This is a genomic window from Streptomyces sp. RG80 (assembly GCF_040446465.1).
GTDB lineage: Bacteria > Actinomycetota > Actinomycetes > Streptomycetales > Streptomycetaceae > Streptomyces.
Window position 1 is genome coordinate 781,447 of sequence record NZ_JBEAAJ010000002.1, and the last position, 57,671, is coordinate 839,117.

Annotated in this window: 51 protein-coding genes (2 of these 51 only partly in view); 34 read left to right on the forward strand and 17 right to left on the reverse strand. The window is 70.6% G+C overall.

Annotated features, from left to right (window positions below; genetic code table 11):
- Nucleotides 1-482: the beginning of an alpha/beta fold hydrolase gene (locus tag ABKA17_RS09645; protein ID WP_353691484.1), read on the reverse strand. The gene continues 541 nt to the left of window position 1, outside the view; only the first 482 of its 1,023 coding nucleotides appear in the window; the start codon lies at nt 480-482; its stop codon lies off the left edge, out of view.
- A gap of 220 nt (nt 483-702) precedes the next feature.
- Between ABKA17_RS09645 and ABKA17_RS09650 the strand changes: the two genes are divergently transcribed.
- Nucleotides 703-930: a hypothetical protein gene (locus ABKA17_RS09650; RefSeq protein ID WP_353691485.1), complete on the forward strand. Its 228-nt coding sequence runs from the start codon at nt 703-705 to the stop codon at nt 928-930.
- A gap of 81 nt (nt 931-1,011) precedes the next feature.
- Here ABKA17_RS09650 and ABKA17_RS09655 read toward each other — a convergent pair whose 3' ends face one another.
- Nucleotides 1,012-1,686, reverse strand: a complete 675-nt coding sequence (locus ABKA17_RS09655) for a 4'-phosphopantetheinyl transferase family protein (RefSeq protein ID WP_353691486.1) — start codon at nt 1,684-1,686, stop codon at nt 1,012-1,014.
- On the reverse strand, nt 1,634-2,542 hold the full coding sequence (locus tag ABKA17_RS09660; RefSeq protein ID WP_353691487.1) for a metallophosphoesterase family protein: 909 nt from the start codon (nt 2,540-2,542) through the stop codon (nt 1,634-1,636). Before ABKA17_RS09660 ends, ABKA17_RS09655 begins: the two co-directional genes overlap by 53 nt.
- A gap of 345 nt (nt 2,543-2,887) precedes the next feature.
- Between ABKA17_RS09660 and ABKA17_RS09665 the strand changes: the two genes are divergently transcribed.
- Both ABKA17_RS09665 and ABKA17_RS09670 read left to right on the forward strand, forming a co-directional pair.
- Nucleotides 2,888-4,021: an ATP-grasp domain-containing protein gene (locus tag ABKA17_RS09665; RefSeq protein ID WP_353691488.1), complete on the forward strand. Its 1,134-nt coding sequence runs from the start codon at nt 2,888-2,890 to the stop codon at nt 4,019-4,021.
- 166 nt (nt 4,022-4,187) lie between these two features.
- A complete protein-coding gene (locus ABKA17_RS09670; RefSeq protein ID WP_353691489.1) occupies nt 4,188-5,864 on the forward strand; it encodes a carbohydrate binding domain-containing protein in 1,677 nt (558 codons plus the stop codon).
- A gap of 134 nt (nt 5,865-5,998) precedes the next feature.
- Here ABKA17_RS09670 and ABKA17_RS09675 read toward each other — a convergent pair whose 3' ends face one another.
- From ABKA17_RS09675 to ABKA17_RS09690, 4 genes are all read right to left on the reverse strand, one after another.
- A complete protein-coding gene (locus ABKA17_RS09675) occupies nt 5,999-7,249 on the reverse strand; it encodes an alpha-L-fucosidase (RefSeq protein WP_353691490.1) in 1,251 nt (416 codons plus the stop codon).
- 4 nt (nt 7,250-7,253) lie between these two features.
- Complete coding sequence (locus tag ABKA17_RS09680) at nt 7,254-10,307, reverse strand: alpha-mannosidase (RefSeq protein WP_353691491.1); 3,054 nt, start codon at nt 10,305-10,307, stop codon at nt 7,254-7,256.
- Nucleotides 10,308-10,368: 61 nt separating this feature from the next.
- Nucleotides 10,369-11,706 (reverse strand): 6-phospho-beta-glucosidase, encoded by a 1,338-nt coding sequence (locus ABKA17_RS09685; RefSeq protein WP_353691492.1) that lies wholly within the window; start codon nt 11,704-11,706, stop codon nt 10,369-10,371.
- Entirely contained in the window at nt 11,703-12,467 is a 765-nt protein-coding gene (locus ABKA17_RS09690) for a DeoR/GlpR family DNA-binding transcription regulator (RefSeq protein ID WP_353691493.1), read from the reverse strand. The genes ABKA17_RS09685 and ABKA17_RS09690 overlap by 4 nt, the downstream gene beginning before the upstream one ends.
- A 128-nt stretch (nt 12,468-12,595) precedes the next feature.
- Here ABKA17_RS09690 and ABKA17_RS09695 point away from each other — a divergent pair, with 128 nt between their 5' ends.
- The 9 genes from ABKA17_RS09695 to ABKA17_RS09735 all read left to right on the forward strand — a co-directional run bounded on the left by ABKA17_RS09695 (nt 12,596) and on the right by ABKA17_RS09735 (nt 25,019).
- Complete coding sequence (locus ABKA17_RS09695; protein WP_353691494.1) at nt 12,596-13,642, forward strand: carbohydrate kinase family protein; 1,047 nt, start codon at nt 12,596-12,598, stop codon at nt 13,640-13,642.
- Nucleotides 13,643-13,705: 63 nt separating this feature from the next.
- Nucleotides 13,706-14,992, forward strand: coding sequence for an ABC transporter substrate-binding protein (locus ABKA17_RS09700; RefSeq protein ID WP_353691495.1), 1,287 nt, complete (start codon nt 13,706-13,708; stop codon nt 14,990-14,992).
- Nucleotides 14,992-15,942 carry a carbohydrate ABC transporter permease gene (locus ABKA17_RS09705; RefSeq protein ID WP_353691496.1) on the forward strand — a complete coding sequence of 317 codons (951 nt, stop codon included), beginning with the start codon at nt 14,992-14,994 and terminating at the stop codon, nt 15,940-15,942. The genes ABKA17_RS09700 and ABKA17_RS09705 overlap by 1 nt, the downstream gene beginning before the upstream one ends.
- A gap of 14 nt (nt 15,943-15,956) precedes the next feature.
- Nucleotides 15,957-16,817 (forward strand): carbohydrate ABC transporter permease, encoded by an 861-nt coding sequence (locus ABKA17_RS09710; RefSeq protein WP_353691497.1) that lies wholly within the window; start codon nt 15,957-15,959, stop codon nt 16,815-16,817.
- Nucleotides 16,814-19,741 (forward strand): glycoside hydrolase family 2 TIM barrel-domain containing protein, encoded by a 2,928-nt coding sequence (locus ABKA17_RS09715; protein ID WP_353691498.1) that lies wholly within the window; start codon nt 16,814-16,816, stop codon nt 19,739-19,741. Before ABKA17_RS09710 ends, ABKA17_RS09715 begins: the two co-directional genes overlap by 4 nt.
- 46 nt (nt 19,742-19,787) lie before the next feature.
- Complete coding sequence (locus ABKA17_RS09720; protein ID WP_353691499.1) at nt 19,788-21,611, forward strand: LamG-like jellyroll fold domain-containing protein; 1,824 nt, start codon at nt 19,788-19,790, stop codon at nt 21,609-21,611.
- Between the two features lie 20 nt (nt 21,612-21,631).
- On the forward strand, nt 21,632-23,299 hold the full coding sequence (locus ABKA17_RS09725; protein WP_353691500.1) for a PHP domain-containing protein: 1,668 nt from the start codon (nt 21,632-21,634) through the stop codon (nt 23,297-23,299).
- Nucleotides 23,299-24,153, forward strand: coding sequence for a hypothetical protein (locus tag ABKA17_RS09730; RefSeq protein WP_353691501.1), 855 nt, complete (start codon nt 23,299-23,301; stop codon nt 24,151-24,153). Before ABKA17_RS09725 ends, ABKA17_RS09730 begins: the two co-directional genes overlap by 1 nt.
- 23 nt (nt 24,154-24,176) lie before the next feature.
- Nucleotides 24,177-25,019 (forward strand): PaaX family transcriptional regulator, encoded by an 843-nt coding sequence (locus ABKA17_RS09735; RefSeq protein ID WP_353691502.1) that lies wholly within the window; start codon nt 24,177-24,179, stop codon nt 25,017-25,019.
- A 98-nt stretch (nt 25,020-25,117) separates the two neighbouring features.
- On the opposite strand, the gene ABKA17_RS09740 is transcribed toward ABKA17_RS09735, so the two are convergent.
- Nucleotides 25,118-25,828: a response regulator gene (locus tag ABKA17_RS09740; protein ID WP_353691503.1), complete on the reverse strand. Its 711-nt coding sequence runs from the start codon at nt 25,826-25,828 to the stop codon at nt 25,118-25,120.
- Nucleotides 25,829-26,078: 250 nt separating this feature from the next.
- On the opposite strand from ABKA17_RS09740, the gene ABKA17_RS09745 reads away from it, so the two are divergent.
- The 11 genes from ABKA17_RS09745 (at nt 26,079) to ABKA17_RS09795 (ending at nt 35,025) form a co-directional block, all read left to right on the forward strand.
- Nucleotides 26,079-26,252 (forward strand): LxmA leader domain family RiPP, encoded by a 174-nt coding sequence (locus ABKA17_RS09745; protein ID WP_353691504.1) that lies wholly within the window; start codon nt 26,079-26,081, stop codon nt 26,250-26,252.
- A gap of 44 nt (nt 26,253-26,296) precedes the next feature.
- Entirely contained in the window at nt 26,297-26,467 is a 171-nt protein-coding gene (locus ABKA17_RS09750) for an LxmA leader domain family RiPP (protein WP_353691505.1), read from the forward strand.
- A 207-nt stretch (nt 26,468-26,674) separates the two neighbouring features.
- The gene (gene lxmK, locus ABKA17_RS09755; RefSeq protein ID WP_353691506.1) at nt 26,675-27,766 is read left to right on the forward strand and encodes a class V lanthionine synthetase subunit LxmK; all 1,092 of its coding nucleotides are present in this window, start codon (nt 26,675-26,677) and stop codon (nt 27,764-27,766) included.
- A complete protein-coding gene (locus ABKA17_RS09760) occupies nt 27,763-28,731 on the forward strand; it encodes a T3SS effector HopA1 family protein (protein ID WP_353691507.1) in 969 nt (322 codons plus the stop codon). Before lxmK ends, ABKA17_RS09760 begins: the two co-directional genes overlap by 4 nt.
- A 2-nt stretch (nt 28,732-28,733) precedes the next feature.
- Nucleotides 28,734-29,063 (forward strand): helix-turn-helix domain-containing protein, encoded by a 330-nt coding sequence (locus ABKA17_RS09765; protein WP_353691508.1) that lies wholly within the window; start codon nt 28,734-28,736, stop codon nt 29,061-29,063.
- Between the two features lie 114 nt (nt 29,064-29,177).
- Entirely contained in the window at nt 29,178-29,834 is a 657-nt protein-coding gene (locus ABKA17_RS09770; RefSeq protein ID WP_353691509.1) for a flavoprotein, read from the forward strand.
- Between the two features lie 127 nt (nt 29,835-29,961).
- Nucleotides 29,962-30,969, forward strand: coding sequence for an aminoglycoside phosphotransferase family protein (locus ABKA17_RS09775; protein WP_353691510.1), 1,008 nt, complete (start codon nt 29,962-29,964; stop codon nt 30,967-30,969).
- Nucleotides 30,966-31,736, forward strand: coding sequence for a class I SAM-dependent methyltransferase (locus ABKA17_RS09780; RefSeq protein ID WP_353691511.1), 771 nt, complete (start codon nt 30,966-30,968; stop codon nt 31,734-31,736). The genes ABKA17_RS09775 and ABKA17_RS09780 overlap by 4 nt, the downstream gene beginning before the upstream one ends.
- Entirely contained in the window at nt 31,736-33,019 is a 1,284-nt protein-coding gene (locus ABKA17_RS09785; protein WP_353691512.1) for a M16 family metallopeptidase, read from the forward strand. Before ABKA17_RS09780 ends, ABKA17_RS09785 begins: the two co-directional genes overlap by 1 nt.
- Nucleotides 33,016-34,305: a M16 family metallopeptidase gene (locus ABKA17_RS09790; protein WP_353691513.1), complete on the forward strand. Its 1,290-nt coding sequence runs from the start codon at nt 33,016-33,018 to the stop codon at nt 34,303-34,305. The genes ABKA17_RS09785 and ABKA17_RS09790 overlap by 4 nt, the downstream gene beginning before the upstream one ends.
- Nucleotides 34,306-34,353: 48 nt before the next feature.
- Entirely contained in the window at nt 34,354-35,025 is a 672-nt protein-coding gene (locus tag ABKA17_RS09795) for a response regulator transcription factor (protein ID WP_353691514.1), read from the forward strand.
- Between the two features lie 6 nt (nt 35,026-35,031).
- Here ABKA17_RS09795 and ABKA17_RS09800 read toward each other — a convergent pair whose 3' ends face one another.
- Genes ABKA17_RS09800 through ABKA17_RS09815 form a run of 4 tightly spaced genes read right to left on the reverse strand, consistent with a single transcriptional unit; the run spans nt 35,032 to nt 38,830 of the window.
- Entirely contained in the window at nt 35,032-35,487 is a 456-nt protein-coding gene (locus ABKA17_RS09800) for a MaoC family dehydratase (protein ID WP_353691515.1), read from the reverse strand.
- An 8-nt stretch (nt 35,488-35,495) separates the two neighbouring features.
- Nucleotides 35,496-36,998, reverse strand: a complete 1,503-nt coding sequence (locus ABKA17_RS09805) for an acyl-CoA synthetase (protein ID WP_353691516.1) — start codon at nt 36,996-36,998, stop codon at nt 35,496-35,498.
- A gap of 12 nt (nt 36,999-37,010) precedes the next feature.
- Nucleotides 37,011-37,886, reverse strand: a complete 876-nt coding sequence (locus ABKA17_RS09810) for an amidohydrolase family protein (RefSeq protein WP_353691628.1) — start codon at nt 37,884-37,886, stop codon at nt 37,011-37,013.
- Between the two features lie 26 nt (nt 37,887-37,912).
- Entirely contained in the window at nt 37,913-38,830 is a 918-nt protein-coding gene (locus ABKA17_RS09815; protein ID WP_353691517.1) for an SDR family NAD(P)-dependent oxidoreductase, read from the reverse strand.
- 257 nt (nt 38,831-39,087) lie between these two features.
- On the opposite strand from ABKA17_RS09815, the gene ABKA17_RS09820 reads away from it, so the two are divergent.
- From ABKA17_RS09820 to ABKA17_RS09840, 5 genes are all read left to right on the forward strand, one after another.
- Nucleotides 39,088-39,513 carry a MarR family winged helix-turn-helix transcriptional regulator gene (locus ABKA17_RS09820; RefSeq protein WP_353691629.1) on the forward strand — a complete coding sequence of 142 codons (426 nt, stop codon included), beginning with the start codon at nt 39,088-39,090 and terminating at the stop codon, nt 39,511-39,513.
- Nucleotides 39,514-39,599: 86 nt separating this feature from the next.
- Entirely contained in the window at nt 39,600-40,979 is a 1,380-nt protein-coding gene (locus ABKA17_RS09825; RefSeq protein WP_502994182.1) for an alpha/beta hydrolase family protein, read from the forward strand.
- A complete protein-coding gene (locus tag ABKA17_RS09830) occupies nt 40,976-41,731 on the forward strand; it encodes an IclR family transcriptional regulator (protein ID WP_353691519.1) in 756 nt (251 codons plus the stop codon). Before ABKA17_RS09825 ends, ABKA17_RS09830 begins: the two co-directional genes overlap by 4 nt.
- Nucleotides 41,732-41,895: 164 nt before the next feature.
- Nucleotides 41,896-43,089, forward strand: a complete 1,194-nt coding sequence (locus ABKA17_RS09835; protein ID WP_353691520.1) for a sensor histidine kinase — start codon at nt 41,896-41,898, stop codon at nt 43,087-43,089.
- Nucleotides 43,086-43,754: a response regulator gene (locus ABKA17_RS09840; RefSeq protein ID WP_353691521.1), complete on the forward strand. Its 669-nt coding sequence runs from the start codon at nt 43,086-43,088 to the stop codon at nt 43,752-43,754. Before ABKA17_RS09835 ends, ABKA17_RS09840 begins: the two co-directional genes overlap by 4 nt.
- Here ABKA17_RS09840 and ABKA17_RS09845 read toward each other — a convergent pair.
- A complete protein-coding gene (locus ABKA17_RS09845; RefSeq protein WP_353691522.1) occupies nt 43,751-44,161 on the reverse strand; it encodes a VOC family protein in 411 nt (136 codons plus the stop codon). The genes ABKA17_RS09840 and ABKA17_RS09845 overlap by 4 nt on opposite strands.
- 200 nt (nt 44,162-44,361) lie before the next feature.
- Between ABKA17_RS09845 and ABKA17_RS09850 the strand changes: the two genes are divergently transcribed.
- Both ABKA17_RS09850 and ABKA17_RS09855 read left to right on the forward strand, forming a co-directional pair.
- The gene (locus tag ABKA17_RS09850; RefSeq protein WP_353691630.1) at nt 44,362-46,464 is read left to right on the forward strand and encodes an MMPL family transporter; all 2,103 of its coding nucleotides are present in this window, start codon (nt 44,362-44,364) and stop codon (nt 46,462-46,464) included.
- Between the two features lie 160 nt (nt 46,465-46,624).
- Nucleotides 46,625-47,860, forward strand: a complete 1,236-nt coding sequence (locus ABKA17_RS09855; protein ID WP_353691523.1) for a L,D-transpeptidase — start codon at nt 46,625-46,627, stop codon at nt 47,858-47,860.
- A gap of 54 nt (nt 47,861-47,914) precedes the next feature.
- Here the strand turns inward: ABKA17_RS09855 and ABKA17_RS09860 are convergent, their stop codons facing one another.
- On the reverse strand, nt 47,915-48,637 hold the full coding sequence (locus tag ABKA17_RS09860; RefSeq protein ID WP_353691524.1) for an SMI1/KNR4 family protein: 723 nt from the start codon (nt 48,635-48,637) through the stop codon (nt 47,915-47,917).
- Nucleotides 48,638-48,750: 113 nt separating this feature from the next.
- Here ABKA17_RS09860 and ABKA17_RS09865 point away from each other — a divergent pair, with 113 nt between their 5' ends.
- Nucleotides 48,751-49,689, forward strand: a complete 939-nt coding sequence (locus ABKA17_RS09865; protein WP_502994191.1) for a tetratricopeptide repeat protein — start codon at nt 48,751-48,753, stop codon at nt 49,687-49,689.
- Between the two features lie 88 nt (nt 49,690-49,777).
- On the opposite strand, the gene ABKA17_RS09870 is transcribed toward ABKA17_RS09865, so the two are convergent.
- On the reverse strand, nt 49,778-50,533 hold the full coding sequence (locus ABKA17_RS09870; RefSeq protein WP_353691526.1) for a helix-turn-helix transcriptional regulator: 756 nt from the start codon (nt 50,531-50,533) through the stop codon (nt 49,778-49,780).
- Nucleotides 50,534-50,683: 150 nt separating this feature from the next.
- A complete protein-coding gene (locus tag ABKA17_RS09875; protein WP_353691527.1) occupies nt 50,684-51,895 on the reverse strand; it encodes an RNA-guided endonuclease InsQ/TnpB family protein in 1,212 nt (403 codons plus the stop codon).
- A 412-nt stretch (nt 51,896-52,307) separates the two neighbouring features.
- Here ABKA17_RS09875 and ABKA17_RS09880 point away from each other — a divergent pair, with 412 nt between their 5' ends.
- Nucleotides 52,308-53,693, forward strand: coding sequence for a glycoside hydrolase family 16 protein (locus tag ABKA17_RS09880; protein WP_353691528.1), 1,386 nt, complete (start codon nt 52,308-52,310; stop codon nt 53,691-53,693).
- Between the two features lie 56 nt (nt 53,694-53,749).
- Here the strand turns inward: ABKA17_RS09880 and ABKA17_RS09885 are convergent, their stop codons facing one another.
- Nucleotides 53,750-54,643 carry a helix-turn-helix domain-containing protein gene (locus tag ABKA17_RS09885; RefSeq protein WP_353691529.1) on the reverse strand — a complete coding sequence of 298 codons (894 nt, stop codon included), beginning with the start codon at nt 54,641-54,643 and terminating at the stop codon, nt 53,750-53,752.
- Between the two features lie 145 nt (nt 54,644-54,788).
- On the opposite strand from ABKA17_RS09885, the gene tkt reads away from it, so the two are divergent.
- Both tkt and tal read left to right on the forward strand, forming a co-directional pair.
- Nucleotides 54,789-56,864, forward strand: a complete 2,076-nt coding sequence (gene tkt, locus ABKA17_RS09890; protein ID WP_353691530.1) for a transketolase — start codon at nt 54,789-54,791, stop codon at nt 56,862-56,864.
- A gap of 19 nt (nt 56,865-56,883) precedes the next feature.
- On the forward strand, nt 56,884-57,671 hold the 5' portion of the coding sequence (gene tal / locus ABKA17_RS09895) for a transaldolase (RefSeq protein WP_353691531.1). 358 nt of this gene lie beyond the right edge of the window; only the first 788 of its 1,146 coding nucleotides appear in the window; its start codon is at nt 56,884-56,886; the stop codon falls past the right edge of the window.

Here is a 57,671-nt window from a genome sequence, read left to right on the forward strand (position 1 = left end):
GCCCCGGGCAGCGACACCAGCCGCAGCACCGGGTTGACCTCGCGTCCGACACCGCCCGCGCTGACCAGGACGAGCCGCTCGGTGCGCTCGGGGAACTGGTAGGCGAACTGCATGGCCACACCGCCGCCGAGCGAGTGCCCGACGAGGGTCGCCGACTCGATGCCGAGCGTGGTCAGCAGATCGCGCACCCCGTTGGCGTACGCGGCCACCGAGTAGTCGGCGCGGGGTTTGTCGGAGGCGCCGTGGCCGAGCAGGTCGGGCGCGATGACGGTGTGGGTGCGGGCGAGGTCGGGGATCAGTTCGGCCCAGGTGGCGGAGGAGTCCCCGATGCCGTGGATGAGGACCAGCGCGGGACCCTCGCCGGCCATCCGGAAGGCACGGCGGTATCCGTGCACGAGCCGGTACCGCACCTCGAGTTCACCGTCGCCCACCGGGCGCAGCCGTCGGCCGCGCGCCGGGCGTCGGTGCGGGATGTCGACCACGCACGCGCCTCCCCGTTCCCTGGCCGCCGGACAGCGGCCGAAAGCCCTTCACTCCAGCGTAGAACTCCTTTCCCACCTGTGATTTCGCCGAGGTTTCGCCTCCGCTAAGCGGGCGAACCAGGGCGCCGCGCAGCCTCATTGTCAGTGGTGGGCGGCAAGCTGGAGGTGCACCCCTTGTACGGGTGCGTGACCGATGAGCCGACTTGGGGAGAGCCGACCGATGCCCACCGCCGTACTGACCGACCGCGAGCGCACCGCCGTCCAGGCCTACCTGCGGCTTCTGCACACCGTGCGTGCCGCCTTCGACGGTCCGACGGAGGCGGGGCGACCACCCGTCGTGCCGCCCGCCGTGCTCGCGGAGGCGGAGCAGGCCCTGGCGGACGCGGGCCTCGTGGGCAACGAGGAGGAGTTCTTCCGGCTGCTGCAGAGCTGGTTCCCGCAGCCGTGAGGGCTCGGTTGACGTGAGGGTCGTGCCGACGTGAGAACCCGGCCGACGTGGGGGCCCGGCCGGCGCGTGGGGGGGGCCGGTTCAGGTGTGCCGCACCACGACGGCCGTCGCGAGCAGCCCGCGGCGCACGGTCCAGCGGCCTTCGAAGCGACCGAGCCGCCGGCCCCCCACCGTCGGCCCGGGTACGAGGAGTTCGGCACTCAGGCCGCCGCCGCACCCTTCACCGGGGTCGACGAAGAACTCGATGTCGGCCTCGGTGAAGTCGAGCCACTTCCCGGTGAGCGGGAACCACGCCTTGTAGACGGACTCCTTGGCGCTGAACAGCAACCGGTCCCAGTGGATGCCGGGCCGCTCCTCGGCCAGCCGCCGCAGCCGGTCCGCCTCGGCGGGCAGGGAGGTGACGGCGAGGACTCCGTCGGGGAGCGGCTCGTGGGGCTCGGCGTCGATACCGAGGGCCGCCAGGTCGGCGGCGCGGACCAGGGCGGCGGCACGGTAGCCGTCGCAGTGGGTCATGCTGCCGGTCAGCCCGGCCGGCCACCTCGGGGCGCCCCCTGCGCCGGGGACGAGGGGCTGCGCGGGGACGCCGAGCTTCTCCATGGCCCGGCGGGCGCAGGCGCGCACCGCGGCGAACTCGCGGCGGCGCTTGTCCGCCGCCCGCGCCACGACCGCGGCCTCCTCCGGGTAGAGGGTCGCGGAGCCGTCGTCACCGTACGTCTCCACGGCCACCACCGAGTCCGGCAGCAGCTCCTCGATCACGGGGCCCGACCTCCCTGGGCAGTATGCGACGCAGCCGGCCCGGCGGGTCGGGGCGCTCGCGCCACTCCCGGGGGTATCCGACCGACACCTCTTCGAAGCGGACACCGTCCTGCCAGGTGGTCCGCGGGATGTGCAGATGACCGTAGACCATGGTGTCGACCCGGAATCTGCGGTGCCAGTCCGCCGTGAGCTGCGTACCGCACCACATGGCGAACTCGGGGTGCCAGAGCACCTCGGTCGGGTGCCGGTGCAGCGGGTAGTGGTTGACCGGCACCGTGGGGAGGTCGGCGGGCAGCTCGGCGAGCCTGCGCGCGGTCGCCTCGACCCGGGCCCGGCACCAGGCCTCGCGGCTCGGGTAGGGGTCGGGGTGCAGCAGGTGCTCGTCGTTGCAGACGATGCCCGTGCCGTGCGCGTACGCCAGTCCCTCGTCCTTGGTAGCGCAGCCGGCGGGCAGGAAGGAGTAGTCGTACAGCAGGAACAGGGGGGTGACGACGACCGGGCCGCCGGGGCCCTCCCAGACGGGGTAGGGGTCCTCGGGGGTGATCACGCCGAGCTCTCGGCACAGCGCGACGAGGTGGTCGTAGCGCTCGACGCCGCGCAGGGTGACCTCGTCGCTCGGGTGGGTCCACAGTTCGTGGTTGCCGGGGACCCAGACGACCTTGCGGAAGCGGCCGGCGAGCGTCTCGAGGGTCCAGCGGATCGCGGAGACGGTCTCGGCGACGTCACCGGCGACGAGGAGCCAGTCCTCGTCCGACCCGGGGCGCATGGCCTCGACGAGGGCGCGGTTCTCCGGATGGCCGACGTGCAGGTCACTGATGGCCAGCAGCTGTCCGGCACCACCGGCCCTCGACGTCACCACTGTCCCCCTAGGAGCGCACGAATGGGACCACGACAGCACATTCACGGCGCCCGGACAAGCGTGCCCGCTCCGCACGGCACGGCTCGGCGGCGGCCCGACGTCACCCCGGCAACGGCCTGACGTGCTCCGACTTCGATCCGACTGCGGTTCGGGGCGGAGATAGTTCAAGATCGAAAAATCCGTAACACGCGCGTTGCACGCAGGGGCTCCGGAAGCCGTATGATCGCCCCAACACCACCGTCATTAACTTGCCTTCGCGCAGGGCGGTTTGGTGTCCCTCCACACACCCTGGCCGGGCTCGGCCTGCTTCGCCGTGCCCGAAAACCCCGAAAGGCGGCCTGCATGATCTCTCGCGTACGCGTCTGGCTCAACCGCACGTACGCGGAGAACGTGTTCTTCATGGATCAGCTCCGCCGAAATCCCAGTGATCGCGCGGTCGAGATCCATGCGACGCACGGTGACCCGGACTCCCCCGTGCTGGCCGCCGCCGACACCGCCGAGCTGGAGCCGGAGGGCCTGTCCCCGGCCGCCTACGTCGAGTACGCGCTCGACCAGTGCGCCCGCCGCGGCATCGACGTGTTCGTGCCCCGGCTGCACCAGTCGGCGGTCGTGGCGCACCGCGCGGAGTTCGAGGCCGCCGGTACCGCGCTGCTGGCGCCGCCGCCGGAGGCCGTGGCCGTCTTCCACGACAAGGTCATCGCGTACGAGGCCGTCCAGGCGATCGGCGTGCCCGTCCCGCCGTGGTACCGGGTGCGGACCGCGGAGGAACTCGTCGTCGCCGTCGAGGAGTTGGAGGCGGGCGGCCACAAGGCGTGCTTCAAGCCGGCGTCCGGGGCGGGCGGAGTGGGCTTCCGCGTGATCACGCGCGCCCCCTTCTCACTCGTTCACCTCAACGGCTTCCCGGGCCCGTACGTGCCGCTGGACGTGGTCGTGGACGCGCTGGCGCAGGCCGACGAGCCGGTGGACTGGCTGGTCATGCCGCGTCTGGAGCAGCCGGAGGTGTCGGTGGACTGCCTCACGGGCCCCGACAACCGGATCCGGCTTGCGGTGGGCCGCACCAAGAACGGCCGCCGTCGCGGGTTCACGCTGCACGAACAGTGGCTGGAGCCGGCGCGGCTGATCGCGGAGGGCTTCGGACTGCACTACCTGTCCAACATCCAGTTCCGGATGTTCGGTGACACGCCGGTCCTGATGGACGTCAACACGCGGCCCGCTGGCGGACTGCACCAGCTGTCGCTGTGCGGGGTGAACGCGCCCTGGGCCGCTGTGCAGTTGGCGCTGGGCGAGGACCCCGGGGCGATGGAACCGCCGTTCCTCGGACAGGACTACACGGTGGTGTCGGGACCGCGGCAGCTGCGCCCGGTGGCGATTCCGCATCAGCGGGCGGAGCTCTCGGAGCCGTTGCCGGTGCCTGCGGCGCCTGAGCCGGTTGCCGTCGACTCCGTCTCGGCTGCGGGTCAGGTACTGCCTCTTTAGGTCGTCGGCCGGGTGCGGGGAGACTGTGGCTGGTCGCGCAGTTCCCCGCGCCCCTTGAGGCCGGTCCAGTTCCGTCAGTTGGCTTGACAGGTTGATTGGTCCATACCAACTTGGTTGCGCACTCCTCTGCCCTCCCGAACACCCCCATTTACTTCAGGGAGATCGCGTGCGCAACCCACTCAGACGTCCCGGACGTCGACTTCTCGTCCTCGCCAACTCCGCCGCCCTCGCATTGGCCGGAGCCATCGCCCTTCCCGGTACAGCTCAAGCGGCCAATGTCCTGACCAATCCCGGGTTCGAGTCAGGGGCGCTGAGCCCCTGGTCCTGCACCGGAAATCTCGGGTCGGTCGTCTCCTCCCCCGTGCACGGCGGCGGCAAAGCGCTTGCCGGAGCCGTCAGTTCGAGCGACATCGCCAAGTGCAGCCAGACCGTCACCGTGCGCCCCAACACCGCCTACACGCTGAGCGGTTGGGTGCGCGGCAGCTATGTCTACCTCGGCGTGGACGGCGGTTCCTCCACCTGGACCTCGTCGCCCTCGTCGTACAGCCAACTCAGCGTCTCCTTCACCACCGGTGCCTCGCAGACGAGCGCCACCGTCTACACCCACGGCTGGTACGCGCAGGGCACCTATTACGCCGACGACATCAACCTCGACGGTCCGGGCGGCGGTTCGGACACCCAGGCGCCGAGCGCGCCCTCGAGTCTGAGGTCCACCGGGAAGACGTCGTCGAGCGTGTCGCTGGCGTGGAACGCCTCGACGGACAACGTCGGTGTCACGGCGTACGACATCTACAGCGGGTCGAACCAGGTGCTCAGCGTCTCCGGTACGAGTGCCACGGTCAGCGGGCTCGCCGCCAGTACCGCCTACACGTTCACCGTGCGGGCGCGGGACGCGGCCGGGAACTCCTCCGGGGCGTCCAACGCGGTGAGCGTCACCACCGACGCGGGCGGCGGGGGCGGCGGGTTCAAGCAGGCCGCGCCCTATCTCTACCTCGGCTGGGGCGATCCGCCGAGCGCGACCTCGGTGATGAGCGCGACCGGCGTCAAGTGGTACACGATGGCGTTCATCCTGTCCTCCGGCGGCTGCAACCCGGCCTGGGACGGCAGCAGGCCGCTGACCGGCGGCAACGACCAGAGCGTCATCAACTCCATCCGGTCCGCCGGCGGCGACATCGTGCCGTCGATCGGCGGCTGGAGCGGCAACAAGCTCGGCCCGAACTGCTCGAGTGCCGAGGCCCTGGCGGGCGCCTACCAGAAGGTGATCGACGCCTACGGGCTCAAGGCGATCGACGTCGACATCGAGAACACCGACGAATTCGAGAACGCGACCGTGCAGGACCGGATCCTGAACGCCCTGAAGATCGTCAAGGCGAACAACCCGGGGCTGCGGACCGTCCTGACCTTCGGCACCTCGACCACCGGCCCGACGTACTGGGGCAACCGGCTCATCGAGCAGGCCAAGGCGCTGAACGCCGGCATCGACGTCTTCACGATCATGCCGTTCGACTTCGGCGGCGGCGCCGACATGTACGGCAACACCGTGAACGCGACGGAGGGGCTCAAGACCAAGCTGAAGTCCACCTTCGGGTGGGACGACGCCACCGCCTACGCCCACATCGGCATCTCCGGCATGAACGGTCTCTCCGACCAGCAGGAGCTCACCTCGCCCGCGACCTGGACCTCGATCCGGGACTGGGCGAACTCCCACCACATCGCACGGCTCGCGTTCTGGTCGGTCAACCGTGACCGGCCCTGCCCGGGCGGCGGCGTGGTCAGCAACTGCTCCGGCATCAGCCAGAGCAACTGGCAGTTCACCTCGATCACGGCCGGCTTCACGGGCTGAGCGGAGCGAGCCGAGTCGACCGAGCCGAGTCGACCGACCGGACACCCCCACGCCTGCGCCGACTCGGCCGGGCGTGGGGGCAGTTCGACGTCGGCGCCGGTCCGGCGCGCCGACTGTCCTCGGTCTCGCTGTCCTCAGTCTCGTCCGGAGCCCCGGTACAGCTCCAGCTCCCCGTCCAGTTCGACCGCGAGCACCGTGGCGTGCGGGTCGAGGTCGGCCTCGGCGGGCGGGTCGATCCACAGCACGCCGACGGCCTCGTGCAGGCCGCCGACCGTGCGGTGGGCGAGTTCGGTGCCGGTACCGAGGACGGTGACCCGGCGGACCGGGGTGACGAGTCCGCGGACGCCGATCTCGGCGCGCGGGATGTCGTACAGGGTGAGATAGAGGGTGCGGCGGTCGGCGGAGAGGGTGCTGGGCCCGTAGTGGTGCCCGGCCGGCAGCCCGCGCACCGTCCCGTACACCGCCTCGGAGTGCTTCGCGATCCACTCCCCCAGCCCCTCGAGGCGCTCCACCTGCGGCCTCGGGATGGTGCCGTCCTCCATCGGGCCGACGTCGAGCAGCAGGTTGCCTCCGCCGCCGATCGTCTCGGTGAAGTAACGGACCAGCCGGTTCAGCGACTTGTGGTTGTGGTCCTGGTGCTGGTAGCCCCACGAGTCGTTGATGGTCAGGCACAACTCCCAGGGACCGGCGGGCGGTTCGATGGGGGCGCCCTGTTCGGGTGTGGCGTAGTCGCCCTCGCCGAGCATGCGCGCGTTGAGGACGACGTCGGGACTGTACGAGCGGATGAGCGCGGCGAGTTCGGGGATGCGCCACTGTTCCTCGGTGCGCTCCCACTCGCCGTCGAACCACATCAGGTCGGGCCGGTAACGGGAGGCCAGTTCGCCGACCTGGCCGTCCCGGTAGGCGAGATACCGCCCCCAGGCGTCCAGGTCCTCGTCCTCGGCGGCGCACTCGGAGTACCGGTTGTCCTCCATCCACGCCGGACGTTCCGGCTTGCGGGTGGTGGCGTAGTCCGGGTGGTTCCAGTCGGAGTGCGAGTAGTACAGGCCGACCTTGAGACCCTTCTCGCGCAGCGCCTCGGCGTAGGGGCCGAGGTAGTCCCTGCCGAGGTTGAGGTCGCCGTACGCCGTGTCCCACAGGGCCACACCGTCATGGTGACGGCTCGTCAGCACGGCGTACTTCGCCCCGGCGCGGGCGAACAGGTCCGCCCACGCGCGGGGGTCGTACCTGGCACCCGTGAAGCGGTCCAGCTGGGACATGTACCGCTCGTGCGGCACGATGTCGTCGTAGAACGACCAGGACTCCTGGACGCCGTCGACGGCATAGATGCCCCAGTGGACGAAGATCCCCAACTTGGCGTCGGTGAACCAGGGTTGCATCGGCACGGGGTCAGCTCACCTCGGCACGCTTCAGACGCAGGGTCAGGATCTGGAAGGGGCGCAGCGTGACCGGGACCGTGCCGTCGACCGCCGCCTCGTCCTCGGTCAGCGGACGCTCCAGGAGGTCGGTGACCTTGGCGCCGGCGAGCGGGAAGCCGGTGCGCAACACGCCCTGGGCGCGGCCGCCGCGGGACTCGTAGAGCCGGACCACCACATCGCCCGAGGCGTCGTCGGCGAGCTTGACCGCCTCGACGGTGATGCCCTCGCCGTCGACGGAGACGACCGGCTCGGGCGCGCCCGCCGCATCCGCCACCCGGAGCGGGAGGTTGAGTGCGTAGCCCTCGGCGACGGCGTCCTCGATGCTCGCACCGGGCAGCAGCGAGTAGGTGAAGCGGTGCTTGCCCTGGTCGGCCTCCGGGTCCGGGATGCGCGGGGCGCGGACCAGGCTGAGGCTGACCTTGGTCGTCGTACCGCCGTCCTCGCGGACCGTGCGGGAGACGTCGTGGCCGTACGTCGAGTCGTTGATGACGGCGACACCGTAGCCGGGTTCGGCGAGGTGCACCCAGCGGTGGCCGGAGACCTCGAAACGGGCCGCCTCCCAGCTGGTGTTGGTGTGCGTGGGGCGCTGGATGTGACCGAACTGGATCTCCGCGGAGGAGTGCGGGGCGCGGATGTCGACCGGGAAGCCGGCCTTGAGGATCTTCTCCGCCTCGTGCCAGTCGATGTCCGTCTCGATGTCGATACGGGGGCTGCCGGCGCGGACGCTGATCGTCTGGGTGATCTTCGAGCCCTTGCCGAAGGAGCGCTCCACGCGGATGGCGCCGACGAGCGGGTCCTCCTCGACGACCGTGATGGAGTCGGCGTCCAGCAGGTCCGTGAAACGGTTCTTGTAGTGCTTGTCGATGTCCCAGGCGTCCCAGTAGTTCGGGAGGTCGGTGTGCAGCCGGAGGAGGTTGCCGGGCTCGGCGAGGACCTCACGGTCCGCGCGGATGTCGTATACAGACGACAGTGTGCCGTCTTCCGCCATCTGTACACGGACCAGACCGTTGTCGAGGACGCGGCCCTCGACCGTGACCGGGTGCGCGGGATCGGCGGGCGCGAGCGGCGCGCTGCCGTTCGCGGGCACCGTCACGTACACGGGCGCGCCGGCGCCGTCCCGGACCACCTCGGCACGGTCGTACGGGCTCGTGTTGAACACCCGCGACCCGCCGCCGCCCAGCGCCGCGACCGCCTCCGCCGTCAGCACCTCCAACTCCTCGGCCACACGCGCGTATTCGGCCTCCGCCTCGCGGTGCACCCAGGCGATGGACGAGCCCGGCAGGATGTCGTGGAACTGGTGCAGCAGGACCGTCTTCCACAGCCGGTCGAGCTTCTCGTACGGGTAGCTGTAGCCCGGCGCGTGCAGGGCGGCCGTCGTCGCCCACAACTCGGCCTCGCGGAGCTTGTGTTCGCTGCGCCGGTTGCCCTGCTTGGTGCGGGCCTGGGAGGTGTAGGTGGCGCGGTGCAGCTCCAGGTAGAGCTCGCCGTTCCAGACGGGGGCGTCCTCGTACTCGGCGCGGGCCTGGGCGAAGAACTCGTCGGGGTGCTCGACGACGACCTTGGGCGAGCCCTCCAGGTCGGCGAGGCGGCGGGCGCGTTCCATGATCTCGCGGGTGGGACCGCCACCGCCGTCGCCCCAGCCGAAGGGGGCCAGCGAGCGCTGACCGGCGCCCTTCTCGGCATAGTTGCGGACCGCGCGGTCCATCTCCTCGCCGCTGAAGCGGGCGTTGTAGGTGTCGACGGGCGGGAAGTGGGTGAAGATGCGGGTGCCGTCGATGCCCTCCCACCAGAAGGTGTGGTGGGGGAACTTGTTGGTCTGGTTCCAGGAGATCTTCTGGGTGAGGAACCACTCGTTGCCGGCGAGCTTGGCGAGCTGCGGGTAGGCGGCGTTGTAGCCGAAGGAGTCCGGCAGCCAGACGCCCTTGGTCTCGATGCCGAAGTGCTCGATGAAGAACCGCTTGCCGTGGATGAGCTGGCGGGCGATGGCCTCGCCGCCGGGCAGGTTGCCGTCGGACTCGACCCACATGCCGCCGACCGGCGCCCACTGGCCCTTCTTCACCGACTCCTGGATGCGGGCCCACACGTGCGGGTAGTTGTCGCGCACCCACTCGTACTGCTGGGCCTGGGAGCAGGCGAAGATGAAGTCGTCGTACTCGTCGGCCAGGGCCGTGACGTTGGAGAAGGTCCGGGACGTCTTGCGCTTGGTCTCGCGGATGGGCCAGAGCCACGCCGAGTCGATGTGGGCGTGGCCGACGCCGGAGACGGTGTGGGCGCTGGCGTGGGCGGGCTTGGCCAGGACCGGGGCCAGCACCTCGCGGACCGCCGCCGCGCTGCCGGAGACGTCGTCGAGGTCGAGGACGTCCATGGCCCGGTCGAGGGCGTGCATGATCTCGTGGCGGCGCGGCTCGTGGTCGCCGAGGTGGACCATGACGCCGAGCAGCACCTGGATGTCCAGGTCGAGGTGGAAGACCTCCTCGTCGAGGACGGCGATCTCGGCGCGGCGGAATGTATACAGTGGACGGTCGCCTGCCGTCAGTACATCGCCGAGCGGCGTCGGCTCGGAGAAGTTGTTCGCCAGGATGTCCGGGTTGGAGGCCGCCTCGACCAGGTAGTCGATCTGCTCGCCGCCCGTGGCCGGGTTGGCGATCGGCACGTACTGGTTGAGCGGGTTGACCGCCTTCAGCGGTCGACCGTCGGCCAGGTGGACCAGGGCCTCGGCCTGGTTGCCGGGCCAGTCGCCCACGAAGCCGAGGTCGATGACCGCCTCGACGCGCTTCCCGGCGAACGCGGCCGGCACCTCGCCCCGCATCCGGAACCAGGTGGTGCCCCAAGGCGGTCCCCAAGGGGTACCCATGGCGAAGGGCTCGTAGCGTGCGGCCGCGGCCTCCTCGAAGGGCACCGGCTCCCCGGGCGCCTGCCAGGCCTCGACCTCGAAGGGGACGGTGGCCGCGTAGATCGCGGGCTTGATGCGCTGGGTGTGGAGGCGCTCTACGCGTTCCTCGATCCGGCGGCGTTCGTCGTGCATGGAGGGCTCCAGAGAGGAGGAAGGCGGAAAGAAGTAGGGGAAAGCGCTTACCGGCAGGTCTTCACTTAAGGTACGCCAGGCCCGGATGGACCTCGGAGTAGCCCTCCACCAGCCGACGGGCGACGTTCACCGAGTCGACGAGCGGGTGCAGCGCGAACGCCTTCACCGCCGTCGTACGGGATCCGGACTCGGCGGCGGCGAGCACCTCCCGCTCGACCGCCTTCACCGCGCAGACCAGGCCGGTGGCATGGTCGGGCAGCGGGTCGACGGCGACCGGGTGGGCACCGTTGGCGTCGACGAGGCACGGGACCTCGATCACGGCATCGTTGTCGAGCACGGAGAGCGTGCTCTGGTTGCGGACGTTGAGGATCAGGGTGGTGCGCTCGTCGCGGGCGATGGCCCGCATCAGGGCGAGGGCGACCTTCTCGTAGCCGCCGGAGAGGTCGTCGGCGTCGCGTTCGCCGGCGCCGGCACTCTCCCGGTTCTCGGCCATGTAGGTGGCCTCGCGCTCGGCGCGGGTACGGTCCCAGGCGGTCAGCGCGGCGGTGTCGGGGCGCTTCATCGCGTCGTAGAACCCGGCCTGCTGGTCGCGCAGGAACGCGCCGCGCGTCTTGTCGACCTGCTGGTAGGCGCGGACGGCCTCGCGGTTGAAGTAGTAGTAGTGCAGGTATTCGTTGGGGATGGATCCGAGCGACTGCAGCCAGTCGACACCGAACAGTTTTCCCTCCTCGAAGGAACCGAGGAGTTCGGGGTCGGCGAGCAGTCGCGGGAGTTCGTCCCGGCCGGCGATCCGCAGGCCGCGGACCCAGCCGAGGTGGTTGAGGCCGACGTAGTCGATCCAGGCCTCCTGCGGGTTCGCGCCGAGCACGCGGGCGATACGGCGGCCGAGGCCGACCGGTGAGTCGCAGATGCCGATGACGCGGTTGCCGAGGTGGCGGGACATGGCCTCGGTGACGAGACCGGCCGGGTTGGTGAAGTTGATGACCCAGGCGTCGGGGGCGAGGCGGGCGACCCGCCGGGCGATGTCCTCGGCGACGGGGACCGTGCGCAGGCCGTAGGCGATACCGCCGGCGCCGACGGTCTCCTGGCCGAGGACGCCTTCGGCGAGGGCCACGCGTTCGTCGTTCGCCCGGCCCTCCAGGCCGCCGACGCGGATCGCGGAGAAGACGAAGTCGGCGCCGCGCAGGGCCTCGTCGAGGTCGGTGGTGGCGGTGACGGTGGGGGCGTCGTCGACGGTCGACGCCTGTTCCGCCAGTACACGGGCGACCGCATACAGTCGACTGTCGTCCAGATCGTGCAGAACGACTTCCGTGACCCGCCCCTCGGCGCGATCCGTCAGGAGCGCCCCGTACACGAGCGGGACGCGGAATCCGCCGCCACCCAGAATCGTCAGTTTCACACTTGCACCTTTCCTGCCACGTTCACCGCGACGCCCGCCTCCTCCAGGGAGGCTCGCGTCGCCGCGTTCACCGGCGCGTTCGTCACCACCACGTCCAGGTCCTCGGGACCGCAGACCTTCGCCATCCCCGTACCCGGGAACTTCGCCGCGTCGGCGAGCAGCACGACCTTGTCGCTCGCCTTGATCATGGCGCGCTTGACCGGCACCTCGACGACCGTCGTGTCCATCACCTGCCCACCGGGGCGCACTCCACTGGTGCCGAGGAAGAGCCAGTCGGCGTGCAGCTGGCGGAGGTTGTCCTCGGTGAGGAAACCGACCAGGGAGCGGTACTCGCGGCGGACCATGCCGCCGAGCAGGACCAGTTCGATGCCCTCGTCGTCGGCGAGCTCCTCGTAGACCACCAGGTTGCTGGTGATCACGGTGAGGCGGCGGCCGTGCAGCTGACGGGCCAGCCGGAAGGCGGTCGTGCCGATGTCGAGCAGCACCGACTGACCGTCCTCGATCATCGCCGCCGCGTGCGCGGCTATGACGTCCTTCTCGGCCACGCGCACCTCGGCGACCTCGGCGAAGGGCTGGTCGCCCTCCTCCGCGCGGGCCCCGCCGTGGACGCGGGTGAGGAGCCCGTCCTCCTCGAGTTTGACCAGGTCACGCCGGATCGTGGCGGGGCTCACACCCAGCTGTTCGGAGAGGTCGGTCACGGCCGCGGGACCGCCGGAGCGCAGGGCTCGGAGGATGAGTTGATGTCGTCGTTCTGCCAGCACGTCGTGAACAGTACTCGTCATTGCCAATCATTTCTATGCTCACTTCTGCTCAGGTATTGACCAATCGTGCGGAGCGGCGCACGATTCCGGTCATCGAAATTGACGTGTTTTGACGAGAGGCGCTGCCGGTGGATGACGACAGGCCCGATGTGCTGCTGACCGGGCTGCTCTTCTACGACCTCGTCCTGACCGGGCTGGGCAAGCCGCCGACGCCCGGCGAGGAGATCTGGACGGCCGGCATGGGCTGCGGCCCCGGCGGCATCGCGAACCTCGCGGTGGCCGCGTCCCGGTTCGGTCTGCGGACCTCCCTGGCCACCGTCTTCGGCGACGACTTCTACGGCGAGTACTGCCGGGACGTCCTGTGCGACCAGGAAGGCATCGACCTCTCGCTCTCCCGCACCGCCGACGGCTGGCCCACCCCCGTCACCGTCTCCCTGGCCCAGGGCGACGACCGCGCCCTGGTCACCCATGGCCAGGAACCCCCGTACTCGCAGGACACGCTGATGGGCGACCCGCCCGAGGCGCGCACCGCCCTCGTCCACCTCGAGGCCGAACCCCGCGAGTGGATCGCCAGGGCCGCCGCGAACGGCACCCACATCTACGCCGACGTCGGCTGGGACCCCACCCAGCAGTGGTCCACGGACCTGCTGGACCAGCTGAAGCTGTGCCACGCCTTCCTCCCCAACGAGACCGAGGCGACGGCCTACACCCGCACCGACAGCGCGGTCGCGGCGCTCGGCACGCTCTCCGAGCTGGTGCCGGTCGCGGTGGTCACGCGCGGCGGGGACGGCGCGGTCGCGGTGGACCAGACGACGGGCGAGTACGCGGACGTCCCGGCCCTCGACATCGATGTCCTGGACGCCACCGGCGCCGGCGACGTCTTCGGCGCGAGCTTCGTCGCGGCCTCGCTCGGCGGCTGGCCGCTGGCGGAGCGGCTGCGGTTCGCGGTGCTCGCGGCCGGGCTGTCCGTCCGCCATCCGGGCGGGGCGCTCGCGGCACCCGGCTGGTACGGCGTGGACCGCTGGTGGCGGTCGCTGTCGTCGGCCGACCGTGAACTGTCGCCTGCCGACCGTGAACTGAAGACCGCATACGGTTTTCTGTCCGACCGGATCCCGGCCGATCCCGGGCCTCCCGTCCAGTACGCCCCCGTCACACCCCCCGCACGGCAGCTCTGATCCGTCCGACCCCCCCCCGTACATATGCGAAGACCCGAAATCCCCCGAAAGGCGGTGGGAGCTGTGCGGCTCTCACGAAGAGGCCTGCTGCGCGCGGGCCTGGCCGGTACGGCCGCCACGGCGCTCGGCGGCCTGGCGTCCGGCTGTGCCGTTCCGACCGGCTCGACCGGCCGGAACATGGTCCTGTGGTACTGGAGCGGCGGTCTGAGCGACACCGTCGTGAAGAACGCCAAGGCCCGCTACGACAGTTCGGTGAGCCTGGACGCCATCCAGATCGGCGGCCAGTACCGCTCCAAGCTCATCACCACCATCACCGGCCAGGCCCACATCCCCGACATCGCGGGGCTCAAGGGCGAGGACATGGCCGCCTATCTGCCGAACGCGGACCAGTTCATCGACCTCAGGACCCTGGGCGCGGAGAAGTACAAGAGCCAGTACCTGTCCTGGAAGTGGGATCAGGGGATCGCCGACGACGGCACGATGGTCGGCTTCCCCATCGACTGCGGTCCGGTCGGGCACTTCTACCAGTACGACGTGTTCCGCAGGGCGGGGCTGCCGTACGAGCCGGACGACGTGTCGAAGGAGCTGAACACCTGGGAGAGCTTCTTCGACGCGGGCGTGCAGTTGGGCAAGCGGGTGTCGGGGGCGAAGCTGCTCACCGACGTCAACTCCGTCTTCGAGAACGTGGTGAACCAGGGCTCCGAGCGGTTCGTCGACAAGGACCGCCACTTCATCGGCGACCAGGAACACGTGCGCCGGGCCTGGGCGCTCGCGGTGGAGGCCAAGCAGCGGAGAATCGTCTCGGACCTGGTCAGCGGCACCCCGGACCAGCTGTCGGCCATCCAGGACGGCAAGCTGCCGAGCCAACTGGGCGCGTCCTGGGCCGCCTTCGACATCAAGAACGGTGTGCCGAAGACCAAGGGCAGGTGGCGGGTGGCCGACATGCCGGTGCGGCCCGCCAACAACGGCGGCTCGTTCCTGTCGATCACCAAGGCGTGCCGGGAGCCCGAGCAGGCCTTCGAGATCATCACCTGGATCCTCAACTCAGCGAACCAGGCCCAGGGTTACGTCGACGCGGGCCTGTTCCCGTCCACGCCCGCCTCGTACGGCCTGAAGCCGATGCAGGAACCGGACGACTTCTTCGGCGGTCAGGTGACGACCGATGTCTTCGGGCCGGCCGCCCAGAAGATCGCGGTCGCCTACAACAGCCCGTTCGACATCGCGCTCGGGCAGCCCATCAAGGACGAGATCAAGAACGTCGGCGTCCTCGGCAAGGATCCCAAGAGCGCCTGGAGTGACGCCATGAGCAAGTGCCGTCGCATCGCGAAGCACCTGGGGGTGAGCTACTGATGGCCGTCCTGGAGCAGACCCCGCCCGCCGTGAGACAACCCGGCGTGACCCAGCCCAAGAAGGGCCTGCGCAAGTACTGGCACCTCTACGCCGCGATCTCCCCCTTCTACCTGATCTTCCTCGGCTTCGGCCTCTTCCCCGTCGGCTTCTCCCTCTACCTGTCCTTCCACCGCTGGGACGGCCTCGGCTCGATGGAGTGGGCCGGGCTCTCGCAGTACCAGTACCTGCTGAGCGACAGCGACTTCTGGAACTCGATCGGCAACACGATCATCATCTGGGCGCTGGCCACCTTCCCCATGATCTTCCTGGCGATGGTCACGGCCGTGATGCTCAACTCCGCGGTGCGCTTCAAGAACCTCTACCGCTTCGCCTACTTCCTGCCGAACGTCACCTCGGTGGTCGCCATCGCGATCGTCTTCGGTTCGATCTTCTCCACCAACGCCGGCATGGTGAACGCCGTCCTGCACGCGGTCGGCATCGACCAGGTGGCGTGGCTGAACACCCCGTGGGGCATCAAGGTCACCATCGCGGCCCTGATGACCTGGCAATGGACCGGCTACAACGCCATCATCTTCCTCGCCGGACTCCAGACCATCCCGAGCGACCTGTACGAGGCGGCGCGGATGGACGGCGCCGGGCCGATCCAGACGTTCTTCCGGATCACACTGCCCCTGCTGCGGCCGACCCTGCTCTTCGTCCTGGTCGTCTCGACGGTCACCGGGCTCCAGAGCTTCTCCGAGCCGCAGGTGCTGTTGCAGACCTCGTCCAACGACTCGACGTTCGCGGGCGGTCCGGGCCACTCGGGCCAGACGATGGTCCTCTACTTCTTCCAACAGACCTTCGACAACAACGACTTCGGGTACGGCGCCGCGGTGGCGTGGGGCATCTTCCTCGTCGTCGTCCTCTTCTCGATCATCAACTGGCGCCTCGTGCAGCGCCGGGGCGACTAGGAAGGGCGCGCATCATGGCATCCGTCAAGGAGTCCCGTACCTCCATCAAGGGGTCCCGCCGCAGAGGGATCGCGCTGCATCTCCCGCTGATCATCGGGACGTTGATCTCGGCCTTCCCGTTCTACTGGGCCGTGATCATGTCGACGCACAGCTCGACGGAGATCTTCTCGTACCCGCCGAAGCTGCTGCCGGGCACGCACTTCCTGGAGAACGTGCGCAATCTCTTCGACGCCATCGACTTCTTCGGGTCGATGTGGAACTCGCTGCTGGTCGCGGCCTCGGTGACCTTCCTGGTCCTGCTCTTCGACTCCCTCGCGGCCTTCGTTTTCGCGAAGTTCGAATTCCCGGGCAAGGGGCCGCTGTTCGGGCTGCTGATGGTCATCTTCATGGTGCCGGCGCAGCTGTCGGTCATCCCGCAGTTCGTGGTCATGGCGAAGATCGGCTGGATCGGCTCGATGACCGCGCTGATCGTGCCGGCCGCGGCCAACGCCTTCGGCATCTTCTGGATGCGCCAGTACATGAAGTCCGCCATCCACGACGAGCTGCTCGACGCCTCCAAGCTCGACGGCGCGAACTTCCTGCGCCAGTACTGGCATGTGGCGCTGCCGGTGGTCCGCCCCGGTCTCGCCTTCCTCGGCATCTTCACCTTCATGGGCCAGTGGAACGACTTCGCCTGGCCCCTGATCGCCCTCACCAACCCCGACAACGTGACCCTCCAGGTCGCACTGTCCCAGCTCAACGGCACCCACGGCACCACCGACTACGGCATCGTGATGACCGGCGCCCTGCTCGCCCTGATCCCGCTGCTGATCGTGTTCGCGGTCGGCGCCAAGCAGATCATCGGCGACCTCGCGAAGGGGGCCGTACGCGGATGACCAGCGATCCCCTGCTGGCTCTGCGCCCCTGGGAGGCACCCGAGGTGACCTCCTGGGGGCGACTGCCCATGAACGCCGTCGACCGGCGCCCCGGAGCACTCCCCCTGGACGGCGACTGGCGCTTCCAGCTGCTGTCCGCTCCGGACGCGCCGGTCGGCGGTGCCTGGTCGACGGCGCGGGTGCCGGGTGTCTGGACCATGCAGGACACCGACGACCTTCCGCAGTACACGAACGTCCGTATGCCGTATGCGGAATTCCCGCCGCTGTCGCCTGCATACAGAAACCCGACGGGTGTGTACGAGCGTACGGTCGACGTCCCGGCCGAGTGGGCCGGCCGCCGGATCGTGCTCCAGGTCGGTGCCGCCGAGAGCGTCCTCCTGGTCCACGTGGACGGGCGGCCCGTCGGCGTCTCCAAGGACTCCCACCTCGCGGCCGACTTCGATCTCACACCGCACGTGCGCCCCGGCGAGCGGGCCACCGTACGGCTGACGGTCGTCAAGTGGTCCGACGCCTCGCACATCGAGGACCAGGACCAATGGTGGCACGGCGGGATCACCCGCTCGGTGCTGCTGTACGCGACCGATCCCCTGCACCTCGCGGACGTGACCGTGCGGGCCGCGTTCAGCGGGGAGCTGCGGGTCGACTGCCGGGTGCGGGACACCGGAGGGGCGCTGCCGGAGGGGTGGTACGTCACCGGCGAGCTGGACGGCGGCCTGATCGCCCAGGACACCGAGTTCGACCGGGCCAACGTCGAGGACGACCGCGTCTCCGAGTTCCTCGGCGAGGTACGGCTGCATACAGTCGTCAGCGATGTGCGGACCTGGAACGCCGAGACGCCCGAGCTGTACGACCTCACCGTCCGCCTGCACCGCGCCGACGGAACGGTCGCCGACACCTCATGTCACCGTGTCGGCTTCCGGGACGTGGAGATCGTCGGCAGGAACCTGCTGGTCAACGGCGAGCGGGTGTTCATCCGGGGCGTGAACCGGCACGACTTCCATCCGCTGACGGGGCGCGCGGTGTCGTACGACGACATGCGCGCGGACCTCGTCCTGCTGAAGCGTTTCGGCTTCAACGCGATCCGGACCGCCCACTACCCGAACGACCCCGGTCTACTGGATATCGCGGACGATCTCGGTTTCTACGTCGTCGACGAGGCGAACATCGAGTCCCACGACCACGCCCACGAGATCGCCGACGATCCGCGCTATCTGAACGCCTTCGTGGACCGCGTCTCGCGGATGGTGCTCCGCGACAAGAACCACCCCTCGGTGATCATCTGGTCGCTGGGCAACGAGTCCGACTACGGCGCGAACCACGACGCGGCGGCGGGCTGGGCGCGGCGGCACGATCCGAGCAGGCCGATCCAGTACGAGGGGGCGGCCAAGCTCGACTGGGCGGCGACGGACGACGCCTCCGACATCGCCTGTCCCATGTACGCGCCGCTGGAGGACTGTGTCGCCCACGCCCTGTCGGGTGAGCAGACCAGGCCCCTCATCCAGTGCGAGTACTCGCACGCCATGGGCAACAGCAACGGCACGCTCGCGGACCATTGGGCCGCCATCGAGTCAACGCCAGGTCTTCAGGGCGGGTTCATCTGGGAGTTCTGGGACCACGGCATTCTCCAGCGTGTGAACGACGGAAGACCGGTCGGGCGTGGGGGCGCCGGGCTCTATGACAACGGTGTCGCCGCGCCCGGCCATCGCTGGGCGTACGGCGGTGACTTCGGCGAGACCATCCACGACGGCGCGTTCATCGCGGACGGTGTCGTCTTCCCGGACCGCACGCCCAAGCCGGTGATGTACGAGCACCGGGAGATCGCGGCGCCGGTGCGCATCGAGTGCTTCAAGCACGAGGGCATCGTGCTCGGCAACCACCAGCACTTCCGCGGCCTGGACTGGCTGGCCGGTGAGTGGGAGCTGTCCCTGGCGGAGGGTGACACGCTCACCGCGCCCGCCGAGCTGCCCGATCTACGGCCGGGCGAGACGGCGGTCGTGCCGCTGCCCTTCGAGGTGCCGCGCGACGGTGGTGAAGCGTGGCTGACGCTGCGGGTGACGACCGCGCGGGACGAGGCGTGGGCGCCGCGCGGCACGGTGGTGTGTCTGCCGCAGGTGCGGCTCCGGGAGGCGTCTCCCCTCCGGTGGGAGAACCGTTCCGGCACGGTCGAGGTCGACGCCGACGGCCTCCTCGTCCACCCCTTGCTGAGCGCAGCCCCCACCCTGTCTCTCTGGCGTGCCCCCACCGACAACGACGAGCTCGGCGGTATGGCGTTGCGCTGGCGGGCCTGGGGCCTAGACGCGCTGGTCCGCAAGGCGGTGTCGGTGCGTGAGGAGAGCGGTGGCCGAGTGAGTGTGGTCGCCGAGTACGCCGGCACGGTCGGTGTGGTGCGGCACCGGCAGGTCCTCACGCCGGTCGAGGGCGGCATCCGGATCGACGAAGAGGCCGAGCTGCCCGAACAGTTCGACGACGTGGCGCGGGTCGGTTCGGTCTTCGAGACGGTGCCGGGGCTCGACCTGCTGGAGTGGTTCGGGCAGGGGCCCTGGGAGTCGTACCCCGACCGGAGCGGCGGCGCTCCCGTCGGCCACCATCGGGTCCCCGTCGACGAGTTGTTCACCCCTTATCTACGACCGCAGGAGAGCGGCGGCCGACACGGCGTACGGCATTTCACGCTCTCCGCGCCGGACGCCACCGGTCTCGCGATCGCACTCGACGAGCCGCGCCAGGTCTCCGTGACCCACTACCGCTCCGAGGACCTCACCGCGGTCACCCATCACGACCAACTGACCCCGCGTGCCGGGTGCGTTGTTCATCTCGACGCGGCCCACCGGGGACTCGGCACGGCTTCGTGCGGCCCCGACACCTTCCCCTCCCATCTCGTCACACCGGGCGTCCACCGCTGGAGCTGGACCCTGCGCGTTCTCTGAACTCCCCCGGCTTTCCCTCTACTTGAGCACTTCTTACGGAGCACACGTGTGCACTTTGCCTGAACACGGGTCCGAGCATGCCCAGGCCGGCGCCGGACGCCGCAGTTTCCTGCGGGCCACCGCACTGCTGGGCGCCGCCGCGACCGCCGGTGTCGCCCTGCCGACGGTCGCCGAGGCGGCCACGTCGAGCGGCCCGCGACCGGACACCGAGAGCCGCCGTTTCACGCTCGCCGTCATGCCGGACACGCAGTACCTCTTCGACGGGCCGAGCATCGACAAGACGCCGGTCGAGGCGTCCCTGCGGTATCTGCTGGAGCACGGGAAGGACGAGAACATCGTCTTCCTGTCCCACCTCGGAGACCTCACGCAGAACGGCGCGGAGGCCGAAGTCGCCGCGATCAGCGAGGCGTTCAGGCTGCTGGACCGGCGTGGGGTCGGCTACAGCGTCCTGGCCGGCAACCACGACGTGAAGTCGTCGACCACCGACCAGCGGGGCGCGACCCCGTACCTGGAGGCCTTCGGGCCGGACCGGTTCAAGGGCAGGAAGACTTTCGGCGGCGCTTCCGCCGACGGCTACAACACCTACCACCTCTTCCGGGCCGCGGGCCGCGAGTGGCTGGTCCTGGCGCTGGACTGGCGGCTGTCGGACAAGGGGTACGCGTGGGCGAAGGACGTTCTCGCCCGGCACCCGAAGACGCCTGTCGTCCTCACCACCCACGAACTGGTCGTCGAGGACGACACCCTGTCGGACTACGGCCGGCAGCTGTGGGACCGGCTGATCGAGGACCACGACCAGATCTTCCTCACCCTCAACGGCCACTACTGGCCCGCCGCCCGCGCGACCCGCAAGAACGCGGCGGGACATGACGTCCACCTGCACCTGACGAACTATCAGAACCGTTACTTCGGTGGCGCGGCGATGATCCGTCTCTACCGTTTCGACCTCGACCGGAACGTCATCGACGTCGAGACGGTCTCGCCGTGGATCCTCGGCCGAGCCGGGAAGGGCCTCAACGAGCTGGAGCGGCAGGAGGTCGAACTCAGCGGTGACGCCGACCGGTTCACGGTCGAGGTCGACTTCGCCGACCGTTTCTCCGGCTTCGACCCGGTGCCCGCGCGTGCGCCGCGGCCGGTGTCGAGGATGCTGATACCGGGCACGGTGGCCTACTGGCGCTTCGAGAGCGCCGCGGGCGCCACCGTCCGCGACCTCTCGGGACGCGGCAACGACCTCTCCCTCGTCACCGTCGGCGGCGGCACCCTGGGCTGGTCCGCCGACCACCACCCCGACCAGCCCGGGCACGGCAGCCTGGAGTTCCAGGGGTACAAGTCCCCGCTGAAGGGCGCGTATCTGCGCACGATCGACGGTGCGCCGCTCAACTCCCAGACGTTCAAGGCCGGTTACACCATCGAGGACTTCTACCGTCTGCCCGCCGACTGGGACCCCTCCCACCATGCCTGGTCCGGCATCGTCAGCCGCACCGGCACAGGCGGCGCCGCCGGGAAGACCGGGGACGACCCCGACGAGCCGCTGGCCACGCTGTCGCTGTCCAACGACCGTGAGCCGCAGTGGGCGATGCGCCCGCTCAACCAGGAGGGCATCGCCACCAACTGGGGCCAGGAGACGCCGCCGGAGACCTGGTGGCACCTCGCGGTCGTCAACGACGGCAGGCACACCACGCTCTACGTCGAGGGCTGCCCCGTGGTCCGCAACCCCAGGCCCACCTCGGTCGGCATCACCTCCGTCGGGCTCCCGTGGCTGCTGGGCGGCTACGAGTACGGCGGGAAGATCGACCAGATCCTGCACGGACGTCTCGGTGATGTCCGCATCGTCGAACGGGCGCTGCCCGTCACCTCCTTCATGACGCACTGACCCCCTTCTCGGGGATCACCATGACCGAGCAGCAACTGCCCGACTGGGCCGACCCCTCCGTCTCGCCCGCCGCGCTCGATCCGCAAGGGCTGTCCCGGCGCGGACTCCTGCGCCGCGCGGGCCTGTTCGGCGCGGCCTTCACTCTCGGCTCGGCCGCCGTGCCCGCCGCCGCCTCCCCGCAGCGCTTCGGGGGCGACGACCCGCGGCTGGCGTACCTGGTCGGCGACCACCACGTCCACTCCGTCTACAGCCACGACGCCAAGTACACGTTCTCGCAGCAGGCGAAGGCGGCCGCCCGGTACGGCCTGGACTGGATGGTGTTCAACGAGCACTCCAACTTCGGACACGCCTACTACGGTGCGAAGCTGGAGCACGAGGAGATCCTCAAGGCCCGTGCGGACAACCCTCGTCAGCTGATCTTCCAGGGCCTCGAGTGGTACATCCCGGCGGCCGAGCACTGCACGGTGTTCGCGGCGCCCGGCCCCCACGAGGTGGACCTGCTCACGCAGTTCGAGCTCGCCTACGACGGCAAGCTGCTCAACTACACCGAGGGCTCCGCCGGCGCGACCGACACCGCGCGCAACGAGGCGCATGCCGTCAAGGCGATCAAGTGGCTGGCCGAGCAGCGCCGTTCGGGCTATGTCGACGACGTCCTCGTCCTCGCCAACCACCCGCTGCGACTCGGCATCGACTCCCCGCACGAGATGCGCAACTGGCGGGACGCGGCCCCTGAGATCATGATCGGCATGGAGGGTGCGCCGGGCGCGCAGGGCGCGGCCATCCCGGGCTGGCGCGGCACGACCTCGATCCGCGGCGAGTACGAGAACAAGCCGTCCGCCCAGTCCTGGTCCGGTTATCCGGCGGACGCCTACCTCACCTACGGCGGCTTCGACTGGGCGACGGCGACCGTCGGCGGGCTGTGGGACGCGCTGCTGGCCGAAGGCAGGCTGTTCTCGATCACCACCAACTCCGACAACCACCGGACCGTCTTCGACACCTGGAAGAACGGCGACTGGCCGGCCGGGCAGAACTTCGACAGCACCGGCAAGCTCCCCGACCCGGTGAACACCGACTCCCCGCAGCCGGGCAGCGACTTCTGGCCCGGCCAGTTCAGCCGCACCCACGTCGGCGTCACCCGCTACGGCTACCGCGCCGTCATGGCGGGCCTGCGCGCGGGCCGCGTCTGGCTGGACCACGGACATCTGCTCGACGGCCTCGACGTACGGCTGAAGCGGGACTGCGACTTGGGCCGCGGCGTCACGCTGGGCGGCCGGCTGCGGGTCCGCAAGGGCGAGAGGATCAGCCTGTACGTCACCGTCACCACCGCCTCCCGCCCCAACCCCCAGGGATTCGTGCCCGAGTTGGCGCACGTGGACGTGATCCGGGGTGCGGTGCGCGGCCCGGTGAGCGACCGGGACTCCTGGAGGGCACCGGACACCAAGGTCGTACAGACGAAGGACGTGTCCGGCCGCAAGGGGACGTACACCCTGCGCATCCCGCTGACCGCCGGGGACGAGTCCTTCTACGTCCGGCTGCGCGGCAGCGACGGCAACCGCCATGGTGCGGGCTACCTCGGCTCCTCGGTCGACCCGAACGGGCCGATCCCGCACCCGCCCGGGGACGGTGACCCGTGGGCGGATACGTGGTTCTATTCCAACCCGGTGTTCGTCGACGTGGCAGGTGCCTGATGAAGCGTCATCTTCTCACCCTGGGCTGCTTATTGGGATCACTGGTGCTCGGGACGGCGGGCACGGCGTCGGCGACCGGTGAACCACGCTGGGTGGAGACCGGCACCGCGTACACGGACACGCTCGGCGGCGGGCAGGGGCTCGCCTCCCGGGCGGACGGCTCGCTGCTGTACCGCGGGCTCACCGACATCCCCCTCGACCTGCGGCTCAAGGGCTGGAACCACGTCGGTGACCCGGACATCGCGCGCGGCCACGTCTTCGACGCCTACCAGGGTCCGGACACGGCCACGTCGAAGATGTTCGCGGTCACCACCCCGGCCGGGAAGCGCTACGAGTACGTCCATCAGCTGAACCCGGGCGAGAAGCTGAACAACTCCTTCGCCACCGTCTCCCCGGACGGGCAGTGGCTGGTGTCGGGCGAGTGGGGCGAGCAGCGCAGACTCCAGGTCTTCCCCGCTCCCCTGCTCAACCCGGCCACCCCAGCCACCGGCGGGGCGCTGAAGGAGGCCTGGCAGATCACCCTGGACCGGCCGGTGCGCGACATCCAGGGCTGTGACTTCGTGGCGGACACCCGGCTGGTGTGCGCCTCGAACGACGCGACGGGGACCCTCTTCCCGGAGATCCGTCCGCTGCTCCAGGTCGATCTGCCCCGCAAGTTGGACGGGCAGCCGATCACGGGCGCGGTGAAGAACCTCTTCGCGTTGCCGCAGCGCAGCGTCTGCACGGACGGCGCCTTCGAGACCGAGGGCGTCGACTACGACGCGAACAGCGGCACGCTCCGCGCGCAGATGATTCCGCCGGGCGTGTGCGCGGTCAGCACGGCCGTGTACTCGTACCGGCAGGTCACAGGCTGATCCGGGCGAGGTACGGTGGCCGCGTGACCACGGAAGAGTCGCTGCGGCCGCAGTCCCTCATGCTGACGTTCCTGGGCGACCAGGTGCTCGGGCGTGATGTCTGCGTGTACTCGGGCAGCGTCATCGATGTCTTCGCCCGGGCCGGCGTCGGCGAGCAGGCGACGCGTTCCACGCTGACCCGGATGGTGAACCGCGGCCTGCTGCGCCGCCAGCGCGAGGGCCGCCGGATGTACTTCGGGCTGACCGAGCACTCGACGGCCGTCCTGCGCGACGGAGAGCGCCGCATCTGGCAGACCGGCGCCGTCAACCGGCACTGGGACGGCACCTGGACCCTGCTCGGTTTCTCGCTGCCCGAGTCCTGGCAGCGCCAGCGCCACGACCTGCGCTCCAAGCTCACCTGGGGCGGCTTCGGCCCACTGTTCAGCGGCCTGTGGATCGCGCCCGGCGAGGTCGACGTGGCGGAACTCGTCGGCGAACTGGGCCTGTCCGCCCATGTGAAGGTCTTCCGCGCGCACGCCGACACCGGCATGGACATCGGCGCGATGATCGAGGAGACCTGGGAGCTGGCCGAACTGGCCGAGCGCTACGAGCAGTTCGTACGACGGTGGCAGCCGTGGAAGAGGCGGGAGCCGGCGGCCGACGAGGCGCTCGCGCAACGGCTGCTGTTGCAGGCGGAGTGGCTGAGGGTCATCCGCCGCGATCCACGACTGCCGGTCAAGCATCTGCCGGACGACTGGCCGGCCGAGCAGGCGGAGAAGACATTCCGGTCGGTCCACGAGCGACTGACGCCTTCGGCTCAGGATTGCGCGGAGAGGCTGCTGGATCTGGTGCCGGTGCGGGAGGCGGCTTCGGACGACGCCGGGTAGGGCCGGCCGCGGCCCTTCGTGGGCTTCCGGGCCGCTTGCTGCCGCCCGTCCCCCGCCCCAGGCTCTTCGTACCCTCCCCCGTTCTCCAGCCGGCTTCCTCAAGCCGCCAAACCGTCCCCCAGGCTCGTGGGCAGGCCACCACCGTGGTTCGGGGCCGTGCGGGTCAGGCCAGCCCGGTGGGCCAGGAGGGCGGCCTTCACGCGGTTGTCGGTGTCGAGCTTGATGAGGATGCGCGTGACGTGACCCTTGACGGTGGCCTCGGCCAGGGTCAGCGCGCGGGCGATCTCCTGGTTGCTGGAGCCCGTGGCCAGCATCGCGAGGACCGCCCGCTCCCGGGGGGTGAGCGAGTCCAGGCGGGTCCGCTGGTCCGGCGAGGGGGCCGGCGCGTGATCCCGCAGGGCGCGCAGTACCCGGCCGGTGACCTCCGGGGACAGCGTGCACTGGCCGGAGGCGACGGTGTGGACGGCGTGGACGACCTCGGCGGGCCGGGTGTGCTTGAGGAGGAAGCCGGCGGCGCCCGTGCGGACCGCCTCCGTGATGACGGCGTCCTCGTCGTGCGCGGTCAGGAAGACCACCCGGGTCCGGCTGCCGAGCGCCTGGTGGATCTGACGCGCGGCGGCCAGCCCGTCGAGCCTGGGCAGCCTTACGTCCATCAGCACCACGTCGGGCGCGAACCGGCGGGCTCCTTCGACGGCCTCGCGGCCGTCGGCGGCCTGAGCCACCACATGGATACCGCCGTCGGCCTCAAGGATGCCGGTCAGAGCGTGCCGGACGAACTGGTCCTCGTCGGCGACGATCACTCTGATCATGTCGTCTCCTCGGGGTCGTTCCTTGCTACGGCACAAATCCTCGCCGTTGCCCGCGTTCGGCACTAGAGGCAAGTGTCACTCCTCGCAGTTCCGGGACCTGCCTCCGCCCTTTGACCCCTAATTTTCATTCGCCGCCTTGTGGGCAACATCGTTTTTAACTCTGGATTTCCCGTCGCCGGACGGATTACAAATGTGTCCAGCAGCGGAAAGCAGAAAGCCCCGCTGACCCCCACCGAAAAGGAGAAGGACCATGAACGAGAAGCTCTTCAACGAGGACCTGATCGCCGGCTACTCCGCCTACGTGAGCGCCGCCGAGGTCCAGGCCGACGGCGACCACGCCCCGGCCGGCACCCCCACCGCGACGGCCACGATCTTCGCCGTCACCATCGGCGCCGCCGGCAGCACCGTCAGCTTCACCTGCTGACCCCCTCCCCCCCCACACCCCTACACGAGCAAAGGAGCACGACCATGAACGACAAGCTCTTCCACGAGGACCTCATCGCCGGCTACTCCGCCTACGTGAGTGCCGCCGAGGTCCACGCGGACGGCGACCAGTCGCCCGGTGCCACCCCGACGGGCACGACCGTCACGCTGGTCGGCACCATCGTCATCCCCACCACCGTCAGCTTCACCTGCTGATCCGGGAAACCCTTCCCCCGTCGCCCCGGTGCGGTCCATCCGCGCCGGGGCGACGTCGTGTTCTCCGGACCCCCGGGGCCATGCCCGCACCACCGACCACGACTTTGGTAGGGGGTGGCGCACGGCCAAAGTTCTTGTTCCGCCCCCTTTTCCGGCTGCCAGTATTGAGGAAAGCGGAAAGCAATTCCGAAGCGCAGGGAGATTGATGTGCGTACGACTTTCGCGCCGACCTCGCTCGAAGATTCTCCGGAAATAAACAGACTCCTCGGAGAACTGAATCTCGGCGAACTGTCCGACGGTGCGGTGACTGCATTCGGCGGGCGCAACGACAACTGGGCCGGCATCACGTCCACGGGCTCCGCGGTCTTCGTCAAGCGCGTCCGCGGCGAGCTCGCCGGCGACCAGATCCGCCGCTCGGTCGGCTTCGACGCCGCCGTCGAGCGCTCGGGCCGCACAGAGCTGCTGAGCCCGCGTCTGCTCGGCCACGACGAGGAGGCGCGGCTGATGGTCACCGACCTCCTCCGGGAGGCCCCGACCGCGGCCGACCTGTTCGCCGACGGGCGCTTCGACGAGGAGCTCGCGCACCGCGCGGGCCGGGCCGTGGGCCTACTGCACGAGACGGACCCCGCCACCCTGCACACCCGCCTGGACACCACCCGGCCCTGGCTGCCCAACCCCGCCCTCAACCGGGCCGTGCCACTGCGGGCCTTCCTGCACTTCACGATCGCCGAGATCACCTTCTGGCAGATCGTCCACGCCGACTCCGCCCTGTGCGCGGCGATCGAACGCCTGCGGGAACGGGAGGGAGCGGCCGAGGGATGTCCGGTCCACTGCGACGTACGCCTTGACCAGTTCCTGCACCACGACGGCCTGCTGTATCTGATCGACGGCGAGGAGTTCCGGCTCGCCGACCCCGCCCGGGACGTCGGCGGATTCGTCGGGGACTGTCTGCACCACATCCTGCGCGGCCTGTCCGGCGGCCCCGGTGAATCCGGGTGTGCCGATGAGCCCTCCCACGACGCCCTCGTGGAACGCGGCACCCGCGATCTCGCCCGCGCCCGGCCCGTCCTGACGGCGTTCTGGGACGGCTACCGCTCCGCCCGCCGCACGGTGGACCCCGAACTTGCCGTCCGCGCCACCGCGTTCGCCGGCTGGCAGCTGATCGACCGCGCACTCGCGATCGCGGGCATGTCGTCCCGGCTCGGCGCGGGCGCCCGCGCCGCGATGGGCATCGGCCGCACAGCCCTGCTCGCCCCGGAGAGATACGCGGCGGCCCTGGGCCTCGGGAGGACGTCGTGACCACCACCACCCTGACGCTGTCGGAGCGACTGCGGCCTTTCCTGTACGAGGTGACGGTCGCCGAGGACGGACTGAGCGCCGCGCTCGGCGGTCACCGGATCGAAGGCGACTCGGCGACGGAGTGCCGGGGCGCCCTCGCCGACGCCCTGTACGAACAGCTCCACGCCGGTCTCCCGCCGGACGGTGGGCCGCGTCCCAAAAGCCTGCGGCACCCCTGCACGGAGGCCGCGCTCGCCGCCGTCGTGCCGCACGAGCGGACCCCGCGCACCGTCGAGGTGGTCGCCGACGAGACGGACCGCCTGATCGTGCGCCTCGACGGGATACGCGTGGCCGTCGCCCGCGACAGTGATGCCGTGGAAGAGGTGTCGGAGGGCCGTGCCTCGCTACGGCTGCCCGCCGCGCGGCCCGCTCTCTCACAGGGCTTCTTCCTCGTCGACGGGTCCCGGGGGCGCCCGGTGTCCGGACCGCTGCTGCGTTTCTACGCGCATGTCACGGAGGTCGCGCACATGGCCGACGTGTGGCGGATCGCGCTGGAGTTCCTGGAGGGCCTCGGCGTGCCGTACCAGGCGAAGGCCCTGTCGAACCCGTCGCTGTATCCGCGCCGGGACGCGCTCGTCGTCTACCTCGGCGCGGAGGCACGGCAGGCGATCGGCGGCCTGGTCGGGGCCCTGGATCCGCTGCCCGGGCTCGGCGCGACGACCTCGCCGTTCGCCCGTGAGCTGTCGCCGGGCCTGAGCGTCGCCTGGGAGCCGGCCGACCCCCGGCCCGGGAACGCGGGGCTCAGCTTCGGCCAGCACCGAGCGAAGGCCCTGGCCGAGGGCCTGTTCGCCGCCCGCGCGCAACCGGACGCCGTACGCCTCACGTGCCTCGCCGAGGCCCTGCTCGCCGCCGGGGTCGACCCGGCCGAGCCCTACCGCAACACCGATTCGCCGCTCCTCACCCTCACGGCCCCGGAAGGACAGTGACCGTGCCGCGCAGACCCGTACTCCCCCCGCAGGACAAGGCCAAGGTCGTGCTCGCCGTCCTGTCGCGTGAGACCACCGTCGCGGACGCCGCCAGGCGCTGCGGTGTGACCGACCAGTCCATCGCGAACTGGCGCCGCCAGTTCATCGAGGGCGGCACCGCCAAGCTGTCCGGTGAGGCCCCGGCCGTCCCTCCGCAGCCGCACGAGCGGGAACGTCAACTCGCCAACGAGGTACGCAGGTTGAAGATCGCGCTGGGCGAGGCGTACGCCGAGCTGATGACCTGGCGGAAGGTCGATGACGCCCGCCGTTTCCCTTCCCGGGCCTCGAACTGATCCGGCGCGAACTCGGCCTGTCGGTCTCGAGGTTCTCGATGTTCATCGGCGTACCGCGCCGCACCTACACCCATCGGCTGCGGACCCTGCGCGAGCAGGAGAAGGCAGAACACCATGACTGACACATCCCCCACGGGTCTGCCGTCGTTCGGCGCCCGGCGGCTGCTGTACGTCGGCACCGGTTCGATCGGCGTCGCGCACGCACCGTACTGGGTGACGCTACTGCGCCTCGGCTACCCCGAGTTGGAGCTGCGGGTGGCCGTCACCCGCAGCGCGGAGCGGTTCGTCACCCGCGGGGCGCTCGGCCCGATGTCGGGCGGCAACACGCTGCTGGACGCCTGGCCCGACGATCCCGTCGACCGCGCGCTCCATGTGGAGCTGGCCGAGTGGGCGGACACCGTGATCGTCCACCCGGCGAGCCTGCACTTCCTGGCCCGCCTCGCCCAGGGCCTCGCCGACACCCCGGTGCTGCTCGCGCTCCAGTGCACCACCGCGCCGGTCGTCCTCGCCCCGGCCCTGCCGCCGGGCGCGGTCGACTCGGTCCCCTACCGGCGCCACCTCGCCGCGCTGGCCGAACGGCCCAACATCGCGGTCGTCCCGCCCCTGCCGGGCCTGAGCAGTACGACGGGCCGCTGGGACGCGGCTTCGGCGGCACCGCTGCCACAACTCATCGCGGCGGCAGAGGAGTTGCGCACGACCCTGGCCGACGGCACCCCGGCCCCCGCGGCGGCGGTCCACCCGCCGCGCACCCCACAAAAGGCGACGCCATGACCGACGACGAGACACCCTGCACACCGCCCGGACCGACCGTACGTCCGGCACGGCCCAGGCCCGCCGAGCCGCTGGGGGCCACGCCGGCCACCTCGGACACCGAGCCCACTTCTTCGGGGGCCACGCCATGACAGACCTGTTGATGGCCTACGGCACCGCCTTCCACGGCACCCGGATCCACCGGCGCGGCGCGTCCTACGAGTGGGTCCGGCACCCCGGACCGCTGCGCCGGGAGCCGTTCACCCCGGTGACTCCGGAGGTACGGGCCGCCGTCGAGGCCCTTCGGACCGGCGCGGCCAGGCTCACCCTCGGCACCCCCGACGGCCCGGCACGCCGCTACCCGGTGAGCGGCCTCAACCCCCTCGGCACCCTCCTGCTGACCGGCCCCGACGACGAGACCCGGGTGGCGATGGACCGACTGCTCCACGCCACGGGCCGCGCACTGCACACCCTGCACACCGGCGTGCCCGACACGGACGGGGCGGCTCGTGGCCCGGCCGGAGTCGGTCGGCTGGCGGTCTGGCTGCGCGGCGGGCAGGGGCCCCAGCACGCTCCGCGGCTGTTCGAGACGGTCCGGGAGCGGCTGGGCGCCGAGCGGTGCGAGCGGGTGCTGGCCTGGTGTGCCGAGACGGGTCCGGACCACCCCGACGCCGTGTTCCTGCACGGCGGCGTGAGCCTCGGCGCGCTCATCCCCGACCCCGCCCCCGACCCGGACACCGGGCCACCGACCGGCGCGGCCCGCCTCGGCGTGACCGGCACCCTGCTGATCGGAGAGGACCTGGCCCGTGGCCCCGCCGAGTACGACGTCGGCTGGCTGCTCGGCGAACTGGCGGAGTTCCGGCTGCTGCCGCAGGGGTCGCCGGCCCCCGACGCCGCCGACCGGCTGCTCGAATCCGGCCGCCGGTTCCTGACCGGCTACGGCCCAAGTCGCTTGTCCCTCACGGCCGTCGGCCGCGTCGCAACGCTGCGGATCCTCACCCACGCCCACGACTTCGCCGCATACGTCGGCTGGCACGACCAGCTGCCCGTCTACGCCGATCTGGTCGCCGACCTCCTCGACTCCGACGGCGCGGCAGCGCTGCCGGACCTTCCCGTCCACGTCATCCCCCACCCCCGTACAGGAGTCACCTCATGACCACGCCCACCAGCCACAACCACTACAGCGAGAAGCTCGCAGGCGTCTACGACCACATGTACCCGGTGGAGCTCGACACCGGCCCCGCCGTCGACCTGCTCGCCGAACTCACCCCCGAAGGCGGCCGGATCCTCGAACTCGGCGTCGGCACGGGCCGGCTCGCCCGGCCGCTCGCCGAGCGCGGCTTCCGGGTGCACGGCGTCGACGCGTCCGAGGCGATGCTGGCCGAGTTGAAGAAGCTGGACCCGGAGGGGACCGTCGAGGCCTCTCTGGGCGACTTCACCGAGACGGGCACCGGGCGCGAGTACGACCTGGTCTTCGTGATGATCAACACGTTCTTCTTCGCCGTCACCCCGGAGCAGCAGCTCTCCGCACTGAGGCTGGTCCGCGAACAGCTGGCCCCGGGCGGCCGGTTCCTGCTGGAGGCCTTCGACCCGGCGCTCTACCACAACCTCCAGGGCCAGGAAGTGAGCTTCAAGCAGCTGGAGTCGGGCTCGTTCATGCTGAACACGGTGACGGTGGAGCGCTCGCTCCAGCTCCTGCTCGCCACCCACACCGTCGTCGACGGCGGTGCCCCGCAGACGACCCAACACATCATCCGGTACGCCTTCCCCGCCGAACTCGACCTGCTGGCCCGGCTGTCGGGACTCAGGCCTGTGAGCCGCTGGGAGGACTGGGCGAAGCAGCCGTACACCGCGCGCAGCGCGCGCCATGTCTCGGTGTACGCCCGTGACGACGACCCGGTGTTCGCCGGGGAGGACGGGTAGTGCGCCGCCTGACCCTGGGCAACGGCCTGCGGGTGGTGCTGGATCCGCGGCCGGCGGCCCTCGTCGTCGAGGTCGCGGTCCACTATCACGCGGGTTTCCGCTCCGATCCGGTGGGCCGGTCCGGCCTCGCCCATCTCTTCGAGCACCTGATGTTCCAGGGCAGTGCGCGGGTCGGGCCGGGCGAGCACCACCGGCTGGTGAACGCGGCGGGCGGGCACGCCAACGCGGCGACGCTCCAGGACCACACCGAGTACTACCAGGGCGGGCCGCCGTCCGCGCTGGAGCGGTTCCTGTTCCTGGAGGCCGACCGGATGCGGGGCCCGCGGCTGACCTCCGAGGCCCTGCGCACACAGGTCGACGTGGTGAAGGCGGAGATCCGGCTGAACGTCACGGACACCGCGACCGGCGGGCCCGTCTGGACCCGACTGCCCGGCGTGCTCTACAGCGGCTTTACCAACTCCCACAACGGATACGGGGAGTTCGCCGAGCTGGAGCGAGTGACCCTCGCCGAGTGCGAGGCGTTCTTCGACCGCCACTACGCCCCCGGCGACGCGGTGCTGACCGTCACCGGCCGCTTCGACCCGGCGCGTGCCGCGGAGTTGATCCACCGTCACTTCGACGGCATCCCCGGCCGACCCGGGCCGACTGCGCGAGACCTGACCTCGGAGACGACGGTCGACCGTAGGGAACACCACACCGTGCCGGGGGCGTGGTCGCCCTCCCTGCACGTGGGCCACCAACTCCCGGACGCCTCGGCCGACTTGACGCCCTACGCCGATCACGTCCTCCTCTCCCGCATCCTCACCGCCCGCCTGCGCGCCGCCCTGGTCGCCCCGGGCCACGCGGTCTCCGCCCAGGCCCGCTGCGGCTTCTTCGGGCCTCTGCTGGCGCACGCACCGGACACGTTCGTGCTGTCGGTGACCCACGGGGAGCGAACGCATCCCGACGAGGTGCTGAACACCGTGGCCGACCACCTCACCGCCCTGGCCGACGAGGGCCCATCCCCCGCCGAACTCCACCACGCCACAACCCGCGCCGGCATCGAGACCTGGCGCCGCCACGACTCCTTCACCACCCGCGTCCGCCTCGCCGGCGCCTTCGAGACCCTGCACGGCCACGCGGAACTCGTGGACGACCTGCCCCACCTGCTCGCCGCGACCACGGCCGACGGAGTCGCCAGGGCGGCGAAACGCCTGCACACGGAACCCCGCGCGGTGCTCGCCCTCACACCGGGAGCGCCAAGCTCACCGGGAGCACCGGGAGCACCGGGAGGAGCCTCATGACACCCCACGACGACTGGGCCTTCCCCCCACTCCCCCACGTAGAAGCCGAACTCGCCAACGGCCTCCGCGTCGTCGCCGTACAGGCTCCCTCCGTACCCCTGACCGAGATCCGGCTGCGGCTGCCCCTGGACCCGGGGCGGACGGATCCGGCGACCGCTCAGGTGCTGGCCACCACGCTGCTGCCGGGGCCGCTTGTGGGCGGGGCGGAGACGAGCTTCTCCGCGGAGGCCGACGGGCGGGCGATCACCGTGGCCGGAACCGTGTCGAGCGGCGCGCGGGCCGCGGCGATGGACGCCCTGCCAGCGGCACTGACAGCGCCCCGGTACGCCGAGGAGACATGCCGGGTCACCGCCCGCGCCCTCGCCTCCCGTGCCGGGCTGCTGCGCGCGAACCCGACCGCGCTGGCCCTGGAGCAGCTGCGCGCGCATCTGCACGGGGACGGCTACCGCTCGCTCCTGCCCGACGAGCACGCCTTCGTCGCGGTCACCGTCGACGCCGTCACCCGACTCCACACGACAGCACTCGCCCCCGACCGGGCCCTGCTGCTCCTGGTGGGCGCCCTGAACCCGGAACGGGCCCTGCGGGAGGTCGCCGCGACATGGTCCACCTGGCCCTCGACGGACACCCGGCCCACGCCCACGCACCCGACCGTGTCCACGCGAGGGCACCCCCGCCCCGGCCTCCGCTTCGTGCCCCGCCCGGGTGCCGAGCAGTCACAGATCCTGCTCGCCGCGCCCGTCCCCGGACCCGCCGATCCGCGGTTCCCGGCTGTCGCCCTGGCCTGCTGCGTTCTCGGGGGTTCCTTCTCCGCGCGGCTTGCGGCCGCTCTCAGGGACAGGTCGGGGCTGGCGTACCAGGTGCAGGCGACGCTGGCGGAGCACGCCGGTGACCGGGTCGTCCTCGTGCAGGCCGACACTGCGACCGGCACCACCGAGGCCGCCGTCCGGGCCCTGCGTGCCGAGCTGCGCCGGCTCCGGGACGAGCCGCCGACCCGGGAGGAGATCGACTCCGCGCGCGCGTTCGTCGTCGGTACGGTCCTCAGGACGGCGGCGTCCCAGGCCGGACTCGCCGACCATCTGGCGGGCGCCCTGGAGCACGGCTCGGTGCCGGAGGCGCTGCACGGGTTCGTCGCCGCCCTGTCGCACACCGACGAGGCCGCGGTCCTGGCCGCCGTATCCACTGTCCTCGCACCCGAGCGGTTCACGGGCGTGATCGTCGGAGACCCCTCAGCCGAAACACTCGAACAAAATGACCACTTTTGGCGCTCTTTACCCCATTCGGGGTAATTTGATCTATGGGACCGACCGGGAAACGACCGAACCGAAAGGTTGATCATGCCCGAAGACCCGCACGTCACCGTGTTCAGCACCGTGGACGGGCCGATTCCGCCGATCAGGCTGCCCGAGGTGCGCCGCGTCGACCGCCTGACCGGAATCCGCCCGGACGACGGCGTGGTCCTGCTCTACGGCGATGTCCTGAGCCCTCTCGTCCGCCGCACGACGACCCTGCTGGGTCCCGCCGCTCCGCCGATCCTGGCCCTGGCCACCCGGCTGGACGCGGACGACGTACTGGAGGCTGTCTACGCCGGGGCGGTCAGCTACCTCCAGGAGGGGCCGGTGCCGGGCAGCGTGTGGGGCGCCCACGCGGAGCAGGCCTGTCTGACCGACGCGCTGCGCCGCACGGCGCGCGGGGAGCACTGCTTCACCTTCGAGGCGGCCGCCTTCCTGGTCCAGCGTGTGCGCAGCCACCGGGCCGACGGTCCGCCCGACCGCTACGCGAAGCTGCTGTCGCCCCGCGAACGTCAGGCCATGGACATGCTGGTCCAGGGCCTGACGACACGCGAGGTCGCCCTCGGTCTCGGGACGACCGAGAAGACCACCCGCAACTATCTGAGCCGGATCTACAACAAGCTCCAGGTCCGGCGGCAGTCGGAGGCCATCGTGGTCTGGCTCGGCCGGACGCACCCGCAGGAGACGGCCAACGCCACCGCGGCACAGGCGAGTTGAGCGTGGTCAGGCGTAGAAGCGGGACAGGCTCTGGAGCACGGCCGCCGGCTTGGGCGCGCCCTCGATCTCGATCGTGCCGTCCACGGTGATCTGCACGCCGCCGGGCACGTCCTCGACCTCGGCCAGCTTCCCGACCAGGCGGATGCGCGAGCCGACCTTCACCGGCGAGGGGAAACGCACCTTGTTCAGGCCGTAGTTGACCTTCGTGGCCACCCCCTGGACGTCGAGCAGCTCGGTGAACAGGGGTATGAAGAGGGAGAGCGTCAGATAGCCGTGCGCGATCGGGGCGCCGAAGGGGCCCGCGGCCGCCTTCTCGGGGTCCACGTGGATCCACTGGTGGTCACCGGTGGCATCCGCGAAGGTGTTGACGCGCTCCTGGGTGACCTCGATCCACTCGCTGGTACCCAGGTCGCTGCCGGCCAGCTTCTTCAGTTCGTCGAGGCCGTTGACGGTGATGCTCATGGGGTTCCTTAACTGTTGCCGTACCGGGTACGGACACGGGACTTGAGGAGCTTGCCGGAGGCGGTGCGCGGCAACTCGTCCGCTATCACCACCGACTTGGGGATCTTGTACTTGGCGAGCCGGCCGGACAGCGAGGCCAGTACCTCGTCGGCGTCGAGCGCGGCGCCCTCGCGGGGCACGACGACCGCCCGCGGCACCTCGCCCCACTTGTCGTCCGGTACGCCGATGACTGCGCACTCGACGATGTCGGGGTGGGCGAGGAGGAGGTCCTCGATCTCGGCCGGGTAGACGTTCTCGCCACCCGAGATGATCATGTCCTTTATACGGTCGACGATGTACACGTAACCGTCGTCGTCGATCCGGGCGGCGTCCCCGCTGCGGAACCAACCGTCCGCGAAGGAGGCGGCGCTCTCCTCGGGCAGCCCCCAGTAGCCGGGCATGACATGCGGTCCGCGCACGTGGACCTCGCCGGTCTCGCCGACGTCGGCGGGCGTGAGGTCGGGCCGGACGACCCGTACGTCGCTGAAGAAGTGCGGTACGCCCGCCGAACCCGCCTTCGTCACCGCGTGTTCCGCGTCCAGGAACAGCGTGCCGGGGCTCGCCTCCGTCATGCCGTAGCCCTGGAGGAAGGTGAGGTCGCGCTCCTGGTACGCGGCGATCAGCGGGGTCGACACCGGGGAGCCGCCGCAGGTGAGGATGCGCAGCGACGACAGGTCGGCGCCGGCCCAGCGGGGATGCCGGGCCAGTTGCTCGAACATCGTCGGCACCCCGAACATGAAGGTGATCCGGTGCCGTTCGATCAGGTCGAAGGTGGCCGCCGGGTCGAAGGCCTCGACCAGGACGCAGGTGCCGCCCTTGAGGAGCACGGGCAGCGTCAGCATGTTCAGCCCTGCCGTGTGGAACAACGGGGCGGAGACCAGGGCGCGTTCGTCGGCGATCAGGTCGGTGTCGACGAGGACGTTGATCGCGTTCCAGGTCAGGTTGCCGTGGGTGAGCATGGCGCCCTTGGGGCGGCCGGTCGTCCCCGAGGTGTACATGATGATGCAGGTGTCGTCGGGCGTGACCGGTTCGTCGATCGCCTCGGCGGAGGCCGCCGCCAGCGCCGCCTCGTACTCGGCGCCGACCTCGACGTAGGTCCGTACGTCGGTGCTGCCGGGCAGTCCGGCGACGAGGCCCGCGTGCGAGGGGCCGTAGACGAGCGCCTTGGCGCCGGAGTCGGCGAGCTGGTAGGCGATCTCGGGGCCCGCGAGGCGGGTGTTGAGCGGGACGAAGACCGCGCCGAGGGTGCCGGCCGCGAACAGGGTCTCCAGGTAGGAGGGGTGGTTCGGGCCGAGGTAAGCGATCCGGTCGCCGCGGCGGACGCCCCGCGCGCGCAGGCTGTGGGCCAGGCGCGTGATGCGTGTATGCAATGTACGGTAGTCGGTCGACTGTTCGCCGTGGACCAGTGCCGTGCGGTGCGGGGTCTTGCGGGCCCGGCGTGCGGGCCACGACCCCAGTCCCTCGTTGCGCATCTACGAGACCCCTTACGGCTTGGTCAGCCCGAGCAGACGGGCGGCGTTCTCCTTGAGGATCCTCGGCTTGACCTCGTCCTTGATCGACAGCTTCTCGAAGTCGGCGAGCCAGCGGTCGGGGGTGAGGACGGGGAAGTCGGAGCCGAAGAGCACCTTGTCCTTGAGCAGGGTGTTCGCGTACTGCACGAGCTGCGGCGGGAAGTACTTCGGCGACCATCCGGACAGGTCGATGTGCACGCCCGGCTTGTGTGTGGCGACGGCCAGGGCCTCGTCCTGCCAGGGGAAGGACGGATGCGCCAGGATGATCTTCAGGTGCGGGAAGTCGGCCGCGACGTCGTCCACGTGGAGCGGATTGGAGTACTTCAGGCGGATGCCGCCACCTCCCGGGACCCCGGCCCCGATGCCCGTCTGGCCGGTGTGGAAGAGGGCGATGGTGCCCGTCTCCTCGATCACCTCGAAGAGGTCGTACGCCACCGAGCGGTCGTTGGGGAAGAAGCCCTGGATGCTGGGGTGGAACTTGAAGCCCTTCACCCCGTACTCCTCGACCAGCCGACGGGCCTGCTTGACCCCGGCCTTGCCGCGGAAGGGGTCGATGGAGGCGAAGGGGATGAGGACATCGGAGTTCGCGGCGGCGGCTTCCGCCACCTCCTCGTTGGGGACGGGCGCCGTACCGGTCGCGGACTCGGCGTCCACCGTGAAGATCACGGCGGCCATCTTCCGCTCGCGGTAGTAGGCGGCCGTCTCCTCGATCGTCGGCTTCCGCTTGCCCTCGACCTTGAAGTAGGCGGAGGAGGCGTCGTGCAGGTCGTCGTCGAGGGAGGAGTGGCCCTTGGAGGAGACCTCCGCGTGGGTGTGGACGTCGATGGCGACCAGGTCGTCGACGTTCATCGAGGGACCCTTCTCAGCGGGGGTCATCACGCCTCCGGAAGCTTCGGCGCCGGGATGCCGACGGACTGGAGTTCGGCGCCGACCGACGTCGGGAAGGCGTCGGCCAGGGTGTCCGGGGTCCAGCCGCCGTCGGCGTAGGCCGTCCTGATCTCCTGCGGATGGGACCAGAGTGCCACCTTGTCGCCGCCGATGCCGATGGCCTGGCCGGTGATGGAACGGGCGGCCTCGGAGGCGAGGAAGGGGACCAGGGCCGCGCAGTCCTCGGGGGTGCCGAAGCCCTCGCCCTTGCGGAGGAAGTCGGGGAGCGGCTCGCCGCTCCGCATGGCCTCGATGTACGGGGCGAAGGCGGGGATCGTCTCGGTCATCGCGGTCGCGGCGACCGGCACGATCGCGTTGACGGTGATGCCGGCCCGGCCCAGCTCCATCGACCAGGTGCGGGCGAAGGCGGCGATGCCGGCCTTGGCGGCGGCGTAGTTGGTCTGGCCGAAGTTGCCGCGCTGCCCGGCCGGGGAGCCGACGAGGATCAGCGAGCCGCCCTCGCCCTGTTCGCGCATCCGCACGGCGGCGGCGCGGGCGCAGGTGAAGGTGCCCTTGAGGTGGGTGGTGATCACCGCGTCGAAGTCGTCGTCGGTCATCTTCCACAGCACCTTGTCGCGCAGGATGCCCGCGTTGGTGACCAGGACGTCGATCCGCCCGAACTCCTCGACCGCGCGGTTGACCAGCCGCTCGGCGGCCTCGGTGGTGCCGACGGGGACGACCTCGGCGACGGCGGTGCCGCCGGCCTCGGTGATGGACTTCACGGCCGCCTCGGCCACCGCCTCGTCGACGTCGTTGACGACCACGGACGCGCCGTGGGCGGCGAGGGCGTGCGCATAGGCGAGGCCGAGGCCCCGGCCGCTGCCGGTGACGACGGCGACCTTGCCGGAGAGATCGATGCTGGGCACGGGGGAAGTCCCTTCACGAGCTGATGCGGGGTGCTACGGGCGGAGCGGATGGTGCGGGCCGTGCGGGTGGCACGGCAGCCGCTGTACGGCTCCGCTGCCGAGATCGAAGCTAAGAGCAATAATTGTTGACGTCAATAGTTGTTCACGTCCAACGGGTGAGTCATGCTGGAATCTGCATGACCGACCGACCCGGGGAGCCCGCCATCACACGCCAGCACGTCACGAACCCGAACCCGATCGACGCGGACGAGCCGTGGATGCGCGCGCTGCACGCCGACACGGGGTATCTGCTGTACCGCCTGGGACTGCGCTCGGGTCAGTTGTTCAACACGTTCCTCCAGGAGTCGGGGCTGCGGCTGCGGCACTACGCGGTGCTGCGTTTCCTCGCCGGTTCCGAGGGCGCGCTCCAGCGCGAGCTGAGCAATCGGCTCGGCTACGACCCGAGCGCGATCGTCGGCCTGGTCGACGACCTGGAGAAGCTGGGCTTCGCCGAGCGCCGCCCCTCCCCCGACGACCGGCGCAGCCGGATCGTCGTCCTGACCGAGGACGGCCGGGCCTTCCTGCGCGGCACCGACGAGGCGGGCCTGCGCGTGACGAACGAACTCCTGGACCCACTGGACGCCGCCGAGCGCGAGGCGCTGCACGGATTGCTGCTGCGGATCGCGGAGGACGGTCTCAACTGATGTTGTGCAAGTGATTGACGGCGGGAAGTGCACTGCCTAACTTCACTCGCGTCCCGCACCACGCCCCCCGCCTCGGAAGGGACCCCGTGTTGAGAACCCCCACCGCGCTCGCCTTGCTGACCGCGACCCTGTGCGCCGCCACCTCCCTGCCCGCACAGGCCGACAGCACCACGGACACCCACCTCGAAGGTCAACTCCCCTCGGGCGCCGCGTACTTGATGGACGTCCCCGCCGACTGGAACGGCACCGTGCTGCTCTACAGCCACGGCTACCGGCCCACCGCGGCTCCCATCGCCGCGCAGAACGCGCCGAGTCCGGCCACCCTGACCAAGCTCCTCGGCGAGGGGTACGCGCTCATCGGCTCCTCGTACGCGACGAACGGCTGGGCGATCACCGACGCCGTGCCGGACCAACTGGCCACGCTGGACCTGTTCACGGACAAGTTCGGCGCGGCCGAGCAGACGATCGCCTGGGGCACGTCCTACGGCGGTTTCGTCACGACGACGCTGGCCGAACGGCACGCCGACCGGTTCGACGGCTCGCTGTCGATGTGCGGTCTGGTGCAGGGCGGCGTCGCGAACTGGAACAGCACGCTGGACCCGGTGTTCGCGCTGAAGACGCTGCTCGCGCCGGGCGCGGACATCCAACTCACCGGTTTCGCCGACCAGTCGGCCGCCGTCGGCGCCGCGAACGCACTCTCCGCCGAGGTCGCCGACGCCCAGCAGACCCCCGAGGGCCGCGCCCGTATCGCGCTGGCCGCCGCCCTGCACAACATCCCCGGCCACAACGACCCCTCTCAGACCGAGCCCGCCCCGACCGACTGGGCCGCGCGGCAGGCCAACCAGTACGCGGCGGTCAGGGGACTCCTCCAGTTCCCCGCCTTCAGCTGGCGTCAGGAGGCCGAGAGCCGGGCCGGCGGCAACATGTCCTGGAACACGGGCGTCGACTACCCGTCGATGCTCGCCCGGTCCCCGCTGTACAAAGAGGTGACGGCGCTCTACAAGGAGGCGGGACTGTCCCTGCGCGGCGACCTCACGTCCCTCAACCGCGCCCCCCGGATCACCGCGGACCCCGCGGCCGTACGATGGATGCGCGGGACCAGCGCGCTCTCGGGCCGCCTCACCGACCCCCAGCTCGACATCCACACCACCGGCGACGCGTTGATCCCCGTCCAGGCCGAGAGCGCCTACCGACGGGCCGCCACGGCGGCGGGCTCCGGCCGACTCCTCACCCAGGCCTACGTCGAGGGCCCCGGGCACTGCACCTTCACCACGGGTGAGATGATCGGCGCCCTGCACACCCTGGAACACCGCCTGGACACGGGCCGCTGGGACGCCTCACCCGACGCCCTCAACTCCCGTGCTACACAGGCGGATTCGACGACGGCTCCCCGCTATGTGAGCTACCGGCCCGCCGCCTACCCCCGCCCGTACGACCTCGCGCATCCGGGAGACGCCCGGTCATGACCGTCCGCTCCGCGCCCGACCGGCTGCTGTCCGTGCTCGCGGCTTTCGACCACGAGCACCCGGCGCTGAGCCTTACGGACATCAGCCGACGGGCCGGGCTGACCCTCACCACCGCGCACCGGCTCGTGGGCGCCCTCACCGACTGGGGCGCTCTGGAGCGGGACGAGTCGGGGGTCTACCACGTCGGGCTACGGCTCTGGGAGGTCGCAGCCCTCGCCCCGCGCGGGCTCGCACTGCGCCAGATCGCCCTGCCCTACCTGGAGGACCTGTACGAAGCCACGCACGAAAACGTGCAGTTGGCCGTGCGGGACGGCGCCGAGGTCGTCTACATCGAGTGGCTCTCGGGGCGTTCGTCGGTCGGCGTGCACATCCGGGTCGGCGCCCGCTGGCCCCTGCACGCCACCGGCGTCGGCCTCGCCCTGCTCGCCCACGAGACCCCGGAGTTCCAGGAACGCTACTGCGCGGGCCCGTTGGCCGCCTTCACCCCGTACACCATCACCGACCCGGCCCGCCTGCGCCGGATCCTCGCCGACGTACGGCGTACGGGGATGGCGGTCAGCGACCGTCAGGTCACCGACGACGCGCTCTCGGTCGCCGCCCCCGTACGCGGCCCGGGCGGGACGGTGACGGCCGCCGTATCGATCGTGGTGCCTCAGGTCGACGCACAGGTACCGGTGCTGATTCCTGCGGTGCAGGTGGCGGCGCGGGGGATATCCAGGGCGCTGGGGTGGCAGCCGTCGGTCGACGGGTGACGGGTGACGGGTGACGGTAGACAGTCTGCGGTAGGGAGTCCGCGGTCGACGGTCTCCGGTCCACCGTAGGCGGTAGGCGGTCTGCGGATATCCCTCTCACCGGCGAGGCCGGCCGCCCGCACCCGTCGTGATACTGGTACGGCCCTTGCCCCGAGGAGCCGCTCATGTCCGCCCAGTTCTGGTTCACGCCGGTCGCCGCCCGGCTGCGTTCGGCCCATCCGTATGTCGTCGACACGGCGCTGGCCGCGCTCGTGCTGTTCGCCGTCTCGCTCCAGTGGCTCTTTCCCGACGAGGGGGACGATCCGCTGTCCCTGGTCGGCTGGTTGCTCGGTGCGGCCACGGCCGTGCCGCTGGTGTGGCGTGGCCGCGCCCCCTTCGTGACGGCGTGCGTGGTGTCGGTGACGACGCCCGCGCAGGCCGTGCATCACGCGCCGCCGCCGGATGTGATGTACGGCGGCATCGTCGTCCTCTACACCCTGGCCGCCCGCGGCAAGCCCTGGCAGCGGCGGTTCATGCTGGTGGGCTGGCTGGTCGGGGTCTCGCTGACCATGCACCACAAGGACAACACCGAACCCTTCGAGTACGCCTTCCAGTTGCTGAGCGTCGCGTGCGCCTACGCCCTCGGCGCGCTCTCCCGGGTCCAGCGCGCCTACACCGCCGAACTAGAGGACCGGGCCCGGCGTCTGGAGCGGGAGCGGGCCGCGGACACGGCGCGGGCGACGGCGCAGGAACGGGCCCGGATCGCCCGGGACATGCACGACATCCTCGCCCACGCGGTGAGCCTGATGGTGGTGCAGGCGGAGGCCGGTCCGGTCGTGGTGCGCAGTGATCCGGCGCGCGCGGAGGCAGCGTTCGACGCGATCGCGACTGCGGGCCGGGACGCCATGTCGCAGCTGCGGCGGATCCTCGGTGTACTCAAGGAGGAGAATCGCAACGGGACTTCGCCTCAGCCGGGCGTCCGGGCGCTGCCCGCCCTGGTCCGGCAGGTCGCTGAATCCACCGGTCTGCGCGTCGAGTTGACGACCGGAGGCGAGCCCCGTCCGCTGCCGCCGGACACCGACATCGCGGCCTACCGTGTGGTCCAGGAGGCTCTCACCAACACGGTCAAGCACGCGTACGCTTCCTGCGCGACCGTCGAACTCGACTGGACCGAGGAGGCGTTGACGGTGAAGGTGACGGACGACGGGCGGGGTCCCTCGGTCCCGGGCGGCGGGCACGGTCTGATCGGCATCCGTGAGCGCGCCGCGGCCTGCGGCGGCGACGCCCGCACCGGACGCGGACCGGACGGCGGTTTCCGGGTCGTCGTACGCCTTCCGGTGGCGGACCGGCAGACGGACCGTCAGGTGGCGCCGGGGTGAGTATCCGCGTGGTCGTCGCCGACGACCAGGAACTGGTCCGCAGCGGCTTCAGCATGATCCTGGAGGCGCAGGCGGACATCGAGGTGGTCGCCGAGGCGGGCGACGGGGCGGAGGCGGTCGCCGCGGTGCAGCGGCACACCCCCGACGTACTGCTCCTCGACATCCGGATGCCCGTGATGGACGGCCTCCAGGCGGCCCGGCGGGTGTGCGCACAGTCCGCGTGCAAGGTCGTCATGCTGACCACGTTCGACCTGGACGAGTACGTCTACGAGGCGCTGTACGCGGGCGCCAGCGGCTTTCTGCTCAAGGACGTGCGCCGGGACGACCTGGTGCACGCGGTGCGGGTGGTGGCGGCCGGCGACTCGCTGCTCGCGCCCGCGGTGACCCGGCGGCTGGTCGCGGACATCGTGCGGCGCCGCCGGGAACAGGCCGCCGCCGAGGTCACCCCGCAGCGGCTCGACGTCCTGACCGCGCGCGAGGTGGAGACCCTGCGGATGCTGGCGCGCGGTCTGTCCAACGCGGAGATCGCCACGACCCTGTTCGTGAGCGAGCACACCGTGAAGACCCATGTCAGCAATGTGCTGGGCAAGTTGGGACTCAGGGACCGGGTGCAGGCGGTGATCTGCGCCTACGAGACCGGCCTGGTGACGCCGGGTGCGCCCTAGGACTGGTCGCCCAGCTCGGTGAAGAGGGTCAGCTGGAGTGAACCCGGCGCCTCCAGGCGGGAGTTGAGGGAGTTCCAGGGCGTGCGGGTCGGTTCGGCGAGCACCTCGGCGCCGGCCTCGGCCAGCTTCGCCGTGGTGGCGGTGGAGTCGTCGACCTCGAAGGCGACCCGGAGATGTCCGGCCACCCGGCGCCCTACCTCGACCTCGTCGATGAACGCGGCGTGGTTCGGGTCGGTGATCTCCAGCGTGGCCCGGCCTGCCTCCAGGATGGTGACCCGGCCGTCGGGCGAGGAGAACGCGGCGCGTTCGGGCAGGCCGAGGACGTCCCGGTAGAAGCGCAGGGCCTCGTCGTAGTCCTCGGCCGTGACGACGAGACGGAGTTCCTTGACGGCGGGTGCGTCGGACATGTCGGCTCCTCGTGGTCGCTGCTGGTGACGTGATCAACTCCCGTACCGGTGCGGTTCATTCCTCCCTCGGCGGAGGGAGTGGGGCGGCAGTCTCCCCCGTACGACGGAGGCCCGGAAACCGCTCGCTCCGGTGATCCGGCGCCACCCCCTGCGGCACGAGCCTGAAGGGCATGTCAACCGACGTCTCGCCGGGAGGGACCGTGCTCTCCACACTCGCCCGGACGGCCACGCGCCGTCCGCTCACCGTCATCGCGTTCTGGGTGGTCTTCCTGCTGCTCGGCTTCGGGCTCGGTACGGGCGTCTTCGGGCGCCTGTCGGACAACGTGCCCGAAGTCCCCGGCACCGAGTCGGAGGCGGCCGCCGAGTACCTCGACCGTGTCGACCCCGCCGGCGACTCCGTCACGGCGGTCGTCGAAGGCGTCGCCGTGTCCGACCCGGCCCTCAAAGCCCAGGTCGACCGGGCCGTCGCCGCCGTCCGGGAGATCGCCGGAGTCGCCGCCGTGCCGGACCCGTACGGGACACCCGGACTGCTCGCCGAGGACGGGCGGGCGCTGATCATCCCGGTCGCCCTGGAAGGTGGCCTGGACGACGACGCCGAGGAACGGGCGGTGAACGCGGCGGCCGACCGCATCAAGCTGATCGAGGCACCCGAAGTCCATGTCAGCGGCGGCCCGTTGCTGGGGCTCCAGATCGGCGAGAAGGCCCAGGAGGACGTCAAGAACGCCGAGTTGATCTCACTGCCGGTCGTACTCGCCCTGCTGCTGGTGGTGTTCGGCGGTCTGCGCTCGGCCGCCCTGCCGCTGTTCATCGCGGTCAGCGGCATCGCGGGCGCGTTCCTCGCGCTCTTCCTGTTCAGCGAGGTCACGGACATCTCCGTGTACGCGATCCAGGTCACCACCATGCTGGGGCTCGGACTCGCCGTGGACTACGCCCTGTTGATGCTGGTGCGCTTCCGCGAGGAGCGCCGGCACACCGACGACGTCGCCGAGGCCGTGCACCGCACCGTCGGCGCGGCCGGGCGGACGGTGCTGTTCTCCGGGCTCACCGTGGCGGTCAGTCTGACCGGGCTGCTGGTGTTCCCGAGCGTGTTCCTGCGCAGCATGGGGCTTGCGGTGGCCGCCGTGGTGGTCGTCGACATGCTGGCCGCGCTGACGCTGCTGCCCGCCCTGCTGACCCGGTTCGGCGGGAAGATCCCGCCGGCGAAGGTGCGACCGGAGGGCGAGGAGGGCCGCGTCTTCGCCCGTCTGGCCCGCTTCTCCGCCCGCAACCGGGTCGCCGTCCTCGCGGTGCTCGTCCCGGCCCTGCTGGTGCTCGCCCTGCCGGTCGCCGGTATGCGGATCAACCTCGGGGACGCCCAGCAACTGCCGTCGAGCACCGAGGCACGGCAGCTGTACGACACCGTCGACGCCCACTTCCCGCCGGGCACCGGGGTGTCGCCGGTGACCGTGGTCCTGAAGCCGGGCACCCGACAGGCGACCGTCGACCGTATACAGAACCTCTCCCCCCGCGCCGAGACCCGGGACCTGCCGGGCGGCACCACCGTCGTGGAACTGCCGCCGCCCGGCAGCGTGGACGGCGACGGCGCCACCGACCTGGTGCAGCGGGTACGGGACCTGCGGGGCGACGACCCGGTGGAGGTCACCGGACCCGCGGCGCGGCTCGTCGACTTCCGCGAGATGCTCGCCGAGCGGGCACCCTGGGCCGCGGTGACCGTCCTGGCCGGCATCTTCGTCCTGCTGTTCGCGTTCACGGGGTCGGTGCTGATCCCGTTGCGCACCATCGCGACGACGCTGCTCAGTCTCGGTGCCGCGCTGGGCGTGGTGGTGTGGGTCTTCCAGGACGGCCATCTGGCGGGCCTGTTGGGCGCGGAGGGCCTGGGCGCGCTGAGTCTGACGGCACCGCCACTGATCATCGCGATCGCCTTCGGACTGGCCATGGACTACGAACTGTTCATCCTGGCCCGGATGCGCGAGGCCCGCCGCCGCACCGGTGACGACCAGGAGGCGGTGGTCACCGGGCTGCGCAGGTCCGGCCGGGTCGTCACCTGTGCCGCGCTGCTGCTCGCCGTGGTCTTCGGCGCCTTCATGACGGGCGGCTTCTCCCCCATCCTCCAGATCGGACTGGGCCTCACCCTCGCGGTGCTGATCGACGCCACCGTCGTACGGATGCTGCTGGTCCCGGCGACGATGGCGCTGCTCGGGCGGCGGGCGTGGTGGGCGCCGAAGCCGTTGCGGCGGGCGCACGACCGGTTCGGGCTCAGCGAGGAGGAGCCGGTCGAGCCGCACGTACCGACGAACGCCTGACGTGCCCCGGGAGGGGCCCGGCCGCGACACGGTCGGGCCCCTTCCCCGAGCAGCGGGTCCTCACGGGAATCTCAGGAAGCGGCCCGGGGATTCAAAGGGTCAGCAAATCTGCGCGGCGCAGGATGCAGACGCAAAGGCGGATATCTCAGGAAGGCCTGCTGTGGGCGTCTCGCACATATCGAACCGTTCCGACCAGCCGTCGCAGAGGTGGTCGCGGCGCGGGATGCTCACCGTGCTGGGCGTGCTGCCGGCCGCGGTGCTCACCGGGTGCAGCGGGTCGGCGGACGCCTCGGAGGACTCCAAGGCGTCGGCCTCGGCGAGGGCCGCCGCGGCGAAGAAGCCGGTCGTGGTGGTCAGCCCCGCCGACGGCACCAGGAAAGCCGCGTTCACCGACCCCGTCGAAGTCACCGTGACCGACGGCACGCTCGCCTCCGTCGAAGTGACCGGCAACGACGGCTCCTCGCTGGCCGGGACGTACAACGACGCGAAGACGAAGTGGACTTCGACCGGGAACCCGTACTCGGGGACGAAGTACACGGTCACGGTGAAGGCCGAGGGCGCCGACGCAAAGAGCGCGACCTTCACCACCCGGTCCCCCGGTGAGACCTTCGTCGGCTACTTCACGCCGGAGGCGGACTCCACCTCCGGCGTCGGCATGCCCGTGTCGATCAACTTCACGCACGCCGTGACCGACAAGGCCGCCGTGGAGAAGGCGATCACGGTGACCGCCGAGCCGGCCGTGGAGGTCGTCGGGCACTGGTTCAGCGACACCCGGCTGGACTTCCGGCCGGAGACATACTGGGCGGCGGGCACGAAGATCACGCTCGGGCTGCGGTTGAAGGACGTCGAAGGACAGGATGGTGTCTACGGTATACAGTCGAAGGACGTCACCTTCCACATCGGCCGCGCCCAGTTCACCACGGTCGACCTGGCGGCCAAGGAGATGGTGGTGAAACGGGACGGCGCGACGCACGCCACCTTCCCCGTCTCCGGCGGCGACTCCGACCACACCACCTGGTCCGGGATCATGGTGATCAGCGAGCGCTTCAAGCAGACCCGGATGGAGTCCTCCACGGTCGGCCTGGGCGACGAGTACGACATCTCCGACGTCCCGCACGCCCAGCGCCTGACCACGTCCGGCACCTTCGTCCACGGCAACTACTGGGCGTCCACCTCGGTGTTCGGCAGCCGGAACACCAGCCACGGCTGCATCGGCCTGCACGACGCGAAGGGCGCGAACGACAGCTCCGTCGCGGGCTACAAGTTCTACGAGAGCTCGATGCTCGGCGACGTGGTGATCGTGAAGAACTCCGGTGAGAAGACGGTCGATCCGGCCAACGGCCTCAACGGCTGGAACCTGTCCTGGGAGGAGTGGAAGGCGGGCAGCGCGCTCTAGCCCTGTCGGCCCGGGGACCCGCACTCGACGGCACCCCCGGGCCCGACGCCGGCGTCAGCAGACCCAGGGACCTGGCAGGTCGTCGCGGACGACGTCGAGGTCGGCGGCCGTACGTCCGCGTGCGTGGACCCAGGACTCCTCGTGGAGACCGTCCCGGCGCACCAGTCGACCAGGAGCCGCGTACCAGCGCAGCGGCGAGTCGCCCTCGCTCGCCCACAAGGGATGGTCCGGCAGTTCGACCCGCGCGTAGCGAGCCCGGAGGGTCGGCAACAGTGCGTCCGGCAGCTCGCAGGCGTCGTAGTGGCCGTCCGAGGCGAGGAGCGACTCACCCAGTACGAGCTCCACCCAGGCCAGGGACATCCGGTCGAGGAAGGGAATCCAGCCGCGGTGCGACTCCATCAGCACCGGTGGGTCGTCCAGCTCGACGCGGTCCAGGGGGATCCCCCAGGCGGCGCAGCCCTGGTTCTCGTGGCGAAAGACCAGAACGCCGTCCTCGGCGTCGGCCACATGGAGCCCGCCGGCGGGCACCAGTGGATCCTGCTGCCGGGTCAGGTCGTCCCGCCGACCGAGGAGCCGGTACCCCTCACGCACGGCGGCGGGAAGTTCGAAGCCCAGATCGGCCTCCGCGGCCGCGAGCTCCTCCTCGTCGCAGCCGTCCTCCGGCCGCAGCGGACGGCCGGCCCACGCGTCGGCGAACCAGCGCACGAACTCCCAGGCCTCGGACCGGGACCGCACTCCGCCCCGCAGCACCACCGACACATCGGGACCCTCCACCATGCCTAGGACGCTACCGCCTCACTCGCCCCTGCGGCGGCGCGCTCGGACCGGGCGGATACCCTCGGGCCGTGACGAATCGGGAAGTGGCGGCCGGGGTCGGTCTCGCGCGGGTCATGGCGCACTGCGGGGGCAGCCCGGAGGCGGCCGTGCGTCATCTGGTCGGTGCCATCGCCTCCGCGCCACAGGACCCCGAGCCCTACGCGGTCCTCGCCGAGCTGTGGCGGGATCAGCCGGCGGAGCTGACCGAGGCCGTCCGTGGCTCCGACTCCCTGAGCGCGGTGCTGGCGCGGTCGTACGTCGACTTCCTCGACGGCGCCATGGACGACGCGGCGATGGCGATCGGGTCGGTCACCGGTGCGCGCCCGGACATCGCGTGGGCGACGGCGCCCTGGTTCGGTGACGAGCGTTTTCTCGGCGCGGTGAGTGCCGACGCGCTGGCCGAGGCCGCGATGCGGACGATGGACCACGGCCACGACCTGGACTCCGAGGGCATGCGGGAACGGTTCCGGCCCTGGTTCGACGCCATCGACGCGGTCACCGCCCGCCGCCCCGAGCCGGAGGCGTTGGCCAGGATGGCGATCCTGCTGCGGGCCTGCGGTCGCACCGACGCCTCGTTCGCGCTCTGCGACCGGGCGGACTCCGTCGAACGGATCATGCTGACGGAGGTCGTACGGGCGGGTACGTGGCGCAGGTTGGGTGATCCCGGGCAGACGGTGGCGGCGTTCGAGCGCGCTCTCGCGCTGGACCCGGCCAACTGGTCGCTCCATCTCGACCTGGCCGATGTCCACGCCGAGCAGGGCGACTTCACCGCGGCGGTCCGGCTCACCGACCAGGGAGCGCGGCACGCCCCGACCGAGCCCACCCTGCTCGCGGCCGGGGCCGCCTACCGGGCACGGCTCACCGGCTCGCCCGCCGCACTGGACGAACTGCTCGCCCTGGCACCGAAGTTGCCGAACGACTCCTACCTCGGCCTGCTGATCGACCACGCCTGCGCCGGCCCCGGCCTCCCGGCCGAGCTCGTGGCGACGGCCCGCCGCATCCAGAAGCCCTGACGCTCACCTCGCCGAGAAGTCGAGAAGTCGGGAGTCGGGAAGTCGGGAAGCGGGTCCCCGCAAGGTCCGGGCGCCCGCGGCCCGGCCCTCAGGGCAGCTCCGGTTCCGGCTCCGGCTCCGGAAAGACGCGGGCGACGGCCGCGGTGCGGCTGGAGACGCCGAGCTTGCGGAAGATGTTCTCCAGGTGTTTGCGGATGGTGCTCGGCGCGACCACGAACTGGCCCGCGATCTCCTCGGTCCCCCACCCGACCGCGACGGCCCGGAGCACGTCGAGTTCACGCGGGGTCAGACGTACCGGATCGCGGCGCCGTCGAGCGGCCTCGTGGTACACGGCGTTGAGATGCGGACGCAGCAACTGCAGTGTCAGCCGGTCGCGTTCACTGAACGGCCGGTCCCGCTCCCGGGAGACGGAGTACATGCGGATGCGCCCGGGCGCCGTCGGCAGGGCGACGACCATCATGGCGAGGAAGGGCCGCATGTAGTCGGTGTAGAGGGCCGTGTCACGGAACTCCCGGGTCGCCATGTAGTCGGTCAACTGGCCGACATCCAGGTGCCCGTGGCTGCGCTCCACGTCCGCGCAGTGCGGATGCTCATGCTTGTGGAGCCACCACACCTCGTCGTCGGGCTCCGGGTAGTGGCCGCCGTACTCCACCGCCTGGAAGCCCAGCGACCGCCGGGTGGGCAGGTCGACCTCGCTGAACTCCGCCAGATCGCAGGGCACCAGTCGGCCGAGCCCGTCGAGCAGGGACGGCGGCGGGAACCCGCCGGAGTCGTCGTGGCGTGCCTCGTCGATGACGTCGAGCATCATCCGCAGATGGCGTTCGGTGATCGTATGGCGGCTCATGGCGCCCCCTGCCGCATCCGGACCGGTCCCCCGTCGGACTCATCGACCATACGCCCGCCCGAAGAGCCACGGAGGCCCTGCCCTGAACGGCCCATACACGCCTTCATCGGTTGAATCCTCCCCTCCCTGAAGAGGGAGGGGATTCCTGGCTCAGGCCGCCTCCTGGAGCAGCGCTCCAGGAGGTCTTGCGCCCTCGGCACCAGCCGGGTTGAGACCAGCCCGGTGGAGCATCACGCGGGCGGAGTTCTTGTCCCTGGGGGACACGGCTCCGCAGGCGGTGCAGCTGTAGGTGCGTTCCGACAGCGGCAGTGCGTGCTTGATTCTCGCTCCGCACTGCGCGCAGTCCATGGTGGTGTGCGCGGGATGGACAAGGCGTACGTCCCGGCCGTGCTTGCGGCCCATCTCCAGCAGAGCCTGTTTGGTGGCGCCGATCGCGGCGTCCGCCGCCTTGCGGGCCATGGTGGTTCGGCTGAGGAACTTGGGGCGGAAGTCCTCCACGGCGATCGCATCATGGTCCCGGACGACACGTTTGGCCCACTTGCGGCCGGTGTCCTGGCGCTGCCGGGCGATCTTCGCGCAGGTCTTGGCCCGCCACTTCTTCGCCTCGCGGTAACCCTTCGAGCCGGACCGGCCCCTGGCGGGTTTGCGGCGGGCCATCATCCGGTCGTAGCGCGACAACTTCGCCTGGGCCTTTCGGCCGTGCTGGGCGTGCGCAAGGTCGTGCGTGTCGGAGGTGGTGGTCGCGGTCTCCCTCACCCCCCAGTCGATGCCGATCACCGCGCCGGTGGCGGGGAGAGGTTCGGCCTGGGCGGGCACGACGAAGGAGGCGTACCAGTGGCCCAGGCTGTCCTGGTAGATCCGTACCGAGGACGGGTCGGCGGGCAGGTCCCGCGACCAGACCACACCGAACACGATCCCGCCCGCCAGGTGCAGGCGCCCGTCCCTGAGCCGGAAGCCGCGCCGGGTGTAGTTCAGGCTGGGGAGGGCTTCGCGTTTCTTCTTGTACTTCGGCATTCCGGCCCGCTGCCGCTGTGGCAGGCGTTTCTTGATGTCCTTGTGCGCCTTCGCGCGGGACGTGCCGAAGTCGCGGATGACCTGCTGCTGCGGCACCGAGCTGCCCTCGCGAAGCCACGACGTCGCCTGCCGGGCCGCGGTCAGCATCCTGTCGAGCTGGGCCGGACCGCAGGTCGCCTTCTCATCGGTGGCCTTGTTGCGCGCGTGTACGGCCCGGGACTTGGCCACGCACTCGTTCCAGATCCACCTACAGCGCTCCCACTCCGCCAGAACCCGCGTGCGGGCGGTCGATGACACTCGCAACCGGTACGTGTACCGGGCATGCCCGCCCTCCCCGGCCTCCAGCACGACATCCCTCCTCACACGGCCCGCCCGCTCGTTCCGGCTTCCACGACAAGACCGTATGTACGAGACGCGCACACCCGTACCCAAATCTGTCCACCGTCACCACAACCAGCGAACACTGGAATACGCGTTCGCCTCCCCGGCTTCCCCGGTCGCCCTGCGGGCGCTCCGCACCCCAAAAGACCAGACACGGCGACGCTCCGCGTCGCGGCCACAGGATGCGCTTCCTCCCCGACGTGAACGCCGGGGCATCCCCGCAAGAATCAGGTGAACTCGACCGCCCCACAAGGACTTCACCCGCTTCAACTCTTGACGACCCGAGTTCCGGGGAGCACATTGGCCGCACCCTGAGAGCGCTCTCAAAGCCTCCCGGGGGCACCCGCGCACCTCACCCCGTACCCGAGAGGCACACCCCATGAGTGCACCCTCCGGAACACCCAGACGCCGACGCGCCCTGATCGCCGTCCTGTCCACCCTGGGACTGGCGGCCGCCCTCGCCACGGCCGCCACGCTGCCGGCGAACGCCAACGCCCCCACACCGCCGTCCGGTTGGACGCAGGTCTTCGTCGACGACTTCAACGGCGCCGCCGGCACCGGCGTCAACACCTCCAACTGGCAGTACGCGACCGGCACCGGCTACCCGGGCGGCCCCGCCAACTGGGGCACCGGCGAGGTCGAGACGATGACGTCGAGCACGAGCAACGTGGCACTCGACGGCAACGGCAACCTGCGCATCACCCCACTGCGCGACTCGGCGGGCAGATGGACGTCCGGGCGTATCGAGACCAACCGCACCGACTTCCAGCCCCCGTCCGGCGGGAAGCTGCGCGTCGAGGCACGGATCCAGATGCCCAACGTCACGGGCACGGCGGCCGAGGGCTACTGGCCGGCCTTCTGGATGCTGGGCGCGCCCTACCGGGGCAACTACCAGAACTGGCCGAGCGTCGGCGAGCTGGACATCATGGAGAACGTCCAGGGCATGAACCGCGTGTGGGCGACCATGCACTGCGGTACGAACCCGGGCGGCCCGTGCAACGAGACGACGGGCCTCGGCAGTTACACGGCGTGTCCCGGCTCGACCTGCCAGTCGGCGTTCCACACCTACACGATGGAGTGGGACCGGTCCGTGTCGCCGGAGACGATCCGCTTCCTCGTCGACGGCACCCAGTTCCACTCGGTCAACGCGAGCCAGATGGACGCCACGACCTGGGCCAACGCCACGAACCACGGGTTCTTCGTCATCCTGAACGTGGCGATGGGCGGCGCCTTCCCGGACGCGTTCGGCGGCGGCCTAGACAGCGGTACGCAGTCCGGGGTGCCCATGGTCGTCGACTACGTCCAGGTGCTGTCGGCGACCGGGGGCGGCACCACGCCGCCGCCGACCGGCACCCGCGACGCGTACGCCGCGATCCAGGCCGAGTCGTACAACAGTCAGAGCGGTGTGAGCACCGAGACCACCACGGACACCGGCGGGGGTCAGAACATCGGCTATCTCGCCAATGGCGACTGGGCGCTCTACCAGAACGTCAACTTCGGTTCCACGGCGGCCACCCAGTTCGTCGCGCGGGTGGCGAGCGGCGCCGCGTCAGGGGTGAGCGGGCTGGTCGAGGTACGGCTGGACAGCCGCACCAACGCGCCCATAGGGAGCTTCTCCCTCGCCAACACCGGCGGTTGGCAGACCTGGCGGACCGTGCCGGCGAACATGAGCTCGGTGACGGGCACCCACGATGTGTATCTGACCTTCACCAGCGGTCAGTCGGGGGACTTCGTGAACGTCAACTGGTTCAACTTCGGGCACTGACACGCCCTTTGATGAGGGGTCCCGCGCGCCCGGGGCCCCTCATCGCGCGCGTCCACTCATCGCACGTCCGCGCGGAACCCCACCGGTGTCTGCCCCGCGTGCAACTGGAAGAACTTCGAGAAGTTCGCCGCGTCCGGGAACCCCACCGCCGCCCCCACCCGCCCGATCGGCAGGTCCGTGTGCGCGAGCAGCCGTTTGGCCTCCAGGACGACCCGCTTGTCGATGAATCCCTTCGGCGTCTGTCCGGTCGCGGCGCGCACCGCGCGGACCAGGGTCCGGCGTGAGTAGCCGAGGGCGTCGGCGTAGGCGCTGACACTGTGGTTCGTCGCGAAGTCCTTCTCCACCGCGTCCCGGAACAGTGTGAACGTGGTGTCCGAGCGCCCCGCGGCCCCCTCCTGCGAGCTCGCCGCGAGATGGGCCAGCCGGAGCAGGAACGCGGTCAGGGAGTGGCGGAGGACCGCCGTGTGCAGGCTCAGGGGGAGGGTCGCCGTGTCCTTGTACTCGCGCCGCAGCTGGGCCAGCGCCGCGCCCAGTCCCGCCAGTTGCGCCGCGTCGGGGTGCAGCAGCGGCGGCAGGTCGTAGCGGTACAGCCCGGTCGCCTCGACCGTGGCCCGCGGCAGAAAGCCCGGTTGCATGGTCAGGACGGTTCCGCGGTACCCGCTTCTGCGCGAGAAGCGGTGGACCTGGCCCGGGCGGATCCACAGCACGTCGCCGGCGTACGCCTCGTGGTCGGCGAAGTCGATCATGTGGCGGACGGGGCCCTGGTCGAAGAGCATCACGAGATGGAAGTCGATGCGGTGGACGCGGTGCAGCGGGGCGTCGGCGTGCCAGGTGCGGTGCGGGCCCATGGGTCCGACCTGCATGCCGACGCCGCCGACGCTCCGCTCGATGGGGAAGGGGAACGTTCTGATCGCGTCACCGTCGACACCTTGAGAGGTTCTGTCCGTCATGTCCTTCTCGCGCCACCCAGTCGCACTGATCCATGTCCCACTTTCACCACAGGCTGACACACCCCGACCTTCCCCCGTATAAGTCTGACTTTTAAGTTTGAACGCGTCAGAGCAGCTCTCCGCTCCAACCGAGGACTTCTTGAAGATGAGCACGCAGACACCGGACAGCTTCGAATGGACCGAACTCGACCGGCGTGCCGTCGACACCGCCCGTCTGCTGGCGGCCGACGCCGTGCAGAAGGTCGGCAACGGACACCCGGGCACCGCGATGAGCCTGGCCCCCGCCGCGTACACGATCTTTCAGAAGGTGATGCGCCACGACCCGGCCGACCCGGAGTGGACCGGCCGTGACCGGTTCGTCCTCTCCCCCGGCCACACCTCGCTCACCCTCTACACCCAGCTCTTCCTCGCCGGGTACGAGGTGGGGCTCGAGGATCTGAAGGCCTTCAGGACCCAGGGTTCCAAGACCCCCGGCCACCCCGAGTACGGGCACACCGCCGGCGTCGAGACCACCACCGGGCCGCTCGGACAGGGCCTCGCCAACGCGGTGGGCATGGCGATGGCCGCCCGCTACGAGCGCGGCCTGTTCGACCCCGAGGCCGCCGAGGGCGAGTCCCCCTTCGACCACACCGTCTGGGCGATCGTCTCCGACGGCGACCTGGAGGAGGGCGTCTCCGCCGAGGCCTCCTCCCTCGCCGGCCACCAGAGGCTCGGCAACCTCGTCCTCCTCTACGACGACAACCACATCTCCATCGAGGGCGACACCGCGACCGCCTTCTCCGAGAACGTCCTCAAGCGGTACGAGGCCTACGGCTGGCACACCCAGCGCATCGAGCCCGCCGCCGACGGCGACGTCGACGTACCGGCCCTGCACTCCGCGCTGAAGGCCGCGCAGGCCGAGACCGGGCGGCCGTCCATCATCGCGATGCGCACGATCATCGCCTGGCCGGCCCCGAACGCACAGAACACCGAGGCCTCCCACGGCTCCGCGCTCGGCGCCGAGGAGATCGCCGCGACCAAGCGGGTCCTCGGCTTCGACCCCGAGCAGACCTTCGAGGTGGCGCCCGAGGTGCTGGCCCACGCCCGTCGCGCCCTCGACCGCGGCGCCGAGGCGCACGCGGCCTGGGACAAGCAGATCGAGCAGTGGCGCGCCGCCGAGGGCGAGCGCGCCGAGCTCTTCGACCGGATCGTCGCCGGTCAGCTCCCCGAGGGCTGGGAGTCCTCGATCCCGGTCTTCGAGCCCGGCAAATCGGTCGCCACCCGTGCCGCCTCCGGCAAGGTCCTCCAGGCGCTCGGCGCGGTCCTGCCCGAGCTGTGGGGCGGCTCCGCCGACCTCGCCGGCTCCAACAACACGACCATCGACAAAACCTCCTCCTTCCTGCCGAGCGGCAACCCGCTGCCCGAGGCGAACCCGTACGGCCGTACGGTCCACTTCGGCATCCGCGAGTTCTCGATGGCCGCGGAGATGAACGGCATCGCGCTGCACGGCAACACCCGTATCTACGGCGGCACCTTCCTGGTGTTCTCCGACTACATGCGCAACGCCGTGCGGATGTCGGCGCTGATGCAGCTGCCCGTCACCTACGTCTGGACGCACGACTCCATCGGTCTCGGCGAGGACGGTCCCACCCATCAGCCGGTCGAGCACCTCGCCTCGCTGCGCGCGATCCCGGGCCTGAACATCGTCCGGCCCGCCGACGCCAACGAGACCGCGATCGCCTGGGCCGAGATCCTCAAGCGGCACGCCACCAAGCCGGCCCCGCACGGCCTGGCCCTCACCCGTCAGGGCGTGCCGACGTACACGCCCAACCCGGACGCGGCGCGCGGCGGTTACGTCCTCGCCGAGTCCTCCACGGCCACCCCCGACGTCGTCCTCATCGCCACCGGCTCCGAGGTGCAGCTCGCCATGGCCGCGCGGGAGCAGCTGGAGGCCGAGGGGATCGGCGCCCGCGTGGTGTCGATGCCGTCCGTGGAGTGGTTCGAGGAGCAGCCTCGGGAGTACCGGGACCGTGTCCTTCCGCCGTCCGTGCGAGCCCGTGTCACGATCGAGGCCGGGATCGGCCTGACGTGGTACCGGTTCACAGGTGACGCAGGACGCATCGTCTCCCTCGAACACTTCGGCGCCTCCGCCGATGCCCGGACCCTCTTCGCCGAGTTCGGCTTCACCGCCGAGAACGTCGCCGCGGCCGCCAAGGAATCCCTGGCCGCCGCGCGCGGTTGATCCGATCGCCAGAAAGAAGATGATCACAGTGACCGAAGCAACCGCGACCGCGGGAGCACTCGAACGCCTCTCCACCGAGGGCGTATCGATCTGGCTGGACGACCTGTCGCGCGGGCGCATCGAGTCCGGCAACCTCGCCGAACTCGTCGCGCACCACAACGTCGTCGGCGTCACCACCAACCCGTCCATCTTCCAGGCCGCCATCGGCTCGGGAGAGGGGTACGAGGAGCAGCTGACCGACCTCGCCGTGCGCGGGGTGACGGTCGACGAGGCCGTACGGATGATGACGACCGCCGATGTCCGCGCCGCCGCCGACGTCCTTCGTCCGGTGTACGAGGCGACCGCCGGTCGTGACGGCCGGGTCTCCATCGAGGTCGACCCCCGTCTCGCCCACCGCACCGCGGCGACGATCGCCGAGGCCAAGCAGCTCGCCTGGCTGGTCGACCGCCCCAACGTGATGATCAAGATCCCGGCGACGAAGGCCGGCCTCCCGGCGATCACCGAGGTCATCGGCCTCGGCATCAGCGTCAACGTCACGCTGATCTTCTCGCTGGAGCGCTACCGCGAGGTCATGGACGCCTACCTGGCCGGTCTGGAGAAGGCCGCCGCGAACGGCGTCGACCTCGCCGGCATCCACTCCGTCGCCTCCTTCTTCGTCTCCCGCGTCGACTCCGAGATCGACAAGCGGCTCACCGTCCTCGGCACGGACGCGGCGCTCGCCCTCAAGGGCAGGGCGGCCCTCGCCAACGCGCGGCTCGCCTACGAGGCGTACGAAGAAATCTTCTCGGGTGAGCGCTTCACCGCCCT

Excerpts from the sequence above, each read along its gene's own strand:
- ABKA17_RS09710 (WP_353691497.1), top strand. The coding sequence starts at position 15,957 with ATGGCATCCGTCAAGGAGTCCCGTACCTCCATCAAGGGGTCCCGCCGC.
- ABKA17_RS09790 (WP_353691513.1), top strand. The coding sequence starts at position 33,016 with ATGACACCCCACGACGACTGGGCCTTCCCCCCACTCCCCCACGTAGAA.
- ABKA17_RS09780 (WP_353691511.1), top strand. The coding sequence starts at position 30,966 with ATGACCACGCCCACCAGCCACAACCACTACAGCGAGAAGCTCGCAGGC.
- ABKA17_RS09830 (WP_353691519.1), top strand. The coding sequence starts at position 40,976 with ATGACCGTCCGCTCCGCGCCCGACCGGCTGCTGTCCGTGCTCGCGGCT.
- ABKA17_RS09835 (WP_353691520.1), top strand. The coding sequence starts at position 41,896 with ATGTCCGCCCAGTTCTGGTTCACGCCGGTCGCCGCCCGGCTGCGTTCG.
- ABKA17_RS09770 (WP_353691509.1), top strand. The coding sequence starts at position 29,178 with ATGACTGACACATCCCCCACGGGTCTGCCGTCGTTCGGCGCCCGGCGG.
- ABKA17_RS09860 (WP_353691524.1), bottom strand. The coding sequence starts at position 48,637 with ATGGTGGAGGGTCCCGATGTGTCGGTGGTGCTGCGGGGCGGAGTGCGG.
- ABKA17_RS09865 (WP_502994191.1), top strand. The coding sequence starts at position 48,751 with ATGGCGCACTGCGGGGGCAGCCCGGAGGCGGCCGTGCGTCATCTGGTC.
- ABKA17_RS09880 (WP_353691528.1), top strand. The coding sequence starts at position 52,308 with ATGAGTGCACCCTCCGGAACACCCAGACGCCGACGCGCCCTGATCGCC.
- ABKA17_RS09725 (WP_353691500.1), top strand. The coding sequence starts at position 21,632 with ATGACCGAGCAGCAACTGCCCGACTGGGCCGACCCCTCCGTCTCGCCC.
- ABKA17_RS09800 (WP_353691515.1), bottom strand. The coding sequence starts at position 35,487 with ATGAGCATCACCGTCAACGGCCTCGACGAACTGAAGAAGCTGGCCGGC.
- ABKA17_RS09705 (WP_353691496.1), top strand. The coding sequence starts at position 14,992 with ATGGCCGTCCTGGAGCAGACCCCGCCCGCCGTGAGACAACCCGGCGTG.
- ABKA17_RS09805 (WP_353691516.1), bottom strand. The coding sequence starts at position 36,998 with ATGCGCAACGAGGGACTGGGGTCGTGGCCCGCACGCCGGGCCCGCAAG.
- ABKA17_RS09745 (WP_353691504.1), top strand. The coding sequence starts at position 26,079 with ATGAACGAGAAGCTCTTCAACGAGGACCTGATCGCCGGCTACTCCGCC.
- ABKA17_RS09820 (WP_353691629.1), top strand. The coding sequence starts at position 39,088 with ATGCGCGCGCTGCACGCCGACACGGGGTATCTGCTGTACCGCCTGGGA.
- tkt (WP_353691530.1), top strand. The coding sequence starts at position 54,789 with ATGAGCACGCAGACACCGGACAGCTTCGAATGGACCGAACTCGACCGG.
- ABKA17_RS09680 (WP_353691491.1), bottom strand. The coding sequence starts at position 10,307 with ATGCACGACGAACGCCGCCGGATCGAGGAACGCGTAGAGCGCCTCCAC.
- ABKA17_RS09650 (WP_353691485.1), top strand. The coding sequence starts at position 703 with ATGCCCACCGCCGTACTGACCGACCGCGAGCGCACCGCCGTCCAGGCC.
- ABKA17_RS09870 (WP_353691526.1), bottom strand. The coding sequence starts at position 50,533 with ATGAGCCGCCATACGATCACCGAACGCCATCTGCGGATGATGCTCGAC.
- ABKA17_RS09715 (WP_353691498.1), top strand. The coding sequence starts at position 16,814 with ATGACCAGCGATCCCCTGCTGGCTCTGCGCCCCTGGGAGGCACCCGAG.
- ABKA17_RS09845 (WP_353691522.1), bottom strand. The coding sequence starts at position 44,161 with ATGTCCGACGCACCCGCCGTCAAGGAACTCCGTCTCGTCGTCACGGCC.
- ABKA17_RS09775 (WP_353691510.1), top strand. The coding sequence starts at position 29,962 with ATGACAGACCTGTTGATGGCCTACGGCACCGCCTTCCACGGCACCCGG.
- ABKA17_RS09750 (WP_353691505.1), top strand. The coding sequence starts at position 26,297 with ATGAACGACAAGCTCTTCCACGAGGACCTCATCGCCGGCTACTCCGCC.
- ABKA17_RS09730 (WP_353691501.1), top strand. The coding sequence starts at position 23,299 with ATGAAGCGTCATCTTCTCACCCTGGGCTGCTTATTGGGATCACTGGTG.
- ABKA17_RS09795 (WP_353691514.1), top strand. The coding sequence starts at position 34,354 with ATGCCCGAAGACCCGCACGTCACCGTGTTCAGCACCGTGGACGGGCCG.
- ABKA17_RS09740 (WP_353691503.1), bottom strand. The coding sequence starts at position 25,828 with ATGATCAGAGTGATCGTCGCCGACGAGGACCAGTTCGTCCGGCACGCT.
- ABKA17_RS09885 (WP_353691529.1), bottom strand. The coding sequence starts at position 54,643 with ATGACGGACAGAACCTCTCAAGGTGTCGACGGTGACGCGATCAGAACG.
- ABKA17_RS09810 (WP_353691628.1), bottom strand. The coding sequence starts at position 37,886 with ATGAACGTCGACGACCTGGTCGCCATCGACGTCCACACCCACGCGGAG.
- ABKA17_RS09665 (WP_353691488.1), top strand. The coding sequence starts at position 2,888 with ATGATCTCTCGCGTACGCGTCTGGCTCAACCGCACGTACGCGGAGAAC.